The sequence below is a fragment of the Nisaea sp. genome, from assembly GCF_017640745.1.
In the GTDB taxonomy this organism is placed as follows: Bacteria; Pseudomonadota; Alphaproteobacteria; order Thalassobaculales; family Thalassobaculaceae; genus Nisaea.
This window is the reverse complement of the sequence record NZ_JAEPQA010000025.1, coordinates 1-55,009: the sequence shown is the minus strand read 5'-3', so window position 1 is coordinate 55,009 and position 55,009 is coordinate 1. Positions and strand designations below refer to the sequence as shown.

57 protein-coding genes, 1 tRNA gene and 1 pseudogene (1 of these 59 cut by a window edge) are annotated in these 55,009 nt (G+C 64.7%); 37 read left to right on the top strand and 22 right to left on the bottom strand.

Translation table 11 applies throughout. The features are described from left to right. The 8 genes from JJ959_RS16685 to JJ959_RS16650 all read left to right on the top strand — a co-directional run. Window positions 1–2,118, top strand: the 3' portion of a protein-coding gene (locus tag JJ959_RS16685; RefSeq protein ID WP_292886066.1) for a formate dehydrogenase subunit alpha. The gene continues 753 nt to the left of window position 1, outside the view; the window shows 2,118 of its 2,871 coding nt (coding positions 754–2,871); the start codon falls outside the window, past its left edge; it ends in the stop codon at window positions 2,116–2,118. A 12-nt stretch (window positions 2,119–2,130) separates the two neighbouring features. After that, complete coding sequence (gene fdh3B, locus JJ959_RS16680) at window positions 2,131–2,727, top strand: formate dehydrogenase FDH3 subunit beta (RefSeq protein WP_292886063.1); 597 nt, start codon at window positions 2,131–2,133, stop codon at window positions 2,725–2,727. A gap of 184 nt (window positions 2,728–2,911) precedes the next feature. Continuing rightward, on the top strand, window positions 2,912–3,118 hold the full coding sequence (locus tag JJ959_RS16675; RefSeq protein WP_292886060.1) for a hypothetical protein: 207 nt from the start codon (window positions 2,912–2,914) through the stop codon (window positions 3,116–3,118). 19 nt (window positions 3,119–3,137) lie between these two features. Then, window positions 3,138–4,220: a formate dehydrogenase subunit gamma gene (locus tag JJ959_RS16670; protein WP_292886057.1), complete on the top strand. Its 1,083-nt coding sequence runs from the start codon at window positions 3,138–3,140 to the stop codon at window positions 4,218–4,220. Window positions 4,221–4,244: 24 nt separating this feature from the next. Further along, entirely contained in the window at window positions 4,245–5,615 is a 1,371-nt protein-coding gene (locus JJ959_RS16665) for a c-type cytochrome (protein ID WP_292886055.1), read from the top strand. A gap of 13 nt (window positions 5,616–5,628) precedes the next feature. Beyond that, complete coding sequence (locus JJ959_RS16660) at window positions 5,629–5,760, top strand: hypothetical protein (RefSeq protein WP_292886052.1); 132 nt, start codon at window positions 5,629–5,631, stop codon at window positions 5,758–5,760. After that, window positions 5,760–6,128, top strand: coding sequence for a cytochrome c (locus JJ959_RS16655; RefSeq protein WP_292886050.1), 369 nt, complete (start codon window positions 5,760–5,762; stop codon window positions 6,126–6,128). Before JJ959_RS16660 ends, JJ959_RS16655 begins: the two co-directional genes overlap by 1 nt. 73 nt (window positions 6,129–6,201) lie before the next feature. Continuing rightward, on the top strand, window positions 6,202–7,101 hold the full coding sequence (locus JJ959_RS16650; RefSeq protein ID WP_292886048.1) for a helix-turn-helix transcriptional regulator: 900 nt from the start codon (window positions 6,202–6,204) through the stop codon (window positions 7,099–7,101). Window positions 7,102–7,122: 21 nt separating this feature from the next. Here JJ959_RS16650 and JJ959_RS16645 read toward each other — a convergent pair whose 3' ends face one another. From JJ959_RS16645 to JJ959_RS16635, 3 genes are read right to left on the bottom strand one after another with little or no spacing between them, the layout of a single operon-like run. Then, window positions 7,123–7,950 carry a substrate-binding domain-containing protein gene (locus JJ959_RS16645; protein WP_292886045.1) on the bottom strand — a complete coding sequence of 276 codons (828 nt, stop codon included), beginning with the start codon at window positions 7,948–7,950 and terminating at the stop codon, window positions 7,123–7,125. Between the two features lie 35 nt (window positions 7,951–7,985). After that, a complete protein-coding gene (locus JJ959_RS16640; RefSeq protein ID WP_292886042.1) occupies window positions 7,986–8,765 on the bottom strand; it encodes an ATP-binding cassette domain-containing protein in 780 nt (259 codons plus the stop codon). After that, a complete protein-coding gene (locus JJ959_RS16635; RefSeq protein ID WP_292886039.1) occupies window positions 8,758–9,465 on the bottom strand; it encodes an ABC transporter permease in 708 nt (235 codons plus the stop codon). The genes JJ959_RS16640 and JJ959_RS16635 overlap by 8 nt, the downstream gene beginning before the upstream one ends. A gap of 187 nt (window positions 9,466–9,652) precedes the next feature. Here JJ959_RS16635 and boxC point away from each other — a divergent pair, with 187 nt between their 5' ends. Both boxC and boxB read left to right on the top strand, forming a co-directional pair. Then, entirely contained in the window at window positions 9,653–11,305 is a 1,653-nt protein-coding gene (boxC, locus tag JJ959_RS16630; protein ID WP_292886036.1) for a 2,3-epoxybenzoyl-CoA dihydrolase, read from the top strand. 54 nt (window positions 11,306–11,359) lie between these two features. Then, window positions 11,360–12,808, top strand: coding sequence for a benzoyl-CoA 2,3-epoxidase subunit BoxB (gene boxB / locus JJ959_RS16625; protein ID WP_292886033.1), 1,449 nt, complete (start codon window positions 11,360–11,362; stop codon window positions 12,806–12,808). 78 nt (window positions 12,809–12,886) lie between these two features. Here the strand turns inward: boxB and JJ959_RS16620 are convergent, their stop codons facing one another. Genes JJ959_RS16620 through JJ959_RS16605 form a run of 4 tightly spaced genes read right to left on the bottom strand, consistent with a single transcriptional unit; the run spans window position 12,887 to window position 15,087 of the window. Further along, window positions 12,887–13,111: a GDCCVxC domain-containing (seleno)protein gene (locus tag JJ959_RS16620; RefSeq protein WP_292886030.1), complete on the bottom strand. Its 225-nt coding sequence runs from the start codon at window positions 13,109–13,111 to the stop codon at window positions 12,887–12,889. Window positions 13,112–13,114: 3 nt separating this feature from the next. Continuing rightward, the gene (arsB, locus tag JJ959_RS16615; RefSeq protein WP_292886028.1) at window positions 13,115–14,194 is read right to left on the bottom strand and encodes an ACR3 family arsenite efflux transporter; all 1,080 of its coding nucleotides are present in this window, start codon (window positions 14,192–14,194) and stop codon (window positions 13,115–13,117) included. 25 nt (window positions 14,195–14,219) lie between these two features. Next, on the bottom strand, window positions 14,220–14,738 hold the full coding sequence (locus JJ959_RS16610; RefSeq protein ID WP_292886025.1) for an arsenate reductase ArsC: 519 nt from the start codon (window positions 14,736–14,738) through the stop codon (window positions 14,220–14,222). Then, entirely contained in the window at window positions 14,728–15,087 is a 360-nt protein-coding gene (locus tag JJ959_RS16605) for a metalloregulator ArsR/SmtB family transcription factor (RefSeq protein WP_292886023.1), read from the bottom strand. Before JJ959_RS16605 ends, JJ959_RS16610 begins: the two co-directional genes overlap by 11 nt. A gap of 104 nt (window positions 15,088–15,191) precedes the next feature. On the opposite strand from JJ959_RS16605, the gene JJ959_RS16600 reads away from it, so the two are divergent. Beyond that, window positions 15,192–16,205 carry an ArsJ-associated glyceraldehyde-3-phosphate dehydrogenase gene (locus JJ959_RS16600; protein WP_292886021.1) on the top strand — a complete coding sequence of 338 codons (1,014 nt, stop codon included), beginning with the start codon at window positions 15,192–15,194 and terminating at the stop codon, window positions 16,203–16,205. Then, window positions 16,202–17,476 carry an organoarsenical effux MFS transporter ArsJ gene (arsJ, locus tag JJ959_RS16595; protein WP_292886019.1) on the top strand — a complete coding sequence of 425 codons (1,275 nt, stop codon included), beginning with the start codon at window positions 16,202–16,204 and terminating at the stop codon, window positions 17,474–17,476. Before JJ959_RS16600 ends, arsJ begins: the two co-directional genes overlap by 4 nt. On the opposite strand, the gene JJ959_RS16590 is transcribed toward arsJ, so the two are convergent. Further along, a complete protein-coding gene (locus JJ959_RS16590) occupies window positions 17,473–18,516 on the bottom strand; it encodes a methyl-accepting chemotaxis protein (RefSeq protein ID WP_292886016.1) in 1,044 nt (347 codons plus the stop codon). The two genes, arsJ and JJ959_RS16590, sit on opposite strands and share 4 nt — an antisense overlap. 279 nt (window positions 18,517–18,795) lie before the next feature. On the opposite strand from JJ959_RS16590, the gene JJ959_RS16585 reads away from it, so the two are divergent. From JJ959_RS16585 to JJ959_RS16550, 8 genes are all read left to right on the top strand, one after another. After that, a complete protein-coding gene (locus tag JJ959_RS16585) occupies window positions 18,796–19,986 on the top strand; it encodes a thiolase family protein (protein ID WP_292886014.1) in 1,191 nt (396 codons plus the stop codon). 14 nt (window positions 19,987–20,000) lie between these two features. Then, window positions 20,001–20,753: a glucose 1-dehydrogenase gene (locus JJ959_RS16580; RefSeq protein ID WP_292886012.1), complete on the top strand. Its 753-nt coding sequence runs from the start codon at window positions 20,001–20,003 to the stop codon at window positions 20,751–20,753. Continuing rightward, the gene (locus JJ959_RS16575; RefSeq protein WP_292886009.1) at window positions 20,740–22,551 is read left to right on the top strand and encodes an acyl-CoA dehydrogenase; all 1,812 of its coding nucleotides are present in this window, start codon (window positions 20,740–20,742) and stop codon (window positions 22,549–22,551) included. The genes JJ959_RS16580 and JJ959_RS16575 overlap by 14 nt, the downstream gene beginning before the upstream one ends. An 86-nt stretch (window positions 22,552–22,637) precedes the next feature. After that, complete coding sequence (locus JJ959_RS16570; RefSeq protein WP_292886007.1) at window positions 22,638–23,513, top strand: 3-hydroxyacyl-CoA dehydrogenase family protein; 876 nt, start codon at window positions 22,638–22,640, stop codon at window positions 23,511–23,513. Window positions 23,514–23,601: 88 nt separating this feature from the next. Further along, window positions 23,602–23,814, top strand: coding sequence for a hypothetical protein (locus tag JJ959_RS16565; protein WP_292886004.1), 213 nt, complete (start codon window positions 23,602–23,604; stop codon window positions 23,812–23,814). Then, window positions 23,811–25,628, top strand: coding sequence for an isocitrate dehydrogenase kinase/phosphatase AceK regulatory subunit (locus JJ959_RS16560; protein ID WP_292886001.1), 1,818 nt, complete (start codon window positions 23,811–23,813; stop codon window positions 25,626–25,628). The genes JJ959_RS16565 and JJ959_RS16560 overlap by 4 nt, the downstream gene beginning before the upstream one ends. A 12-nt stretch (window positions 25,629–25,640) precedes the next feature. Then, window positions 25,641–26,027: a hypothetical protein gene (locus JJ959_RS16555; protein WP_292885998.1), complete on the top strand. Its 387-nt coding sequence runs from the start codon at window positions 25,641–25,643 to the stop codon at window positions 26,025–26,027. Window positions 26,028–26,122: 95 nt separating this feature from the next. Continuing rightward, the gene (locus JJ959_RS16550) at window positions 26,123–27,097 is read left to right on the top strand and encodes a zinc-dependent alcohol dehydrogenase family protein (protein WP_292886104.1); all 975 of its coding nucleotides are present in this window, start codon (window positions 26,123–26,125) and stop codon (window positions 27,095–27,097) included. 10 nt (window positions 27,098–27,107) lie between these two features. Here the strand turns inward: JJ959_RS16550 and JJ959_RS16545 are convergent, their stop codons facing one another. From JJ959_RS16545 to JJ959_RS16535, 3 genes are all read right to left on the bottom strand, one after another. After that, on the bottom strand, window positions 27,108–27,617 hold the full coding sequence (locus JJ959_RS16545) for a response regulator (RefSeq protein WP_292885996.1): 510 nt from the start codon (window positions 27,615–27,617) through the stop codon (window positions 27,108–27,110). 147 nt (window positions 27,618–27,764) lie between these two features. After that, window positions 27,765–27,841: transfer RNA gene (locus tag JJ959_RS16540), tRNA-Arg, on the bottom strand. A 498-nt stretch (window positions 27,842–28,339) separates the two neighbouring features. Then, entirely contained in the window at window positions 28,340–28,492 is a 153-nt protein-coding gene (locus JJ959_RS16535) for a hypothetical protein (RefSeq protein WP_292885994.1), read from the bottom strand. Here JJ959_RS16535 and JJ959_RS16530 point away from each other — a divergent pair. From JJ959_RS16530 to gpt, 3 genes are all read left to right on the top strand, one after another. Then, window positions 28,485–29,402, top strand: a complete 918-nt coding sequence (locus JJ959_RS16530; RefSeq protein ID WP_292885991.1) for a hypothetical protein — start codon at window positions 28,485–28,487, stop codon at window positions 29,400–29,402. The two genes, JJ959_RS16535 and JJ959_RS16530, sit on opposite strands and share 8 nt — an antisense overlap. A 149-nt stretch (window positions 29,403–29,551) precedes the next feature. Beyond that, the gene (locus JJ959_RS16525; protein ID WP_292885988.1) at window positions 29,552–29,965 is read left to right on the top strand and encodes a DUF4864 domain-containing protein; all 414 of its coding nucleotides are present in this window, start codon (window positions 29,552–29,554) and stop codon (window positions 29,963–29,965) included. A 109-nt stretch (window positions 29,966–30,074) separates the two neighbouring features. After that, window positions 30,075–30,572, top strand: a complete 498-nt coding sequence (gene gpt / locus JJ959_RS16520; protein ID WP_193184522.1) for a xanthine phosphoribosyltransferase — start codon at window positions 30,075–30,077, stop codon at window positions 30,570–30,572. Between the two features lie 9 nt (window positions 30,573–30,581). Here the strand turns inward: gpt and JJ959_RS16515 are convergent, their stop codons facing one another. The 3 genes from JJ959_RS16515 to JJ959_RS16505 all read right to left on the bottom strand — a co-directional run bounded on the left by JJ959_RS16515 (window position 30,582) and on the right by JJ959_RS16505 (window position 34,337). Next, the gene (locus JJ959_RS16515; RefSeq protein WP_292885985.1) at window positions 30,582–31,181 is read right to left on the bottom strand and encodes a helix-turn-helix domain-containing protein; all 600 of its coding nucleotides are present in this window, start codon (window positions 31,179–31,181) and stop codon (window positions 30,582–30,584) included. 243 nt (window positions 31,182–31,424) lie between these two features. After that, complete coding sequence (locus tag JJ959_RS16510) at window positions 31,425–32,831, bottom strand: HAMP domain-containing sensor histidine kinase (RefSeq protein WP_292885982.1); 1,407 nt, start codon at window positions 32,829–32,831, stop codon at window positions 31,425–31,427. A gap of 36 nt (window positions 32,832–32,867) precedes the next feature. Further along, on the bottom strand, window positions 32,868–34,337 hold the full coding sequence (locus tag JJ959_RS16505) for an FAD-dependent oxidoreductase (RefSeq protein ID WP_292885979.1): 1,470 nt from the start codon (window positions 34,335–34,337) through the stop codon (window positions 32,868–32,870). A gap of 274 nt (window positions 34,338–34,611) precedes the next feature. Here JJ959_RS16505 and rpmH point away from each other — a divergent pair, with 274 nt between their 5' ends. The 7 genes from rpmH to JJ959_RS16470 all read left to right on the top strand — a co-directional run bounded on the left by rpmH (window position 34,612) and on the right by JJ959_RS16470 (window position 39,445). Next, window positions 34,612–34,746 carry a 50S ribosomal protein L34 gene (gene rpmH / locus JJ959_RS16500; RefSeq protein ID WP_193184514.1) on the top strand — a complete coding sequence of 45 codons (135 nt, stop codon included), beginning with the start codon at window positions 34,612–34,614 and terminating at the stop codon, window positions 34,744–34,746. A gap of 54 nt (window positions 34,747–34,800) precedes the next feature. Continuing rightward, on the top strand, window positions 34,801–35,178 hold the full coding sequence (gene rnpA / locus JJ959_RS16495) for a ribonuclease P protein component (RefSeq protein ID WP_193184512.1): 378 nt from the start codon (window positions 34,801–34,803) through the stop codon (window positions 35,176–35,178). Then, entirely contained in the window at window positions 35,175–35,456 is a 282-nt protein-coding gene (gene yidD / locus JJ959_RS16490; RefSeq protein ID WP_292885975.1) for a membrane protein insertion efficiency factor YidD, read from the top strand. The genes rnpA and yidD overlap by 4 nt, the downstream gene beginning before the upstream one ends. Then, on the top strand, window positions 35,456–37,210 hold the full coding sequence (gene yidC, locus JJ959_RS16485; protein ID WP_292885972.1) for a membrane protein insertase YidC: 1,755 nt from the start codon (window positions 35,456–35,458) through the stop codon (window positions 37,208–37,210). Before yidD ends, yidC begins: the two co-directional genes overlap by 1 nt. Before the next feature lie 7 nt (window positions 37,211–37,217). Then, a complete protein-coding gene (gene yihA / locus JJ959_RS16480) occupies window positions 37,218–37,856 on the top strand; it encodes a ribosome biogenesis GTP-binding protein YihA/YsxC (RefSeq protein WP_292885969.1) in 639 nt (212 codons plus the stop codon). A gap of 16 nt (window positions 37,857–37,872) precedes the next feature. Further along, the gene (gene argB / locus JJ959_RS16475; RefSeq protein ID WP_226893569.1) at window positions 37,873–38,781 is read left to right on the top strand and encodes an acetylglutamate kinase; all 909 of its coding nucleotides are present in this window, start codon (window positions 37,873–37,875) and stop codon (window positions 38,779–38,781) included. Between the two features lie 328 nt (window positions 38,782–39,109). Beyond that, window positions 39,110–39,445: a hypothetical protein gene (locus JJ959_RS16470; RefSeq protein WP_292885964.1), complete on the top strand. Its 336-nt coding sequence runs from the start codon at window positions 39,110–39,112 to the stop codon at window positions 39,443–39,445. Between the two features lie 37 nt (window positions 39,446–39,482). Here JJ959_RS16470 and JJ959_RS16465 read toward each other — a convergent pair whose 3' ends face one another. Both JJ959_RS16465 and JJ959_RS16460 read right to left on the bottom strand, forming a co-directional pair. Further along, a complete protein-coding gene (locus JJ959_RS16465) occupies window positions 39,483–40,778 on the bottom strand; it encodes a DUF2336 domain-containing protein (RefSeq protein ID WP_292885961.1) in 1,296 nt (431 codons plus the stop codon). Beyond that, a complete protein-coding gene (locus JJ959_RS16460) occupies window positions 40,768–42,522 on the bottom strand; it encodes a diguanylate cyclase (protein ID WP_292885958.1) in 1,755 nt (584 codons plus the stop codon). Before JJ959_RS16460 ends, JJ959_RS16465 begins: the two co-directional genes overlap by 11 nt. 128 nt (window positions 42,523–42,650) lie before the next feature. Here JJ959_RS16460 and JJ959_RS16455 point away from each other — a divergent pair, with 128 nt between their 5' ends. After that, a complete protein-coding gene (locus tag JJ959_RS16455; protein WP_292885955.1) occupies window positions 42,651–43,322 on the top strand; it encodes a pyrimidine 5'-nucleotidase in 672 nt (223 codons plus the stop codon). 1 nt (window position 43,323) lies between these two features. On the opposite strand, the gene JJ959_RS16450 is transcribed toward JJ959_RS16455, so the two are convergent. Continuing rightward, a complete protein-coding gene (locus JJ959_RS16450) occupies window positions 43,324–44,526 on the bottom strand; it encodes a multidrug effflux MFS transporter (protein WP_292885952.1) in 1,203 nt (400 codons plus the stop codon). 142 nt (window positions 44,527–44,668) lie between these two features. Between JJ959_RS16450 and JJ959_RS16445 the strand changes: the two genes are divergently transcribed. From JJ959_RS16445 to JJ959_RS16430, 4 genes are read left to right on the top strand one after another with little or no spacing between them, the layout of a single operon-like run. Then, window positions 44,669–44,860 carry a hypothetical protein gene (locus JJ959_RS16445; protein ID WP_292885949.1) on the top strand — a complete coding sequence of 64 codons (192 nt, stop codon included), beginning with the start codon at window positions 44,669–44,671 and terminating at the stop codon, window positions 44,858–44,860. Window positions 44,861–44,864: 4 nt separating this feature from the next. Next, window positions 44,865–45,725, top strand: a complete 861-nt coding sequence (gene dapD / locus JJ959_RS16440) for a 2,3,4,5-tetrahydropyridine-2,6-dicarboxylate N-succinyltransferase (protein ID WP_292885946.1) — start codon at window positions 44,865–44,867, stop codon at window positions 45,723–45,725. A 1-nt stretch (window position 45,726) separates the two neighbouring features. After that, window positions 45,727–46,890, top strand: coding sequence for a succinyl-diaminopimelate desuccinylase (dapE, locus tag JJ959_RS16435; protein ID WP_292885943.1), 1,164 nt, complete (start codon window positions 45,727–45,729; stop codon window positions 46,888–46,890). 17 nt (window positions 46,891–46,907) lie between these two features. Then, window positions 46,908–47,471, top strand: coding sequence for a hypothetical protein (locus tag JJ959_RS16430; RefSeq protein WP_292885940.1), 564 nt, complete (start codon window positions 46,908–46,910; stop codon window positions 47,469–47,471). Between the two features lie 4 nt (window positions 47,472–47,475). Here the strand turns inward: JJ959_RS16430 and truA are convergent, their stop codons facing one another. Genes truA through def form a run of 3 tightly spaced genes read right to left on the bottom strand, consistent with a single transcriptional unit; the run spans window position 47,476 to window position 49,737 of the window. Beyond that, a complete protein-coding gene (gene truA / locus JJ959_RS16425) occupies window positions 47,476–48,216 on the bottom strand; it encodes a tRNA pseudouridine(38-40) synthase TruA (RefSeq protein ID WP_292885937.1) in 741 nt (246 codons plus the stop codon). Window positions 48,217–48,220: 4 nt separating this feature from the next. Further along, on the bottom strand, window positions 48,221–49,189 hold the full coding sequence (fmt, locus tag JJ959_RS16420) for a methionyl-tRNA formyltransferase (RefSeq protein WP_292885934.1): 969 nt from the start codon (window positions 49,187–49,189) through the stop codon (window positions 48,221–48,223). 20 nt (window positions 49,190–49,209) lie between these two features. Then, window positions 49,210–49,737 (bottom strand): peptide deformylase, encoded by a 528-nt coding sequence (gene def, locus JJ959_RS16415; protein ID WP_292885931.1) that lies wholly within the window; start codon window positions 49,735–49,737, stop codon window positions 49,210–49,212. A 152-nt stretch (window positions 49,738–49,889) separates the two neighbouring features. On the opposite strand from def, the gene rmuC reads away from it, so the two are divergent. Together rmuC and JJ959_RS16405 are read left to right on the top strand one after the other, a co-directional pair. After that, window positions 49,890–51,071 carry a DNA recombination protein RmuC gene (rmuC, locus tag JJ959_RS16410; protein WP_292885928.1) on the top strand — a complete coding sequence of 394 codons (1,182 nt, stop codon included), beginning with the start codon at window positions 49,890–49,892 and terminating at the stop codon, window positions 51,069–51,071. Window positions 51,072–51,074: 3 nt separating this feature from the next. Continuing rightward, a complete protein-coding gene (locus JJ959_RS16405) occupies window positions 51,075–51,683 on the top strand; it encodes a GNAT family N-acetyltransferase (RefSeq protein ID WP_292885925.1) in 609 nt (202 codons plus the stop codon). Here the strand turns inward: JJ959_RS16405 and JJ959_RS16400 are convergent. Further along, complete coding sequence (locus JJ959_RS16400; protein WP_292885923.1) at window positions 51,680–54,316, bottom strand: methyl-accepting chemotaxis protein; 2,637 nt, start codon at window positions 54,314–54,316, stop codon at window positions 51,680–51,682. The genes JJ959_RS16405 and JJ959_RS16400 overlap by 4 nt on opposite strands. A 349-nt stretch (window positions 54,317–54,665) precedes the next feature. After that, window positions 54,666–55,009: pseudogene (locus JJ959_RS16395) on the bottom strand (methyl-accepting chemotaxis protein); the annotation flags it as partial.

The window sequence follows — 55,009 nt, the reverse complement described above, 5'->3', positions numbered from 1 at the left end:
GAACAGAATGCGGCCCCGCTGATCGTCTGCGACCCGCGCTTCACGCGCACCGCGGCGCACGCGACCGAATATGTCCGCTTCCGTCCGGGTTCGGACGTGGCGCTGATCTGGGGCATTCTCTGGCACATCTTCGAGAATGGCTGGGAAGACAAGGAATTCATACGCCAGCGCGTCTGGGGGATGGAAGAGATCAAGGCCGAGGTGAAGAAGTGGACGCCGGAAGAGACCGAGCGGGTCACCGGGGTTCCGGGCTCGCAGCTCCGCCGCGTCGCGCGCACCATGGTGAACAACCGTCCGGGCACCGTGATCTGGTGCATGGGCGGCACCCAGCACACCAACGGCAACAACAACACCCGGGCCTACTGCATCCTGCAGCTTGCGCTCGGCAACATGGGCACGGCCGGCGGCGGCACCAACATCTTCCGCGGCCATGACAACGTGCAGGGCGCGACCGACCTCGGCGTGCTGTCGCACACCCTGCCCGGTTACTACGGCCTCGCCACCGGCTCCTGGAAGCACTGGGCGCGGGTCTGGGACGTCGATTACGACTATCTGCTCGGCCGCTTCGGCAGCAAGGAGCTGATGGAATCCAGCGGCATTCCGGTGTCGCGCTGGATCGACGGCGTGCTCGAGGACAAGGCCAACATCGACCAGCCGGAGAACGTCCGGGCGATGGTTCTGTGGGGGCATGCGCCGAACTCGCAGACCCGTATGGTCGAAATGAAGAAGGCGATGGAGAAGCTCGACCTTCTCGTCGTCGTCGACCCCTATCCGACGGTTTCCGCCGTGCTGCACGACCGCAAGGAAGGTGCCTACCTTCTGCCGGCCTGCACGCAGTTCGAGACCTACGGCTCGGTGACCGCCTCCAACCGCTCCATCCAGTGGCGCGAGAAGGTGGTGGATCCGCTCTTCGAGTCGAAGACGGACCACGAGATCATGTATCTCTTCGCCGAGAAGTTCGGCATGGCCGACCAGATGTTCAAGAACATCAAGGTCGAGAACAAGGTGCCTCTGGTCGAGGACGTGACCCGCGAATTCAACAGAGGCATGTGGACCATCGGCTATACCGGCCAGTCGCCGGAGCGGCTGCGCAAGCACATGGCCAACCAGCATACCTTCGATAAGACCACGCTGCAGGCGCAGGGCGGTCCGTGCGACGGCGACTATTACGGCATGCCGTGGCCGGCGTGGGGCACTCCGGACATGAACCATCCGGGCACCCCGATCCTCTACGATACGTCGAAGCCGGTCTCCGAGGGCGGCCTCACCTTCCGTGCGCGTTTCGGCGTGGAGCGGAACGGCGAGAACCTGCTCGCGGTCGATTCCTACAGCGCGAATTCGGAACTCAAGGACGGGTATCCCGAATTCACCATGGCCATGCTGAAGAAACTCGGCTGGGACAAGGATCTGACCGACGAGGAGCGCAAGACCATCGAGGCGATCGCGGGCGACAAGACCAACTGGAAGACCGACCTTTCGGGCGGTATCCAGCGTGTCGCGATCAAGCACGAATGTGCTCCGTTCGGGAACGCGAAGGCACGGGCCGTGGTCTGGACCTTCCCGGATCCGGTGCCGCTCCATCGCGAGCCGCTCTACACCTCCCGCCGGGATCTCGTGGCCGACTACCCGACCTACGAGGACCGGAAGTCGTACCGTCTGCCGACGCTCTACGCGTCGATCCAGAAGAACGACTTCTCCAAGGACTTCCCGATCATCCTCACCTCCGGCCGTCTGGTCGAGTACGAGGGCGGCGGGGACGAAACCCGGTCCAACCCGTGGCTCGCCGAGCTGCAGCAGGACATGTTCATCGAGATCAATCCGCGCGATGCCAACAATGCAGGCATCCGTGACGGAAGCATGGTCTGGGTGACCGGTCCGGAGAACGGCAAGGTCAAGGTCAAGGCAATGGTCACCGAACGGGTCGGCACGGGCGTCGCCTTCATGCCGTTCCACTTCGGCGGGCATTTCCAGGGAGAGGATCTCCGGAGCAAGTATCCGGACGGTGCCGATCCTTATGTCCTCGGCGAATCCACGAACACTGCGCAGACCTACGGTTACGACTCGGTCACGCAGATGCAGGAAACCAAGGCGACGCTCTGTCGCATCGAGCCTGCGTAAGGGAGCGAAACAATGGCACGTATGAAGTTCCTTTGTGACGCCGAGCGCTGCATCGAATGCAACGCCTGCGTCACGGCCTGCAAGAACGAGCATGAGGTTCCCTGGGGCGTGAACCGCCGCCGTGTCGTCACGATCAATGACGGCAAGCCCGGCGAACGGTCCATCTCGGTGGCCTGCATGCACTGCTCGGACGCGCCCTGCATGGCGGTGTGCCCGGTCGATTGCTTCTACCAGACCGACGAGGGTGTGGTTCTGCACTCCAAGGATCTGTGCATCGGCTGCGGCTATTGCCTCTATGCCTGTCCGTTCGGAGCTCCGCAGTACCCGCAAGCGGGCAACTTCGGCAGCCGCGGCAAGATGGATAAGTGCACCTTCTGCGCCGGCGGTCCGGAAGACGACCATAGCTCTGAAGAATTCCAGAAATATGGCCGTAACCGTCTCGCGGAGGGCAAGCTGCCGCTCTGCGCGGAAATGTGCTCGACCAAGGCCCTTCTCGCGGGCGACGGGGACGTTGTGTCCGCGATCTACCGCGAGCGGACCGTGGCCCGTGGCTTCGGCTCCGGCGCCTGGGGCTGGGGCACGGCCTACGACCAGAAGACGGGCGGTTAAGCGCTCGATCCCGGAGGCCGCCATGGCGGCCTCCGGTCTGGTCCGCGACCTATTATGATCGTTTTTTTGACATCGATCCGACCCACGGCGTCGCAGGGCGCCGTGGGTTTGGTCGATGGCGGTCCGTCGACGCGGTGCCTTGACCGGGCATGGCCGACGGCAATGCTCAAGGAGTGATACGGACATGGATAGAGCACGTCCGGTCGTGTTCCGCGGATTGGCCCTTGCCGCGCTGGTGATGGTGCTGCTGGCCGGTTGCCGCGAGAGCGAACAGGACAGGGTCCTCCTCTACAAGAAGGGCACCTATCTCGGTGCCAAGGATCAGTCCCTTTCCGAAGAAGCCCTGACGGAGATCCGCGAGCGCGGTCGCCTGCAGAGTTTCGACCTCTAGGCCTCCGGGAGAGAATCGCATGACGAAACCGACCTTCTTCAAGCATCTCGGCGGTCTCTTTCTCGCCGTGTTCCTTCTGACGGGCGCCGCTACCGATTCCGATTTCGCCTTGGTTCAGAGTGCCGCCGCGCAACAAGCGGGCGAGGTGCCGGGCAATACGCTCGGAACTTCCAGCGACTCCGATTTCTGGCGCCAGATCCGCGAGGGCCAGCAGGGCCAGGTCTCGATCCCGAACGCCCAGGCCGGCGTGCTGATCCAGTCAGAGGGCGACAATTGGCGTGCCTTCCGCAACGGTCCGCTGTCGCTCTACGGTGCGTGGGCGCTGCTCGGCATTCTCATTCTTCTCAGCCTGTTCTTCATCCTGCGCGGCCGGATCAAGGTCGAACACGGGATGAGCGGCAAGCTGATCGAGCGGTTCAATTCGGTCGAGCGTTTCGCGCACTGGCTGACGGCGACAAGTTTCGTCGTCCTCGGGCTTACCGGGCTCAACGTGCTCTATGGGCGCTACGTGCTCTTGCCGGTGATCGGTCCGGATGCGTTCTCGGTGATCACGATCGCCGGAAAGTACCTGCATAATTACATCGCCTTCGCCTTCATGGTCGGCGTGGTGATGATGTTCGTCATGTGGGTGAAGCATAATATCCCCAATAAATTGGACCTGATCTGGCTGGCCCAGGGCGGCGGACTTTTTTCGAAGGGGGTGCACCCGCCTTCGAAGAAGTTCAATGCGGGCCAAAAGCTGATCTTCTGGTCGGTCATCATCGGCGGCGCCTCGATCAGCGCGTCCGGGATCGCTCTGCTGTTCCCCTTCGAACTGCACATGTTCGGCAAGACCTTCGGCGTCCTGAACATGTTTGGCGCCAATCTGCCGACAGAGCTGACGGTGATGCAGGAGATGCAGCTCTCGCAGCTCTGGCACTCGGTCGTCGGCATCGCCCTGATCGTGATCATCGTCGCGCATATCTATATCGGCTCCATCGGTATGGAAGGCGCGTTCGACGCCATGGGCAGTGGCATGGTCGACGAGAACTGGGCGAAGGAGCACCACAGCCTCTGGGTCGAGGAAGTGCAGACGCGCCAGGCCTCGTCCGGCGCGGACTAGTACGCGCAGGCAGGAGCGACCGTGGTGCCCGGAGCCACCGCTTTCTCCCGGATATCAGGCGCCGTGATCCGAAGATGGATCGCGGCGGCCGTCCTGTTTGCGGGGGCAGCGGTTCCGCTTGCCGATGCCGAGTTGATCGGCCACGGAGGCCCGGTGCACGCGGTCGCGGTCGCGCCCGACGGCAAGACCGCGCTGACCGCCGGATTCGATTATTCCATCATCTACTGGGATCTTCCCGACGAGCATGCACGCCGCGTAATGTACGGCCACGACGCGGCTGTGAGCGACGTCGCCTTCCTGCCGGACGCCTCCCATGCGGTCTCCGGCGGCAATGACGGCGCGGTCTATCTCTGGAGGCTCGGCGAGACTGAGCCGGCGAGGCTCCTGACCCGGCATGAGGGACGCGTCAGCGCCATCGCGGTGTCGCCCGATGGGAGCACGGTCGCCTCCGCCGGTTTCGACGGTGCGGTTCGTATTTCAAGGGGCGCGGAGGACGGCGAGGCAGTCGTCCTGAAAGGGCATTCCGGTCCTGTGAACGCAGTGCAGTTCACAGCCGACGGCGGCCGTGTCCTTAGCGCGGGCTATGACGGAACGGTGCGGATCTGGACACTCGCCCGCGACACAGTGCCCGAGACGTTCACCGAAATAGGGTTGCCCGTGAACCGTCTTTTCCTGGCACCCGACGGCCGCACTCTCGTCGTGGCTGGTACCGACGAGGCGGTTCGGCTGTTCGACCTCGAGAGCGGCGAGGAGCGGCGCTTCATGCTGGGCCACGAGGCCCCGGTTCTCTCGATCGACGTCGATCGCGCGGGAGCCCGTTTCGCGACCGGGGGGGCGAACGGACAGATCGTGCTCTGGTCGCTCGCCGATGGCCGGCCGCTGCAGACCCTGCGCGGACACAAGGGACCCGTCTGGGCGGTCAGCTTCACGCCGGATGGCCGTGAACTCCTGTCAGCCGGTCGCGATGCGAAGGTGGCCCGCTGGGATCTGGAGAAAGGCGTCGAGATCGGCGTCAAGAAGTCGCTGGAGACGGCTTTCTATGTGCCTGAAGGAGATGCGCTTGCTGCTCGCGGAGCCGCGGTCTTTGGCACCTGCGCAGTCTGCCACACCCTTACGCCGGATGGCGGCAACAGGGCCGGCCCCACTCTCTTTGGCGTTTTCGGACGCCGTGTCGGAAGCGTCGATGGCTATCCCTATTCGAAGGCCCTGCTGGAGAGCGACATCGTCTGGTCGGAAGAGACGATCGGAGAATTGTTTGAAAAAGGTCCGGAACATGTCGTGCCTGGCACCAAGATGCCGCTGCAGCGGCTGGGCAGCGGGGAAGACCGCAAGGCCCTGCTGCATTTCCTGAGAGAAGCCCTCGCCGAGGCGGAACGCCGCGCCGGGAAAAATTAAGGAGATCGTCCAAATGAAAGCTTTCATTTCGTCACTTGTCGGGATCGCCGTCTTTTCCGGCATCGCCTGGTTCGTCCTCGGACAGCTCGATTTCAGCACGAGCCACGTCAACCAGTCCGCGACGGGCAGCGTCCGGCTCGAGTGATGCCGCGCTGGCTCCCCGCGCTGCTGCTGCCGGCCTTCCTGCCGTTCGCCGACACGGCGCTCGCACAGGACGGGGGCCTCGTATCAGAGGGACGGTCGATCTCGCTTCAGCATTGCGCGCGCTGTCATGTGATCGATCCCGCAAACGGCCTTGGCGGGATCGGCAGCACGCCCTCCTTCAAACTGCTGATGACGCTGCCCGATGGTGAGCACAGGTTCGTCAGCTTTTTCGATCGCCGGCCCCATGGGGCCTTCATCCGTATGGAAGGCGTCGAGCCGCTGACGACATTGCCGCCGAACGCGGCGGAAATCCGACTTACCGCGGACGATCTCGACGCGATCCTCGCTTTTGTCCAGACCCTGAAATAGGCCCTACATTGACGGCGGCGGGTCACCTCAGTAAGGCTCTTGGACGCCATTCATTGCGGGTGCATCCGGGCCGATGACAACGCCTCCAGCCTTCCTGACCGTGCGCGAACTTGCCGACCTGCTCCGGGTGAAGGAGCGGAAGGTTTACCAGCTCGCAGCCGACGGCGCGGTTCCCTGTCGCCGCGTCACGGGCAAGCTGCTGTTCCCGCGCGAAGAAATCGAGGCTTGGATCGCCGGCGATCCGTCCGCCGGGCGCGACGCGGGCGCCCCCGAGCAAACCACTGAGCGGCCCGCCATCGTCGCGGGGAGCCATGATCCGTTGCTGGACTGGGCGATCCGGGAGTCGGGCGCGGCGCTCCCCACTCTGTTCGACGGCAGTCTCGACGGGCTAGAGCGGTTCCGGAACAGGCAGGCGGCGGTCGCGGCAATCCATATTCCCAAGGCGGCGGGCGCGCTCTGGAACATCGGCGCGGTACGGGCGCTGGGACCGTCGCGGGATGCTGTGCTGCTCTCCTGGGCGAAACGGTCGCGCGGTCTCGTCGTGGCTGCCGGCAATCCGCTCGGCATCTCCGGCATCAAGGACCTCGCCGGAAAACGGCTTGTCGCGCGGCAGGAGAGCGCGGGCAGCCAGGTGCTCCTCCGACAGTTGCTGGAGCAGGCAAGCCTCGCCGGGGATGCGGTCTCTTGGAGCGCGCCGCCGGCGCGGACGGAGTCCGAGCTTGGCGAGGCGGTGCGCGCAGGACGCGCGGATGCGGGACTGGGGCTGGTCTCCGCCGCGGGGCAGAGCGGGCTGGCCTTTCTCCCTCTGGTCGAGGAAGAGTTCGATCTGCTGGTCAGCCGGAAATTCTATTTCGAGCCGCCGTTCCAGGCTCTGCTCGCCTTCACCCGGAGCGCGCTCTTCCGCGAACGGGCGGCGGAGCTGGGTGGATACGACATTACGGAACTCGGCCGGGTCCGCGACAATGCGCCCTGACCCGGCCGGTTCGTCTTTTGGTCAGTTCGCGTTGGCGAAGAACAGCTGCTGGCCGTTCAGCGTGTAGCTGTTGATCGTCGCCTGGCCTTCCGGTCCGGTCACCCAGTCGATGAAGGCCTGGCCTTCGGCCTGCTTGACTTTCGGATGCTTGGCCGGGTTCACCAGGATGACGCCGTATTGGTTGAACAGGACCTTGTCGCCCTCGACCTGGATCTTGAAGTTGGCCTTGTTCTTGAAGCTGATCCAAGTGGCCCGGTCGGTCAGCGCGTAGGCACCCATGCCGACCGCGGCATTGAGCGTCGCGCCCATGCCGGAGCCGGTTTCCCGGTACCAGGATCCGCTAGAGGCCGAGGCATCGACGCCGGCCGCCTTCCAGAGCGCCTTCTCCTTCTTGTGGGTGCCGCTATCGTCACCGCGGGAGGCAAAGGGAGCCGCCGCCGAAGCGATCATCTTCAGGGCCGCCGGAGCGTCCTTCATGCCGCCGACTTTCGCCGGATCGGCCTCCGGGCCGACGATGACGAAGTCGTTGAACATGACGTCCTGGCGTTTCACCCCGAAACCCTCGGCGACGAACTTCTCCTCAGCGGGCTTGGCATGCACGAAGAGGACGTCCCCATCGCCGTTCCGTGCATTCTTCAGCGCCTGGCCGGTCCCAACGGCCACGACCCGAACCTCGATCCCGGTCTTTTCGGTGAATTTCGGCAGCATGTAGTCGAACAGACCCGAATTCTGCGTCGAGGTGGTCGACTGCACGATGATGAACTTGTCGGCGGCGAAGGCGCCCGCGCTGCCGGCGGCAACGAGTGCCGCAACGGCAAGTCCGCCAATAAACTGCTTAAGGTATCTCATCTTGCTCTCTCCCTTTGATCGATCTTGCTTGCTGGTCATCGGCCGTCCGGCAAGCGAAGCCGTCCGGCCAGGAAGTCGCGCGCCGCGGCGCTCGACGGTTCTTTGAAAAAGCTCGCGGCCTCGGACTGCTCGGCGATCCGGCCGCGGTCCATGAAGACGATCTCCGAGGCGAGGCGGCGCGCCTGATGCAGGTCGTGGCTGATCATGACGATCTTGCAGCCGCGCCGGTCGGCGGCGAGGATCAGGGCCTCGATCGCGGCGGTCGAGACAGGGTCGAGGCTGGCGGTCGGCTCGTCCAGGAACAGCACATCGGGCTTGAGGCTGAGGGCGCGGGCAACGGCGAGGCGTTGCTGTTCTCCGCCCGAAAGGACCCGCGCCGGACGTTTTGCAAGATGGGCGATGCCGGCTTCCTCCAGGGCTTCCTCGATCCGGCGCGCTCTCTCGGTGCGTGGAACGCCGGCGGCCTTCAGCGCATGCTCGAGATTGGCGGCGACCGAGCGCCGCAGCAGCACCGGTTTCTGGAACACCATGGCCTGGCGCCGCCGGATTTCGCGGGTCGCCGGGCCGCCGCGCCAGAGCACTTCGCCCCGGTGCGGCTCCAGCAACCCGTGGAGCAGCCTCAGCAGCACGCTTTTGCCGGCGCCGTTCGAGCCGAGTATCATCGTGATCCCGCCCTCGGCGATCTGCAGCGAGACATCGTCGAGAATGGTCAATCCGTCCGGCGCGAAGCGCAGCGCGTCGGCGCGGAGCGGCAGGAGGGCGTTGCGTTGAACGAACGAGGCGTTCGCGCCGTGGGTCTGCTGCAGGTTATTCATAGGCGAACCGCCTTGCCGTACCCTTCAGCGCCATCAGGGCCGCGTTCACCGTGATCGAGATCCCGATCAGGATCAGGCCGAGCGCAAGGGCGAGGGCGAGATCGCCCTTCGAGGTCTCCAGCGCGATCGCCGTGGTCATCACCCGGGTCACGTGATTGATGTTGCCGCCGACGATGATCACGGCGCCGACCTCTGCGATGGCGCGGCCGAAACCGGCGAGCGCCACGGTGATCAGCGAAAAACGTGCGTCCCAGAGCAGGGTGCCGAGCGTGTCGAGCGGCCCGAGGGAGAGCGAGCGGAGCTGCTCGTCATATTCGACATGCAGGTCGGAGATGACCTGCCGGGTCAGCGCCGTCGCGATCGGCGTCACGAGGACGGTCTGTGCGATCACCATCGCGGTCGGTGAATATAGCAGCGAGAACGCGCCGAGCGGCCCCGCGTTGGAGAGCAGCATGTAGATCGCGAGGCCGACCACGACCGGCGGCAGGCCCATCATGGCATTGGTGAAGATCAGCAGCGCACCGCGGCCCGGGAAGCGGAAGATCGCCATCGCCGCGCCGAGAGACATGCCGATCGCGCAAGCGGCGAGCGTCGCGGACAAGCTGACTCTGAGCGACAGCAGCACGATCTCGGCCAGTTCCGGATCGGCCGAGAGGATCAGCCCGAAGGCAAGCGAGAATGAATCTGCAAAATCCTGCATATTCTGACGTTACATGCAGAAATTTTCGCATGCGAGTCGGAATTCCACTTTGTGGACAGCGGTTTTCCAGGCGAATGGAGCAACATGCAAAATAATGCATGTCAATTTTTGCGTTTGCATTATATTGCGTTGACGAGACAAGAACCGGCCAGGCTCGAAGAGCGGCAAAAACGGGAGAGGCGCTGCAATGATGATCGATTTCCGGACCGATCCGACCCGCTACAAGCACTGGAAGCTGGAGTTCGACGGCCCGCGCGCCGACCTCGTCATGGACGTGGACGAGAAGGGCGGCCTGTTCGAGGGTTACGAGCTGAAGCTCAATTCCTACGATCTCGGGGTCGATATCGAGCTCTACGATGCCATCCAGCGCCTGCGGTTTGAGCATCCGGAAGTGAAGGTCGTGGTGCTCCGCTCGGCCAAGGACCGCGTGTTCTGCGCCGGGGCGAACATCCGCATGCTCGCCGGCGCGGCCCATGCCCACAAGGTGAACTTCTGCAAGTTCACCAACGAGACCCGGAACTACATGGAAGAGGCGAGCGCCGAGTCCGGGCAGAAATATCTCGCCGCTGTGACCGGCGCCTGCGCCGGCGGCGGCTACGAACTCGCGCTCGCGACCGACCATATCATCCTGACCGACGACGGTTCCTCCTCCGTCGCCCTGCCGGAAGCGCCGCTGCTCGCCGTCCTGCCGGGCACCGGCGGCCTCACCCGCGTCACCGACAAGCGCAAGGTGCGCCGCGACCGCGCGGACGTGTTCTGCGCCATCGAGGAAGGCATCAAGGGCAAGCGCGCCGCCGACTGGGATCTGGTCGACGAGGTCGCGCCGAATTCGAAGTTCGATGAGGTGGTCGCCGCCCGCGTCGCCGCAATGGCCGCGAGTTCCGACCGGCCGTCCGACGCCAAGGGCATCGCCCTGCCGAAGGTCGAGCGCGAGATCGACGGCGATCTCGTGCGCTACAGCCTGGTCACGGTCGAGATCGATCGCGCCGAGCGCAACGCGACGATCCTGATCAAGGGTCCGGAAGAGGATGTGCCCGCGGATACCGGCGCGCTGGCCGCGCTCGGCGCCGATTACTGGATGCTGAAGCTCTGCCGCGAGCTGGACGACGCGATCCTGCATCTGCGCCTGAACGAGCTCGAGATCGGCACGCTGATCTTCAAGACCGAGGGCGACGGCGCGAAGGTTCTGGAGCATGACGCCTTCCTCGCCGCCAACCGGAGCAACTGGCTCGGCCGCGAGATCCTGCTCTACTGGAAGCGGGTGATGAAGCGGATCGACGTCACCTCGCGCTCGCTGGTGGCGCTGGTCGAGCCGGGAAGCTGTTTCGCCGGCTCCCTCGCCGAACTGCTCTTCGCCTGCGACCGTTCCTACATGCTGGAAGGGCAGCTCGACGGCGACAACCGCCCGCCGGCGGAGATCGCGCTCGGCCCGGCCAATTTTGGGCCGTTCCCGATGAGCAACGGCCTGACCCGGCTCGAGACCCGCTTCCTCGGCGAGCCCGAGACGCTGAAGGCGGCCGAGGAAAGCATCGGTGAGAGCCTCGATGCGGAGCGCGCCGACGAACTCGGCCTCGTCACCTTCATCTTCGACGATATCGACTGGGAGGACGAGGTCCGCATCTTCCTCGAGGAGCGCGCCAGCTTCTCGCCGGATGCGCTGACCGGCATGGAGGCCAACCTCCGTTTCGCCGGTCCCGAGACCATGGAAACCAAGATTTTTGGACGGCTGACCGCCTGGCAGAACTGGATCTTCCAGCGCCCGAACGCCGTCGGTCCCGAGGGCGCGCTCGGCCGCTACGGCACCGGCCGCAAGCCCGAATACGACATCAAGCGGGTCTGACCCCCAGCCCCCCAGGGGAAACTGGCAGCGCCCGAACAGAGGAGGAAACGTCCCATGAACGAGATCCTGAACGTCAGCTACGACACCAAGATCCCGAACAACATCAATCTCTCGAGCGACCGCAAGATCCTGAAGGCACTGGAGCAGTGGCATCCGGGTTACATCGACTGGTGGATGGACCAGGGCCCGGAAGGCTTCCAGACCTCCGACGTCTATCTGCGCACAGCGGTCAGCGTCGACCCGAAAGGCTGGGCCAAATTCGATTATGTGAAGATGCCCGACTACCGCTGGGGCATTCTGCTCGCGCCGCAGGTCGAGAACCGCAAGATCGCCTTCGGCGAGCACAAGGGCGAGGATGCCTGGCAGGAAGTGCCGGGCGAATATCGCGCCATGCTGCGCCGCCTCGTCGTGATCCAGGGCGACACCGAGCCCGCCTCGGTCGAGCAGCAGCGCTTCCTTGGCGCGACCGCGCCCTCGCTCTACGACATGCGCAACCTCTTCCAGGTCAATGTGGAGGAAGGCCGGCATCTCTGGGCCATGGTCTACCTGCTGCAGAAGTACTTCGGCCGCGACGGCCGCGAGGAGGCGGGCGAGCTGCTCAACCGCCGCTCCGGCGACGCGGACAAGCCGCGCATGCTCGGCGCCTTCAACGAGGCGACGCCGGACTGGCTCTCCTTCTTCATGTTCACCTTCTTCACCGACCGTGACGGCAAGATGCAGCTGGAAAGCCTGGCGCAGTCCGGCTTCGACCCGCTGTCCCGCACCTGCCGCTTCATGCTGACCGAGGAAGCGCACCACATGTTCGTCGGCGAGACCGGCGTCGGCCGCACCGTGCAGCGCACCTGCGAGGCGATGCGCGAGGCCGGGATCGAGGACCCGTACGAGATCGAGAAGATCCGCGCCCTTGGCGTGATCGACCTGCCGACGATCCAGAAGAAGGCGAACCTGCATTTCTCGCTCTCCCTCGATCTCTTCGGCTCCGAGGTCTCGACCAACGCGGCGAATGCCTTCAACGCGGGCCTCAAGGGCCGCTTCCAGGAAGAGCGGATCGACGACGACCATCAGCTCGTCGACGATACCTATCCGGTGCTGAAGCTGGTCGACGGCGAGATCAGGATGGTCGACGAACCGGCGCTCTCCGCCCTCAACATGCGGCTGCGCGACGATTACGTCCGCGACTGCCAGGGCGGCATCAACCGCTGGAACCGGCTCATCACCAAGGCCGGGATCGATTTCGAGATCAAGCTGCCGAACGTCGCCTTCCATCGCCATATCGGCGAGTTCCGCAACGTCCACACGACCCCGGACGGCAAGCTGCTGAGCGACGCCGAATGGGGTGCGCGGCGGGACGAGTTCCTGCCGAACCTCGAAGACGGCGACTATATCGCCTCGCTGATGAGCCCGGTGCGCGAGCCCGGCCAGTTCGCCGGCTGGATTTCCGCCCCGCGCGTCGGCATCGACAACAAGCCGGGCGACTTCGAATACGTGAAGATCCACGACTGATTTCCCGATCTTTCCTCCCTTGGAAATTCGGGTTCTCGCCCGGGCCGCTTCGGCGGCCCGGGTTTTTTTAATGCACGCCTATGCGCAGCAGTCCGATCCGGACTGGATCGGCGGGCAGGGAACTGTGCCGTAGGAGCAGAAGACGCAGCAGTCGCCGGGCTTCGGTTTCAGCAGCGCGCCGCATCCCTTGCAGTCGTAGAAGAACTGGCAGGCGTCGGTCGGCATTCGTTCGGTTTCGCTGTGACCGCATTCGGGGCAGGTGATGGTGGAGTTCAGGATGATCGGCGCTGCTTCCTTGGCCATCGCCTAACCTTTCGCGAACCAGCCCCGCGTGCGGTTCGCGAAGGCGACCAGCGACAGCATCACGGGCACTTCCACCAGCACGCCGACCACGGTGGCGAGTGCGGCGCCGGAATTCAGGCCGAAGAGGCTGATGGCAACCGCGACCGCGAGCTCGAAGAAGTTCGAGGTGCCGATCAGGGCGCAGGGCGCGGCGATGTTGAAGGGCACGCCCCAGGCCTTCGCCCAGCCGTAGGCGATGGCGAAGATGCCGTAGGATTGCAGCACCAGCGGCGCGGCGATCAGCGCGATGGTCAGCGGCTGCTCCAGCACGGTCTGGCCTTGGAAGCCGAACAGCAGCACGACGGTGGCGAGCAGGCCGAGCACGGAGAAAGGTTTCACCCGCGCGGTGAAATCGTGGACGACCTGTTCGCCCGCATCGTGATTCGAGGCCTTCGCCGTAAGGTGACGGCGGGTGAGATATCCGGCGCCGAGCGGGATCACGACATAGAGGATGACGGAGAGCAGCAGGGTTTCCCACGGCACCTCGAGGTCGGTGACGCCGAGCAGTAGCCCGCAGATCGGCGCGAAGGCGACGATCATGATCAGGTCGTTCACCGAGACCTGAACGAGGGTGTAGGTCGCGTCGCCCCGTGTCAGGGTCGACCAGACGAAGACCATCGCGGTGCAGGGCGCGGCGCCGAGCAGGATCAGGCCGGCGATATATTGCTCCGCGTCGGTCGGCGGGATCAGGTCGCCGAAGAGGTAGCGGAAAAAGAGGATCCCGAGTGCCGCCATGGTGAAGGGCTTCACGATCCAGTTCACCGTCAGGGTGATGACGAGGCCCTTCGGCTTCGAGCCGATGCTCTTCAGGCTCTCGAAATCGACCGCCACCATCATCGGGTAGACCATCGCCCAGATCAGCACGGCGACGACGATGTTGACCGAGGCATATTCGAGGCCAGCCAGGGACTCGAACAGTCCCGGCGCCAGATTGCCAAGCGCCACGCCCGCCGCGATGCAGAGCGCGACCCAGACCGAGAGCCATTTCTCGAAGAACCCGATGCCGCCGGGAGCGGCCTCCGCGGCCGCCGTTTCGGTACTCATGCGCGATCGGGTCCTTTCATGTGGGTCAGGCGGGTTCCGCCGATCTGGCGGCGCCCGCGATATCGTCGAGATGCTTTTGCAGCGTCAGCTTGTCGAGCCCTTGGATCGGCAGGTTGACGAAGATCCCGATCCGCGTGTTCAGCATGCGGAAGGCGTCGGCGAAGGCAAAGCGCTTTTCCGCCTCGCTGCCTTCGACCGTGGCCGGATCGGGCACGCCCCAATGGGCGCTCATCGGCTGACCGGGCCAGACCGGGCAGGTCTCGTTCGCCGCGTCGTCGCAGACCGTGAAGACGAAATCCATCTGCGGCGCATCCGGCTTGCCGAATTCTTCCCAGTTCTTCGAGCGCAGAGTCTCGATCGGGTAATTCTGGTTCTTCAGGAAATCGGCGGTGTAGGGGTGGATCTCGCCGCGCGGATTGCTGCCGGCGCTGAAACCCTTGAAACGGCCGGCGCCGGCGCGGTTCAGGATGGCTTCCGCCATGATGCTGCGGGCGGAGTTGCCTTTGCAGAGAAAAAGCACGTTGTAGATCTTGTCACCGGTCATCGCTCGTCTCCGGAGTCGTGCCGCAGAAGGCGGCGGTCACGGCAAGCTTGCCGCAAATGTCCGGGTTCCCGTTACAGCAATCCTGTGTCAGGAAAGTTACAAGCCGCCGCATCGCGTCGATCTCGACCGCGTAGAAGATGTTCCGGTGCTGCCGCCGGGCATGCACCAGCCCCGCCCGCTCGAGCTGTGCGATATGGAACGACAGGCTGGAGCGCGAGACGCCCGCCTCTTCCGCGAGGGCGCCGGCGGACATCCCGGACGGTCCGGCGCGCATCAGCAGACGGAACAGTCCGAGCCTGTGTTCCTGGGCGAGCGCGCCGAGCGCGGCGATGGCATGTGAATCTTTCATTTCAATAATTCAATTATCATTGAAACGATGGTCGGCAAAGATTAATTTGCGCAGCCCATCGGGGAAGCGGACCATTGTGGCTGTCGCGGGCAGGGAGAACCGGCATGAGTGCGCGTGTTGCGATCAATGGCTTCGGACGGATGGGGCGGCTGGGCATGCGGGCCCGCTGGGGGCGCGACGACATCGAGATCGTCGCCATCAACGATCCGGCCATGACGCCCGAGATGGCGGCGCATCTGCTCGAATTCGACACCGTGCACCGGCGCTGGGCCCGCGAGGTCGGCTGGACCGAGCGGGGCATCGTCGTGGATGGACGGGAGATCCCGCTGACCGGTCATGCCTCGCCGAAAGAGACGGACTGGAGCGGCGATGCGGTCGATATCGTTCTTGAATGCAGTGGTCGTTTCAAGAGCGCCGCCGCCCTGGCGCCCTATTACGAAAAAGGTATCCCCAAGGTGATCGTCTCCGCCCCGGTGAAGGAGGAGGCGGCGCTGAACATCGTGATGGGCGTCAACGACCATCTCTACGACCCGGCGAAGCACCACCTGCTGACCGCCGCCTCCTGCACAACGAACTGTCTCGCCCCGGTGGTGAAGGTGGTGCATGAGGGGATCGGCATCCGGCACGGATCGATCACCACGATCCACGACGTCACCAACACCCAGGTGATCGTTGACGGGCCGCACAAGGACCTGCGCCGGGCGCGCTCTGCCCTGAACGCGCTGATCCCGACCAGCACAGGGTCCGCGACCGCCATTGCTCTCATCTATCCGGAACTCAAGGGCCGGCTGAACGGCCATGCGGTCCGCGTGCCGTTGCTGAACGCCTCGCTCACCGACTGCGTCTTCGAGCTGGAGCGGCCGACCAGCATCGGCGAGCTCAACGAGATGTTCGTCGCGGCGGCAGCGAGCGGGCCGCTCGAGGGTATCCTCGGCTTCGAGGCACGGCCGCTGGTCTCGACCGACTTCACCGACGATCCGCGCTCGGCGATCGTCGACGGGCCCTCGACCATGGTGGTGAACGGCACGCAGGCGAAGATCTACGCCTGGTACGACAACGAGTGGGGCTATGTGAACCGGATGATGGAGCTCGCGGCCAAGGTGGCGAGGAGCCTGTGAGCACGACGGCGGAAAGCGGCGTACGCACCTCGGACGGGCGCACCTACGCGGCGGTCACGGCGGCCTACTGGGCCTTCACGCTCACCGACGGCGCGCTGCGCATGCTGGTGCTGCTGCATTTCCACCGGCTCGGCTTCACGCCGCTCGATATCGCGGTGCTGTTCCTGCTCTACGAGGCGATGGGGATCGTCACCAATTTCCTCGGTGGCTGGATCGGTGCCCGATACGGCCTGAAGATCACGCTCTTTTCCGGGCTCGCGGTGCAGATCGCGGCCCTGCTCATGCTCTCCCAGACCGACCCGGCCTGGACCATGCTGTTTTCGGTCGGCTTCGTGATGACGGCGCAGGCGCTCTCCGGCATCGCCAAGGACCTCACCAAGATGAGTTCCAAATCTGCGGTGAAGCTCGTGGTCGCCTCGGAGGCCGAAGGGCTTCTGTTCAAATGGGTCGCGATCCTGACCGGCTCGAAGAACGCGCTGAAGGGGGTCGGGTTCCTCCTCGGCGGCGTCATGCTGCAATGGCTCGATTTCGCGCCGTCGCTCTATCTCATGGCGGGGATGCTCGCCGTCGTTCTGGTGGCGTCCCTGCTCACCGTGACCGCCGATCTCGGCAAGGCGAAGCAGAAGATCGCCAAGCGCGATCTCTTCGCCAAGAGCAGGGAGATCAACTTTCTCTCGGCGGCGCGGATCTTCCTTTTCGCCTCGCGTGACGTCTGGTTCGTCGTCGGCGTGCCGGTCTTTCTCTATGACCGGCTCGGCTGGTCCTTCGACCGGGTCGGGCTCTTCATGGCGATCTGGGTCGTCGGCTACGGGATCGTGCAGGCCGCGGTGCCGCGGTTCCTCAGAAACACCAGGGACGCCGGAGGTGCGGCCCGCGGCGCAGCGCTTTGGGGCGGTCTGCTGGCGCTGCTGCCCGCCCTGATTGCCGCCGGTCTTACCCCGGACCTTCTTCCGGCTCCGCCGCTTCCGGCCCCGTCCGTCATCCTGATCGGAGGTCTGCTGATCTTCGGTGTGGTCTTCGCCGTGAACTCGGCGCTGCATTCCTACCTGATCGTCGCCTATTCGGACGCCGACAAGGTCGCGCTCAATGTCGGCTTCTACTACATGGCCAACGCGGTCGGGCGTTTCGCCGGAACCCTGCTCTCGGGTCTCGTCTACCAGCTCGCCGGCCTGACCGCGACGCTCTGGGTCTCGGCGGGAATGGTTGCGGTTGCCGTGTTGTTCACGCTGCCGCTGCTGGCGTCCCGTCCGGAGGCGATGCAAAAGCCCTAGCGCGGCGCCTGTACGACGCAGCCGTACCAGCCGAGGCCCTCATAGGTCTCGTAGCCGGGGGTCTTGTGGAAACCGATCACGGTATCGTCGGGTATCGAATAATGGCCGCTGCTGCGTCCCTCGGTGCGGAGCTCGAACCTTTCCTGCAGCACCCCGGCACCGTCGGAGGCGGCGATGACGCGGAAATCCGCATCCAGCAGCAGGGCGCGGGAGCGCGCGGCCTCGGATTCGTCGAAGCGCACGCCCTCGACGATGGTCTGGGCCTGCGGTCCCCAGTCGAAATGGATGCCGAGCACGCCGAGAACCTTGCCCCGGCTCTCGCCATTCTCGCGGATCGCCGCGGCGTAGGTCGCGACCGGCTGGCCGTCGAGCTCCTGGGCGGCGGCGATATCGGCGACCGAATACTCTTCGCCGTCGGCGGTCGCCTTGGCATTGCGAAACCAGGCCGCGTTCGCGGCGGACTGACCGCGCACGTGGTATCGGTCCGGACGTCCGTTGGCGACGATGGTGCCCTTGGCATCGCAGACCCAGAGATCGAGATAGACGGTGTAGGCCGAGAGGATGACGCCGAGCCGCTTCGAGGCATAGGCCGAGGCCTCCTCCGACGGGCTCGCGAGACAGTCGACGATGGCGCTGTCGGTCGCCCACCAGCGCACGTCGCAGGTCCGCTCGAAGAGGTTGCGGTCGATGAGCTCCACCGCGTTCAGCGAGAGGTCGACCAGGCGCTGGCCCTTCAGCTGGTCGACGATCGAGCGCCCGATCCGCTCCAGCATCTCCGCCTTGCCGGAAAGCTCCGAGTTCAGCGTCTGCGCGATCTGCTCGATCTCGGCCGAGACGCCTTTCACCTCGTCCGCGACGACCGCGAATCCGCGCCCGAGCTCGCCGACCCGGGCGCTCTCGATCAGGGCGTTCAGCGCCAGCATCTTGGTCCGGCCGGTGATCGCCTGGATTTCGGCGATCTTGGTCTCCGCCGTTGTCCGGACATCGGCGGTGAGTGTGACGATCTGTTCCGGATCGGTCGCGGCGTCGGGCATGCTCATGTGAAAAACCTGCGGGCGGGAAAGGGCAAGGAGAGTGCGGAGAGTCTTATGGAATCACAAAATCTGCATTTTTTCTAAGCAGAAAATGTAAATGCATAATTAATGTGCATCGAATTTGATGTGGATCAGCGTGCCGCTGCACCAGTCGGGGCGACGTCGGGTGTGGCGGAATATGTTCCCGCATCGCACTTGCACCCCGCCGATGCTTCGGTCCAGAGTTCCGCCGCCGGCAAACGAGAACACGCGCCGTAAAGTCGGGCGCAGGGGAGTAGAGGAACAATGGCTCAGGAAATCGTGCTTGCGGGCGGCAAGCGGACGCCGTTCGGTGATTTCGGCAAGTCGCTGAAGGAGATCCCGCTCTCGGCGCTCGCGACCCATGCCGCGAAGGCCTGCGTCGAGGATGCCGAAATCTCGCCCGAAGACATCGATCACGTGGTCTGGGGCAACGTTCTCCCGGTCGATCCGGACGGCTACTATGTCGGCCGCGTGGCGGGCATGAATATCGGCATGAAGGAAGAGAGCTGCGCCCTGCAGGTGAACCGGGCCTGCGGTTCCGGCACCCAGGCGATCCTGACGGCCGCACAGCAGATCATGACCGGGCACGGCAAGATCGCGCTCGCCGGCGGCGGCGAGAATTTCTCCCGCGGCCCGTTCCTGAACCAGGGGATGCGCTGGGGTGTCGTGCGCGGCGCGCAGAGCTTCGAGGACAGCGTCGAGTCCGTCTATAGCGACCCGTTCGGGCACGGGCTGATGGGCGCGACGGCGGAAAGCCTGACCGCGGATTTCCAGTATCGCCGCGAGGACATGGATGCCTGGGGCCTGATGAGCCAGCAGCGCGCCGGCAAGGCGATCGCGACCGGTTTCCTCGCCCGCCAGATCGCGCCGATCGAGGTGCCGGAGGGACGCAAGGGCACGCGGCTGATGATCGACGACGAGTTCCCGCGCCCGGACATCACCATGGAGAAGCTGGCCAAGCTGAAGCCGGTCTTCCGCAAGGACGGCCAGGTGACGCCGGGCAACTCGAGCGGCGTCACCGACGGCGCCGCCTTCGTGCTGGTCGGCGACCGGGCGGAGATGGAGGCGAAGGGCGTCGAGCCGGTCGCCCGTCTGGTCGACTGGACCATCGTCGGCGTCGCGCCGCGCATCATGGGCTGCGGCCCGGTGCCGGCGATCCGCGCGCTCTGGGAAAAGCGCGGCATGAAGGCCTCCGACATCGACTATTACGAGATCAACGAGGCTTTCGCGGTGGTGAACCTGCATGCCGAGAAGGAGCTCGGGATCAGCCGTTCGGTGACCAACCATTACGGCGGCGGGATCTCCATCGGTCATCCGCCGGGGGCGACCGGCGTGCGCATGACCATCACCGCGATGCATCACCTGCAGGAATCCGGTCAGCGCTATGCCTGCATCTCCATGTGCATGGGCGCCGGCCAGGGAATGGCCGTGCTGATCGAAAACCTGAACGCCTGAACGGGAGAGACCTCATGTCATTCGATCTCACCGGCAAGGTCGCGCTCGTCACCGGCGCGAGCCAGGGGCTCGGCAGCCGCTTCGCGGAAACCCTCGCCGCACACGGCGCGTCCGTCGTGCTCGCCGCGCGCCAGAAGGCAAAGCTGGAAAGCCTCGCGGGGACGATCCGCGACGCGGGCGGACGGGCGCACGCGGTCTCCATGGATGTGACCGATCCGGTCTCGATCCGCGAGGCGCTCGACGTCGCGGCGCAGGAGTTCGGCCCGCTCGACATTCTGGTCAACAATGCCGGGATCGCGGTGCAGAAGCCGTTCCTGGAGATGTCGCCCGAGGATTACGACCAGGTGCTCGACACCAACCTGAAGGGCTGCTTCCTCGTCGCCCAGGCGGCGGCACTGCAGATGAAGGACAGCGGCGGCGGCTCGATCATCAATATCTCCTCGATCCTCGGCACCGAGGTGATCGGCATGCTCTCGACCTACTGCGCCTCCAAGGGCGGGCTGCTGCAGCTGAACAGGGCGATGGCGCTGGAGCTCTCGCGCCACAACATCCGGGTGAACGCGATTGCGCCCGGCTATATCGAGACGCCGATCAACAGCGAGTTCTTCCAGACCCCGCCGGGTCAGCAGATGATCAAGACCATCCCGCAGCGTCGGCTCGGCCAGACCCACGATCTCGACGGCGCGCTGCTGCTGCTCGCTTCGGACGCGGGCGCCTACATGACCGGCTCCGTCGTCACTGTCGACGGCGGCTTTGCGCTCCGCTGACGTGCAGGACTTCCTGATCCGGGAGCGGGATCTCGCCTTTCTGCTGCACGACCATCTCGGCATCGCGCGGCTGGCGGACCGTCCGCGTTTTGCGGGGCAGGGGCGCGAGACCTGGGACGCCGTGATCGGGACCGCCCGGCGCATCGCGGCGGAGAAGTTCCGTCCGCACAACAGGGCCTCCGATCTCGACGAGCCGCGGATCGAGAACGGCAAGATCGTCGTCCACCCCGACATAGGGCCCGCCATCGCCGCCTTCAGCGAGGCCGGCTTCGCCGCCGCGCACCACGACGAGGCGGTCGGCGGGATGCAGCTTCCCTGGGTGGTGACGCAGGCCGCCTTCGCGAACTTCCAGGCGGCGAACCTCTCGACTGTCGCTTATCCCTTTCTCACCATCGCCGCCGGCAACCTGATCGCGGCGCATGGCAGCGAGAGCCAGAAGGAACGCTTCCTCGCGCCGCTGACCGACGGGCGCTTCTTCGGCACCATGATGCTGTCGGAACCCCATGCCGGCTCCTCGCTTTCCGACGTCCGCACGCTGGCGAAGCCTCAGGAGGACGGGGCCTGGTCGCTCACCGGCACCAAGATGTGGATCTCCGGAGGTGAGCACGAAATGGCGGAGAACATCGTTCATCTGGTGCTCGCGCGGACGCCGGACGCGCCGCCGGGCGTGAAGGGGCTCTCGCTCTTTCTCGTGCCGCGCTACCGGCTGGACGCGGACGGAAATCCCGGCCGGGAGAACGGCGTCGTGCTGGCCGGGCTCAATCACAAGATGGGCTATCGTGGCACCGTCAACACGGTGATCAATCTCGGCGAGGGCGCACCCTGCATCGGCGAGCTCATTGGCGAGCGGAACCGCGGCCTCACCTACATGTTTCACATGATGAACGAAGCCCGCATCGGCGTCGGCTCCGGCGCCGTCGCGCTCGCCTATACCGGCTATCTGCACTCTCTCGACTATGCCCGGACACGGCCGCAGGGACGGCATCCGGACGGTAAGGACGCGACGAGCCCGCAGATCCCGCTGATCGAGCACGCCGACATCCGCCGGATGCTGCTGCTGCAGAAGGCGGTGGCGGAGGGCGGGCTCGCACTCTGTCTCGGGGCGGCGCTGCTGGTCGACGACCAGCGCACCCATTCCGACGAGGCAGTGCGGCGCGATGCCGGGCTGCTGCTCGACTTCCTGACGCCTGTGATCAAGTCCTTCCTTTCCGACCGTGCGCTGGAGGCGAACGACGCGGCGATCCAGATCCATGGCGGCGCCGGCTATACGCGCGACTTTCCGGTGGAGCAGTTCTGGCGCGACAACCGGCTCAACCCGATCCACGAGGGCGCCAACGGCATCCAGGCGATCGATCTGATGGGCCGCAAGCTGGGGCAGGCGGACGGTCGCTCCTTTGCGCTGTTTCGGGGCGGCATCGCTGAAACCGCCGCAGCTGCGAAGTCAGTCACCACGCTCCGCCCACTGGCCGAAGAGCTGGAGGCGGTCTCAGACCGTTTCGCGAGCCTCGCGGAGACCATCCTTGGGCGGCTCGCGGAGGATCCGCGCCGGACGCTCGCCAATGCGGCCGCCTTCATGGATGCCGCGGGCTATCTCGCCCTCGCCAGGGTCTGGCTCGCGCAGGCCCTGACCGCGGAGCGCCTGTTGGCCGACGGTGCCGGAGATGGCGCTTTCCTCACTGGAAAGATTGAAACCTGCCGCTTTGTCTTCGCCTGGCTGCTGCCGCGCGCCGGACCTCTGCTGACGCTGCTTGAATCCGGCGACGATACGGTCTTCCGGATGCCCGGCGAGTCTTTCTAGCGGGGATCGCTTGAACCGCCGCGGGCGAGCCTATACCAAGGCAGCCAACAGTTTTCATCGAACATGAGACCTTCGAGGAGGATGGGATGTCAGTGAACAAGATCGGCGTCGTCGGCGCCGGAATGATGGGTTCGGAGATCGCGCTCGTCTTCGCCATGGCGGGCAAGGACGTGATGATCATGGAGCCGGAGCAGGCGCGCCTGGACAAGGCCGAGGCCGGGATCAAGAGGACGCTCGAGTCCGGCGTCGCCCGCAAGTTCTGGGCGGAAGAGGACATGGCGACCGCGCTGGGCAATATCAGCTTCGTCACCGACCTCTCCGCCTATGGCGATCGCGATCTGGTGATCGAGGCGGTGTTCGAGGACGAGAAGGTGAAGGCCGAGGTCTACAAGACCCTGGACGCGGTCTGTAAGGACGACGCGATCATCGCCTCCAACACCTCCAGCATCTCGATCTCGGTGCTGGCCTCCTACTTCTCCGAGAAGCGCCAGTCCCGTTTCTGCGGCCTGCATTTCTTCTCGCCGGTCAGCCGCATGAAGCTGGTCGAGGTGATCCGCGGCATGGATACCGACGACGCGGTCATCGAGGCGGCGCGCAATGCCTGCGTCGAGGCCGGGAAGACCCCGATCGATGTCAAGGACGTGGTCGGCTTCGCCGTCAACCGTATCCTCTTCGCGATGTGGGACGAGGTCCTCCGCCTGGTCGAGGAAGGCGCCTGCACGCCGGAAGACATCGACACCGGCTGCAAGCTCGGTCTCGGCCATCCGGTCGGCCCGTTCGAACTGATGGACAACATCTCCAACACGCTGAACCTGCAGGTCGCCGAGATCCTGCACGAGGCCTATGGCGAGCGTTTCCATCCGCGCCCGATCCTGCGCCAGGTGGTCGCCGCCGGCCGCCACGGACGCCGCACCGGCCGCGGCTGGTACCGCTACGACGAGAAGGGCAAGCGGGTCGGCTGATCCCGCAACCCTTTCGCGATTTCGACGGGCGGTCCTTGTGGCCGCCCGTTCCGCTTTGGGGTAGGCTCTCGTCCGGGAGGACCGGGCCATGAGGCAGCGGAGCAGACTCGGGTTTCTTTTGATTCTTCTTGTCTCGTTGGCAGCTCTTCCGGGCTGCTCGACGATCGACTGGATGCAGACCGGCCGGAACGCCGCCGCAGCGCTCTGCGAGAGCGTCGGCAACTGCCAGAACGTCTGCCCGGACGGCTCCGAGACCAACGCCCGCATGCCGCGCTGCGAGTACCGGGCGGCCGCCAAGTGACTCATGCGGCCCAGTCGATCCGCCGGGGCGCTACGACGCTCCGCACGCCGACCATCGCGGCGGCGGCACAGGAGGAACTGGAAGCCGCCGCCAGCGAGGCGGAACGGATCGAGTCGGTCGCGGCCCTGATCCACGGCGGTTTCACAGACTATTACCGCCGCTTCCGGCAGATCGCCGGGCTCGCCAAGGCCGCCTTCGAGGCGCGGGACTGGCCCGCCTCGATCGCGCTCAGCCAGGAACGGCTCGGGATCTACGGCGCCACGGTCGAGACGCTGGTGCCGGTCATCCTGTTGCATTGCCCCGACGTGCAGGGGCGCGACGCCTTCTGGGCCGAGGTCGAGGAGCGCTATCTGCCGTTGATCGAGGGGCTTTATCACGCCGACCTCGCCTATGCCTTCCTCAATTCCGTGCGCCGTCAGGTCCATGCCGGGATGTGGCGGGCCTCGACCTACTCGAGCGCCCGGGCGCGGGACGAGGACAAGGCGGCGCATCCGGTCGTGACCCGCGTTTTTGGCGCAGATGGGCCATTGCAGGCAGAGCATCTCGTTCCCGTTCTGACACTGGCCGGGTTTTCCCGGCGCTGGCGCGACCTCGACAGCGATGCGGCGGCGGTGGCCGCACGGATTCTCGAGGAGGCGCCCGGCGCGGACCGGATCCGGGCGATCGAGATGGCGGATGCCGGTTTTTACCGGAACCGGGGCGCTTATCTGGTCGGCCGCCTGCTGATCGAGGGCGGAGAGCCGGTGCCGCTCGGCGTCGCGCTGCTGAACGAGGCGGACGGCATCCATGTCGACGCGGTCATCCTCGGCTCCGACGATCTGCAATATGTCTTCAGTTCGACGCTCGCGAATTTCCACGTCACCTCGGAGCATTATCACGAGATGGCGTCCTTTCTGTTCGAGCTGATGCCCGACCGTCCGCACGGGCTGCAATATTCGACCATCGGCTACAATCACATCGGCAAGATCGCCGTCATCCGGCAGATCGAGCGCGAGCTGATGCAGAGCGGCGAGCGGCTCGACCATGCGGTCGGCCCGCGCGGCACGGTCGCCATCGGATTCTCCGCGCCGTCACTCGGTTACGTCGCCAAGGTGATCCGCGACCATCCGACAGCCGGATACAAATGGGGCAAGTTCCCGGGCGTGCGCTCGGTGCTGCAGAAATACAGCCGCGTGCATGAGATCAACCGGGCCGGCTCCATGCTCGACAACGTGATCTATTACAACGTCACCCTGCCGGCCGATTACTTCACCGACGATCTGCGCCACGAGATCCTCGAGAACGCGGGCGAGAACGTGATCCAGACCGGCGCCGGGTTGCTGTTCCGTCATCTGATCGTGCAGATCAAGATGACGCCGTTCCCGGTCTTCATGGAGCAGGCGGACGAGGCCGAGGCGGAGATCGCTATCGGCAATCTCGGCCAGTGCATCGCCAACAACGCCGCCGCCAATATCTTCAACAAGGATCTCGACGGCCGCAATTACGGGGTCAGCAAGATCCTCAAGGTCTATCTCTTCGACTATGACGCCATCGAGGACCTGACGGACGTGAAGGTGCGCACCAACCAGAACCGCTTCGACGGCGAGGAGGACATTCCCGACTGGTTCTTCGAGGAAGGCGTGATCTTCCTGCCGGAGGAGCTGGAAACCCATCTCAGGATCGAGGACCGGAACCTCCGGAGGATTTTCCGCGAGTCGCATGGCGAACTGCTGACGATGGACTACTGGACCGACATGCAGAGCAGGCTCGAACAGGGCCAGGTGCCGCGCCTGACGCCGTACCGCGAGGCCTGCCGGCTGCATCCGGGGAGCTGAGGAGAAGGTGCTATGGGCTTCGACGCATCCGCAGGCTTTTTCCCATTGTTGGTTATTGCTTACGCTCTTTTTTGTCTTTTTTCGCTAGCCGTAGTATCGGGTGGTTTTAAAAAATCAGGTGCGACACTCGATGAATATCGCATTGTAATATTGGGAACAATTTGGGTTTTCCCATTGCCGGTTTTCGTTTCTGCGCACGAGATGACCCAGTTTTTGTTCCCCTATTTTCTTGCTGTCGCGATCGTCGGTGGAATTCAGATTTCCTGGGTTGTGATGCGACTGAATAGCCTTAATTGGCCTAGATGGTTGGCGCTCATCTATGTCTTGCCGGTTTTGAACCTTCCTCTAATTGTACTCTTGTTGTTTCGAAGGTCCGAGGAAGCGGATGTTGAAGTCTAATTGCCGAATCTGGCTTGGTCAGCCTAATCCAATGTTTTCAAGCGTGAATTTGGCCAATCACTGGTAGCGGGTTTGGAGAACGACGCGTGCGGGTGATGGAGATCAACGGGCCGTGCGAGGCCCTATCGGCAGTCGAACGTCCGCAGCCGGAGCCGGGGCCGGGAGATGTTCTGGTCCGGGTCCATGCCTGCGCCGTCTGCCGCACGGATCTGCATGTGGTTGACGGCGATCTGCCGGACCCCAAGCCGCATGTTGTGCCCGGCCACGAGGTGGTGGGGACGGTCGAGGCGCTGGGAAGCGGTGTCACGGAGCTTTCCGAAGGCACGAGGGTCGGGGTCCCCTGGCTCGGCTGGACCTGCGGGGAATGCCGTTACTGTCTTGAGGGGCAGGAGAACCTCTGTCCCGAAGCGCGCTTCACCGGCTACACGCTGGACGGCGGCTATGGGGAGTACCTCGTCGCAGATGCCCGATACTGTTTTCCGATCCCGGAGTTCTATTCCGACGCCGAGGCGGCCCCGCTGCTCTGCGCCGGCCTGATCGGCTATCGCTGCCTGCGCATGGCGGGAGAGGGCAGGCGGCTCGGCCTATACGGCTTCGGCGCCGCGGCGCATATCCTGATCCAGGTCGCGCTCTGGCAGGGTCGGGAGATCTACGGCTTCGTGCGTCCGGGCGACAAGGCGGCGAAGGATTTCGCGCGCTCTCTCGGTGCCGTCTGGGCGGGGGATTCGGACGAACTGCCGCCAGAGGAGCTGGACGCCGCGATCCTCTTCGCGCCCGTGGGCGATCTGGTTCCGCTGGCGCTCAGGGCGATCCGGCCGGGCGGTACGGTGGTTTGCGGCGGCATCCACATGTCGGATATCCCGGGGTTTCCCTATGATATCCTGTGGCGGGAAAAGAAAATTGTCTCGGTGGCTAACCTGACGCGGCGCGATGCGGAGGAGTTCCTGGAGCTGGCGCCGAAAGTGCCGGTCAGGACAACGGTCCAGACCTATCCGCTCGACGATGCCAACCGAGCGCTCTCGGACCTGCGGGAGGGGCGCTTGCAGGGCGCGGCCGTTCTGGTGCCCTAAGCGCCGGCGCTCACCACTTGTAGTCGGATTCGCGCTGGTATTTTCCGTCCTTCGGCAGTTTGTCCCTGCGCCTGCGGTCGGGGCCGGAATAGGTATCGTTCTGTACAAACGGGCGACTGTCGGCGAGAACGGCAGCGATTGTCTTCTTCAGGTTCTCGTAATTCACCGGTTTCGCGACGAAAGCGCTGGCTCCGGAATCGCGTGCGCGCAGGACGGAGTCGCGGTCGGAGTGACTCGTGATCAGGATGATCGGCACGTAGGGATTGGTGACGTTCTTGTCGCGGCGGATCCGGAGCAGCAGGTCCCAGCCGCTCATCGGCGTCATTTCGAGATCCGAAACGATCAGGTCGAAATGCCGCCGCAGAACGTCTTTCAGCGCGTGCTCGCCATTTTCCCGGTCGACGACGTCTGAAAAACCCAGGTGCTCGAGAAAGGTACGCGTAAGCAGCCGGGTTGCCATGTCGTCTTCCACAACCATGACCCGGAGATCGCGCACACTGTCCGCAGGAAATGGATCCATGAACTCCTGTCCAATAGTCCGTTTGAGGAGACACATTAACCAACAAACGTTAATAACCAGTTTGCGGATTTCAATGACAGGACAGGGTCCGCCGAGGCGATGCGCTGCGGCAAATGTAATATCGGGAAAAATCTTTTTTGGGATGAATGGCGCGCCCGGGAAGATTCGAACTCCCAACCTCCTGATCCGTAGTCAGGTGCTCTATCCAGTTGAGCTACGGGCGCCCCCTGGAGGCGTGGCGCCCCCGAAGGAGGCCGGAACATACTCAAGGCGATTTCGAAACGCAAGCGCTTATATGAGGGAATCTTTCGCCGCGTATCTTACGGAATCGTTTGGCAAAACAACTTGTAGGCCCGATTGGCTTTCGTTACTATCCCTACGAATTTCGCGGCTTGCGGCTACCATCAGTGGGGGACTGCGTCGGCAAGCTTCTTTCTTTCTTCAAGACCTCGTACAATCGAGATTGAAGGAAGAGAGGCGTTCTGTCCTTGGGGCGGGACAGCCGGGGCAAATTGCTAGGGGGGTCGGCATTGGTCGGTCGAACGGATCTACCTGAAACCGCGGCAAACATAACACCTATTTACAAGGTGACAGCGTCCTATGGTTCTTAATCGCTCGTCGCTCGTTGTCCTGGGCGCAACGGTTCTCCTTCTCGGGGGCTGTTCTTTCTCATCCGACGCTTTGTGGCCTAGCCTTTCAGGTGAAGATCCTGCCGCGGCGAATCAGACACCGACGCAGGTCGCAATTGCGCCTTCGGCGGGAGAGGCGTCCGGCCAGCCGATCATCGCCAGCGGGCAGCCGCCTGCGCTCAACACCACGAATTTCGAGGTGCAGCCGCCCCGTCCGGGCGCCGCGACGGGAACGTTCGTGGGCAACAAGGTGGTGCAGCTGCGGGACGATCTCCGGCGTCTGCAGGAGTCGATTCGCTCCCACAACGGGGACCTGCAGACCATCCGCCAGCGCACAATCGGCAACGCCCAGACCTACCACCAGTCGGTCGCCGGCATCCGCTCACGCCTTCAGGTCGGCACCACGCCCGGCAACCCGATGCTGGTCGCCGCATGGAACCAGTCCCAGGGGCTTCTGGAGCAGGTCAATGCCGATATCGGCGACATGAACGACCTGTCGAACCGGGTCGCTGCCGACGCCGCCCTTTCGACCTATCTGCTCGACGCCACCCGGGCCGCCTTCGGTCTGTCGGGCGCCGTGGATGAGGATCACCGCCAACTCGAAGTGCTGGAAGACGACGTCAACCGCACCGTCGTGCTGGTCGACCGCCTGCTGACCGAGCTCAGCGACGATATCCGCCGTCAGAGCCGTTATGTCGCGACCGAGCGCAACGATCTGAACACGCTCGCTCTGGCGATCAAGAACGGTGAGTTCTTCGGCACCAGCCTCGCCGCGCGGACCTACGGCATGGGCGGTGCGGAAGTGACCGCGACCCCGTCCCTGCAGGGACGCGGCCTGAGTGCGGCGCCGGGTTCCCGTCGTCCGCTGGTGGTCATCCGCTTCGACCGCAACAACGTGAATTACCAGCAGGCGCTCTACACCGCGGTCAGCCGCGCGCTCGAGCGCCGTCCGGATGCGTCCTTCGATCTCGTCGCGGTCACGCCGTCGGCCGGATCCTCGGCGCAGGTCGCGCTCGATACCAGCAAGGCCCGGAAGAATGCGCAGGACGTGCTCCGCGCGCTGACCGACATGGGGCTGCCGCCGAGCCGCGTCGCGCTTTCCGCGGTCACGGCTGCTGACGCCTCCAGCAACGAGGTTCGTCTCTTCGTCCGCTGACGGAAGCGATAGATTTACGGATCAAGGCGCCGTCGGTGAGACGGCGCCTTTTTCATGCGTGGGATTTGTCACGGCCTCGGCCGCAGGACTCATCCACCCTGAACCGTCGGTCGTAGGATAGTCAGACACTGACGGAAGGGAGCGGGATGATGCGCTCGATTTTGGCTCGGTTCCTCGTGCTGTTCGGACTTCTCCTTGCCGCTTTTCCGGCCGCGGCGCAGGAAGCCGAGATACGCTCCACAATCAGCCGGCAGCTGGATGCCTTCCAGCGCGACGACTGGCAGGAGGCCTTCACCTATGCGAGCCCCGTCCTGCGGCAGCTCTTCGGGACGCCCGAGCGTTTCCGGGACATGGTTCTTGGTGGCTACCGTACCGTCTACCGCCCGCAGCAGGTGAGCTTCCGCGAACTGGATCTTTCGGGACAGCGTCCGGTGCAGATCGTCTTCTTCATCGGCCCGGACGGGCTGGCCTATCTCGCCGCCTACGAGATGGAGCTGCAGGTGGATGGCTCCTGGCGCATCGCGGGCGTCCAGATGATCCGCGCCGCCGACAAGGCGGTCTAGCCTGCTGATTTCAGGCAGGCGCTGTCACAGAAACCCTATTGGGCGTTGCGGAAACCGGAGAGGCGCGCTATGTCGCCGGATCGTCAAGTGACCGCGATGGAAGCCAGCCATGTCGAGTGACAGTTTCAACAAGTCCTTTCCCGTCAGCTGGGAAGAGCTTCACCGCACTGCCAAGGCGCTGGCCTGGCGCCTGACCGAGGTCGGTCCGTTCGAGGGAATCGTCGCGATCACGCGCGGCGGGCTGGTTCCGGCGGCGGTTGTCGCCCGCGAACTGAACATCCGCATCATCGACACGGTGAGTGTGGCCTCCTACGGCGTCGGCGGCGACGACAAGGAGCGCGGCAAGATCAAGGTCATGAAGAACTGCGAGATCGCCGGCGACGGCACCGGCTGGCTGATCGTCGACGATCTGGTCGATACCGGCGAAACCGCGAAAGCGGTGCGCGCGATGCTGCCCAAGGCGCATTTCGCGACGGTCTATGCCAAGCCGGCGGGCCGCCCGCTGGTGGATACCTTCGTGACCGAGGTCAGCCAGGACACCTGGATTCATTTCCCCTGGGATCTGGAACCGCGCCCGGTCGAGCCGATTTCCTCGCTCCGGCGCTGACAGCCGGGCCTAGACCGCTTCCGCCAGATCGTCGAGCTGGTCGTTGTCGACGATCCTGATTCGCGACGCGCTTTCCACCGAGATCAGGCCCTTGCTCTTGAACTGGGTGATCGTCCGGCTAACCGTCTCCGTGGTCAGACCAAGATAATCGGCAATGTCGGTGCGCGTCATCGGCACGATCACCGGGTTTGCCGGGAGGTGCCGCTTCTCCTGCCGCTCGGCAAGGCCGCGCAGGAACGACGCCACTCTCTCGGCGGCTGACTTGCGGCCAAGCAGAACGATCTGTTCCTGCATCAGATAAAGTTCTTCGGTCGCCCGCGCGAACATTCGGCGCTCCAGCGTCGGAATCTCTTCCATGAGACGCTCGAGTTCCGTGCGCTGGAAGCGGCACATCGTCACCGGCGTGATGCTCTCCGCGCTGGCGCCATAATTGCCTCGAATCGAGACGCCTAGGAAATCGCCTGGAAACAGAAAACCGGTGACGGATCTGCGGCCGTCCGCGAGGAGCTTGTAAAGCCGTACTGCTCCGGCGGTCAGGGTATAGACGAAATCCGCAGGCTCGCCCTCGTCCACGACCGGATCGCCGGCCGCGAAATTTATCGACGTCATGATGCTGTTCAATCGCCGGACTTCGTCCAAGCGCAACGTCCCGCAGATCGCAAGATCGCGGATATCGCAGTCGTCGCAAGGCGATGGTGAGGCCGCCGCTGCTTTCATCTCTCCCGACACGTTTGCCATGGGGTGCTCCAGCCCGGGGCTGTTGAACCTGTTTCGCTCTTAGCCTGCTCGGCCTCGTTTAAGTGGCAGAGTAACGTGTCATGCACGCCGGTGGAAGCGACTCTCGTCACGCTGTCAGGCCGCGCGGGTCTGTGAGCGCGTGCGCTCCGTCACGGGGCAGGGCAATTCGAGATGAAAGACGCTCCCGGATCCCCCGGTTTTCTGGAGAAACAGAGCGCCGCCGTGGGCTAGCGCGATGTCGCGGGCGATCGCGAGGCCGAGGCCTGATCCGCCGCTGTGCCCGGAAAGCTGGAAGGGAAGAAACAGTTTTTCGCGTATCGGGTCTGGAATGCCCGGGCCATTGTCCCGGAAGCGGATCGTCAGCGTGTTGTCATTTTGCTCGAACCCGATCTGGAACACTGTCGCGCCGGCGCGAGCGGCGTTCGAGGCCAGATTGGCGAAGATGCGGTAGATCTGGTCCTGGTCGATCGTGAGGAGGGAATCGGGCACTTCGCCGACCTCGATGACAAGCTCTTCCTCGTCGAGAGCCGTCCTCAGTTCCGGCAGAATTCCGTCCAGCAGATCCTTCAAAGTCACGCGCTCGGTCATCAGCGGTACCGATTCCTGCGTGAAGTTCAGGGTATCGGAGCAGAGCTTCACCGCCCGGTCGATGGTCCGCAGGAAGGGCGGGACCGCTTTGCGCACGAACGGATCGGAGCTCTCCGCGAAACGGTCCGAGACCAGGGTCGCCGTGGCCAGCATGTTGCGCAGGTCGTGGTTGATCTTGTTGACCGCCATGCCGAGTGTGGCGAGCCGGGTCTTCTGGCGCAGGGCCCGGCGGACACCCTGTTTCATCCCCGCAAGCTCGCGGATCGCGATGCCGATCTCGTCCCGCCGGGAGGTCGGGGGAAGATCGGATGTCGGATCTTCCGGCCGTTGCCGGAAGGCGATCATGCTGGTGGTGATGCGTTGCATCGGCAGCACCATCATCCAGCGCAGCGAGAGGAAGACCAGAGCCGCGGTGAAGAGCGAGATCACCACGGAGAGCGTCAGGATGCGCCAGGAGAAATCGAGCATCTCCATCCGCATCGGCGCCTCGTCGATGATCATGGTGACGAAGATATCCGGATCCCGCGGCGACTGGCCGTGCAGCCGGATCACCCGGTCCCGGGTCTGGGCGAGGGTGGAAAAGGCGTTCAGGATGAGTTCGACGACGCCGATCTCCCTGAGATCGACGGCGATATCGACCTGTGGCACCTCCGGGCGGCGCAGCATCGGCATGAAGTTCGACTCGTCGTTGGCGACGACGCTGTAGGCGTCGACATGATCGAGGAGCTGGCGCGTCAGCATCTCCGTGATCATCCCGTCGGGCGCCGCCTTCACCGACAGGGCGGCGAGATGCCCTTCGGCGAGCTTCTCCTGCAGGTAGCTCAGCCGGTAGCGCGCGATGGAGGGCGTATAGATCAGGACTTCCGCCACCATCACGAAGAAGACTGTCAGGAGCAGCAGCCGGAAGGAAAGGCTGTTCGCAAAACTCAACATGCATATGCGTCCGTCGGCAGAACCCGATGGCCGAGTTTAGCCGAAGGAGGCGAGGAAGCGGACGATTTTGCGCATCCGCGGGCTGAACAGGGTTTCCGTGAAGAAGGATCCGGCGGCCCGCTTGCCGACTTCCGCCAAGGTCGGATAGGCGACGATCGAAGAGGCGATGGCGCCGATCTTGATCTTCTGGCTGATCGCGAGCCCCCAGCACTGGATCAGTTCACCGGCATTCCGGCCGACAATGGTCGCGCCGATCACTCGGCCGTTCTTCAGCACGATCAGCTTGATGAAACCCTCGGTCGCCCGCTCTGCCCGGGCGCGGTCGTTCTCCTGGTAGGTCCATTTCAGGACCCGGACCTTTTCTCCGTGCCTGTCGCGGGCCTCGGCTTCCAGCAGGCCGACATGGGCCAGTTCTGGGTCTGTGTAGGTGACCCTCGGAACGGCGCTCATGTCGGCCTTCGACGGCAGACGGAACAACGCGTTCCGGATCACCACGCTGGCATGGTAGCCGGCGACATGGGTGAATTGCAGGCCGCCCGCGGCATCCCCGATGGCATAGACCCGCCAGTTGCTGGTCTTCAGGCCGGCATCGACCCTGATCCCGGTGCGCGTGGTCTCGATGCCGGCGGCCTCGAGTCCCAGACCGTCGAGATTGGCGCGGCGCCCAGCCGCGACCAGAAGATGGGACCCTTCGATATATCGGATAGCGCCGCCGCTCTCGATGGAGAGCGAGATGCCACCGTCCTTGCCCGACGCTTCCTTGACCAGCGCGCCTTCGAGCAGGGTCACGCCGATCTCCTGCAGATGCGCGCGTATGAGGGCCGCCGCCTCCGGATCCTCGTTTCCGAGCAGCGTCGCCGCCTCGATCACGGTCACCTCGGAGCCGAGATTGCGATGCGCCTCCGCCAGCTCGCAGCCGATCGGCCCGCCGCCGATGATGAGGAGGTGCGCGGGGCGTTCGGTCAGGTCGAAGATGGTTTCGTTGGTCAGGTAAGGCGTCTCCACGAGACCCAAGACCGGTGGGATCGCCGCGGAGGAGCCGGTGGCGATGACGAAGCGGCGGGCGCGCACGCGGTAGCCTCCGCCGGTGACGGTGCGGCCGTCGGCGAACCTGGCGGCGGCCTCGATCACCTTTACGCCGAGCTTTTCGAAGCGCTCGACGGAATCGTGCGGCGCGATGCCCGCGATGACGTCGTGCACGTGGGCATGGACCCGGGCGAAATCGATTTCCGGCTCGGGAAGATTGACGCCGAAGCGGCCGGCAGCTCGCGCCGCGGCGGCGGCGTGTCCCGCCGCCAGAAGGGCCTTCGACGGCACGCAGCCGTAATTCAGGCAATCGCCGCCCATGCGCCCGCGTTCGAAGAGAACGACGCGCGCGCCCATCTGCACCGCTCCGGCCGCGACGGACAGACCGCCGGAGCCTCCGCCGATGACGCAGATATCGGTCTCGATGAGTTTTTCTTCCGTTCCCTGGGAAGGCGCGTCTGTCTTCATGTCTTTCGGCATCGTCCCTCGTCGCGGAAGCTGGGAATGACAGCGTAGTCCGTATCGCCTGATCCAAGACACCTATGTCGCCCGACGGTCGAGGCACAACCAGTCACCTTGACGTGAGCGGAAGCGGAGCGTTGGAGCCGGGTCGCGAAAGGGCGGCGGCGAAAAAGGTTGCGATGGCGGGCGCGTCCGGTGCAAATACGCGCGCCCGCGTTGACTCGGGCAGGGCAGTTCTATATACAGCCCCGCACTCGCGAGATTGCTATATTTACGTCGACGGAGAATTCCCGTGAAACGCACCTATCAGCCGAGCGTCCTCGTACGCAAGCGCCGTCATGGCTTCCGGTCCCGTATGGCGACCGTCGGTGGCCGTCATGTCATTCGCAACCGGCGCGCCAAGGGCCGCAAGCGTCTGTCCGCCTAAAATGCTGCAACCCGGCTTCGGCCGGGCGGCACGCATTCGGAAAGCGTTCTTGCCATGCGCAACCCGTCCTCCGGTACGTTGGAGCGCCTGCAAAAGCGCAGTGAATTCCTCAACATTGCCCGGACCGGGCGCAAGGCCGTGACCCAGGGACTGGTGCTTCAGGCCCGTGCGCTCGAGCACGGCCAAGAGGGCCTCCTCCGGGTGGGCTATACCGCCAGCCGAAAGGTCGGCGGTGCGGTCGAGAGAAACCGCGCAAGACGAAGGCTGAGAGCCGTGGTTCATGATGCCTTGAACACGATGGCCGCACCGGGACATGAATTTGTTCTGATCGCGCGCGCCAACACCCTCAGCAGATCGTATGACGGTCTCGTCGCTGACCTGAAGCGCGCCCTCTCCAAGGTGGGCGCCCTCAAGGAGGAGACACGGCCGTGACCCGTGTCGTTACAGCGCCTGTCGTCTGGCTGCTGAGCGGCCTGATCCACGTCTACAGGCTTTTCATCTCTCCCTTGCTGGGCACCAATTGCCGTTTCGAGCCGAGCTGTTCGCGCTACGGGCTGGACGCGATCCGCCGCCACGGGCCGTTTGCCGGTTCCTGGCTGACCCTGAAGCGGATTCTCCGTTGTCATCCCTGGGGCGGCTGTGGCTATGATCCGGTCCCCGAGCGGGGCGGGGTCGCTTCCCAAACACAACAAGAATGTCGGGCCGAATAATGAACGAGCAGAAGAATCTGATTGCCGCTGTCGTGCTTTCCGTGGCGATCCTGGTCGGCTTTCAGTTTTTCTACGAGGTTCCGAAGGCCGAAAAGGAAATGGCCCGGCAGGCGGAAATCGCCGCGTCGGATCCGGCGGCAAGCTCAACGGCTCCGAGCGCATCCTCGGTTCCCTCTGCCGTGCCCGGGCAGGGTGGCGTCGCTCCCGCCATCAGCGAAATGTCACCGGCCGACGCCGCAAAGGCCCGGCGCGACATCGCCGCCGAAGCCAACCGCGTGCGGATCGATGCGCCCGGCATGCGCGGCACGATCTCGCCGGTCGGTGCCCGGATCGACGATGCGGTCCTGACCCATTACCGCGAGACCCTCGACAGGAACAGCGACAACATCCACCTGCTGAAGCCGGTCGGCGCACCGAAATCCTACTATGCCGAGTTCGGCTGGGTGCCGGAGGCCGCGGGCACGAAAGTGCCTGACGCCAAGACCGTCTGGACCGCGGATAGCGCAGTGCTGAGCCCGAGCCAGCCGGTGACCTTCACCTGGGACAACGGCGAGGGCCTGGTCTTCGAGCGTACCTACGCGATCGACGACGACTATATGTTCACGGTGAAGCAGCGGGTACGGAATACGGGCGGCGCACCGGTCACCCTCTTCCCCTACGGCCTGCTCTCGCGCGGCGGCACGCCGGCGACGGCCGGATTCTATATCCTTCACGAAGGCCCTCTGGGCGTTTTCGACGAGACCCTGAAAGAGGTCGACTACGACGAGCTTCAGGAAGACGGCAAGGTCGAGGTCGCCGCCACCGGCGGCTGGATCGGGATCACCGACAAATACTGGCTCTCGGCCCTGGTTCCGCCGCAGGACGAGTCGGTGAAGTACCGTTTCACCCACACCATCCGCCAGCAGGACGACCGCTACCAGACCGACTATCTCGGCGCTGCCCGCGCGGTTCCGGCAGGCGGTGCGGCCGAAGCCGAGGTGCACCTCTTCGCGGGTGCCAAGGAAGTGAAGCTGCTCGACCGCTACGAGGCGAAATACGGCATCGCCAATTTCGATCTCGCCGTCGACTTCGGCTGGTTTTACTTCCTCACCAAGCCGTTCTTCTATGCGCTTTCCTGGATCAACGGGCTGGTCGGGAATTTCGGCATCGCCATCCTGATCTTCACGGTGGCGGTGAAGCTGGTGTTCTTCCCGCTCGCCAACAAGTCCTACAAGTCGATGGCGAAGATGCGCGAGCTGACGCCGAAGATGCAGACCCTGCGCGAGCAGTATGGTGACGACAAGCCGCGCCTGAATCAGGAGATGATGGCGCTCTACAAGAAGGAGAAGGTCAATCCGGCCTCCGGCTGTCTGCCGATCCTGATCCAGATCCCGGTCTTTTTCGCGCTCTACAAGGTGCTGTTCGTCTCGATCGAGATGCGTCACGCACCGTTCTACGGCTGGATCCACGATCTCTCGGCGCCGGATCCGACCACGCTTTTCAATCTGTTCGGCCTGATTCCCTGGACCCCGCCGGCCTTCATTCCGCTGATCGGTGTCTGGCCGATCCTCATGGGCCTGACGATGTATCTGCAGCAGAAGCTGAACCCGCAGCCGGCCGACCCGATACAGGCCAAGGTGTTCATGTTCCTGCCGCTCTTCTTCACCTTCCTGCTGGCCTCTTTCCCGGCCGGCCTGGTGATCTACTGGGCCTGGAACAACCTGCTCTCGATCGCCCAGCAGCGCCTCATCATGTGGCGCATGGGCGTGAAGTAGGAACGTGATGGAAGACGAACTGGACCCGGAAGCGCTGGAGGCCGGGCGCCTCCTCTTCGCGCAGGAATGCCGGTTCGTCTGGGGCGCGGCCCGGCTCGACCAGCTCCCGGACGCCGGATTGCCGGAGATCGCCTTCGCCGGACGCTCGAATGTCGGCAAGTCGAGCCTGGTCAACGCGCTGACCGGACGCAAGACGCTCGCCCGCACCTCCAACACGCCCGGCCGCACCCAGCAGCTCAATTTCTTCGACCTCGGCGGCCGGCTGATGATCGTCGACCTGCCCGGCTACGGCTACGCGAAGGTCTCCAAGAGCCAGGTTGCGGCCTGGAACCATGTGCTGCGGCATTACCTGAAAGGCAGCACCGTCCTGCAGCGGGTCCTGCTGCTGATCGACTCCCGGCACGGCCTCAAGGATACCGACCGCGAGATGATGGACATGCTCGATCAGGCCGCGGTGTCTTACCAGGTGGTCCTGACCAAGGTCGACAAGCCGAAAAAGGCCGAGCTGGAAAAGGTGATCGCCGATACCGAGGCGGAATTGCGTACCCATGTCGCGGCGCATCCTATTATCGTGCAAACGAGCGCCGAGAAGGGAACCGGTATTCCGGAATTGCGGGCGGCGCTGGCGGCACTGGCCGCGTCTTGAATAGGGGAGGATGATCATGACCGGACCGTCACTGACCGAGCTGCGCCAGACCTGGCTTTCCAAGGCTGATATCCTGACCGAGGCGCTGCCCTACATGCGCCGCTACAGCGGCAAGACGGTCGTGATCAAGTTCGGCGGCCATGCCATGGGCGACGAGGAGCTCTTCAAGTCCTTCGCGGCCGACATGGTGCTGCTGAAGCAGGTCGGCATGGACCCGATCGTGGTTCATGGCGGCGGTCCGCAGATCGGCAAGATGCTGGATCGCCTCAAGATCAAGAGCGAGTTCATCGACGGCCTGCGGGTGACCGATACCGCAACGGTCGAGATTGTCGAGATGGTGCTGGCGGGCTCTATCAACAAAGGCATCGTCGCCGCGATCAATGCCGCCGGCGGCCGCGCGGTCGGCATCTCCGGCAAGGACGGGAACCTCATCACCGCGCGCAAGGTCACGCGGACCAAGGTCGATCCCGACAGCAGCATCGAGAAGGTGCTCGACCTCGGCCTGGTCGGCGAGCCGGCGAGCGTCGATGTCGAGATCCTGAAGATTTTCTCCAGCGGCGGCCTGATCCCGGTTATCGCGCCGATCGGCCTCGGACCGGACGGCGAGACCTACAATATCAACGCCGATACCTCGGCCGGCGCGATTGCGGCGGCCTCCGACGCCGCCCGGTTCCTGCTGCTGACCGACGTCGCAGGCGTGCTCGACAAGGACGGCAAGCTGATCCCGGAACTGTCGGTCGAAGAGGCTCAGGCCCGCATCGAGGACGGCACCATTTCCGGCGGCATGATCCCGAAGATCGAGACCTGCATCGAGGCGATCAAGACCGGTGCCCGCGCCGCCGTCATCTTCGACGGACGCGTTCCGCATGCCTGTCTGGTGGAACTTTTCACCCCGCACGGCGTTGGTACGATCATACGCCGCTGAGTGAAGCGCTGCGTCCGGCGGGGAAACCCGTCGGCCGGCGCCAGCTTCCCGAAATCAAATTTGACGGGTGCGGCCGTACCGGGCCGCAACGCCGCCGGCATGCCTGAAATTCGGCCCGTTGCCCGGCTCTCGACGTGCAGGAGCCCTTTGCTCGAGGATTGTTGGTTAATTCGAGCGTTTAAAAACAAACCGGTTGTGTTTGCGTTTCGTAAATAAATTTATCGTAGGGTGAAGTAACGACGGGCTGTTTTTTATCTTTTCAGTACAGAGCCGGCGTTCGCTTGTGGTTTTTTTGGGAACCGGCGCTGTCCTCGGAAAGGGGGAAGGCATGATTGGGAAGTTGAAACACCTGACCAGGACGGCTGCGGCAATCGCCGCGTTCGTGACCGGCATGGCCTTTATCCCGGCATCCTCGCAGGCCACGCAGCCGCAGCTCTGCACCCAGCATGGCGAACTCGTGGCCCAGCTTGACGGGAAATATGGCGAGAAGGTTACCGCTTCGGGTTTCGACGGGGCCGGTAATTTCGTTCAGGTCTTCAGCTCGAAGAACGGCACCTGGACCATCGCGATCTCGGTTCCCGGCGGCCTGACCTGCGTCATCGCGGCCGGCGACGATTGGCAGGAAGAGAAGAAGCCCCTGCCGAAGGCCGAAGTCGCCTCCTGATCCCGCCGCGGTTACTGCCGCGCGCCGAACCGCGGCATCACTCCGTCTCGTCAGTCTCTTCGCTGACCAGTTCGATCTGCCACGACATCTGATCGTCGCTGAGGGGGAAGCCTCCGTCTTCGGTCGGCTTGAGCGCCTTTTCCGGCGGAATGTTCGCCAGCCGGAGCTGGAGCTGCACGGCGAATTCCATGCTGTATCCGGCCTTCCATACGAGGGCGACGACCGCTTTCGGGTTGATCGAGGACGCGAGCGAATGCACCGCGTCCTCGGGCAGGCCGGAGACGCATTCCAGAGCCGCGAGAACGAACGGGCGCTTGCCCTCGCTCACGGCGTCGCGCACCGCTTCTTCGGTCAGTGTCCCATTCTCGAACATCTTCTTGGCGCGGTCTCGCCCCGTCAGGATGACCTCGCCTTCCTCGGTCCCATCCGCGAGGCCCGGATTCTCTTCCAGACGACGTTCGAGTTCGCGCGCCAGTTGGGCCGAGGCCTCGGCGCCGAGATCCGCCCGTTTGCTTAGCTCGGCGACGAGGGCGTAACCGACGAACCGCGCCAGGCTGAGGGCGTGACGTCCGAGCAGCTTCGGCCGCGTGACCAGCGGACGGTGCAGGATCGGCCTGTCGGAGGCGTTCTCGATCAGCTCGTCCAGCGTCTCCTCACGGATCTGCGCGGATTTGTTGCCGAGCAGTTCGGCGATGGCGGCGTCGTCCTCGGCACCGATGACCGCGTCGGACACCGTCTCAGAAACGGCCTGGCGGCGGGAGATGGCGGCAATCGCGCCGGCCACGGGCTCGTTGCGGATGATCTCTACCAGAAGCTCGTCCGCGAGCAGCGGCGAATGTTCGAGGATCGGGCCGGAGACCGAAATCGTCGTATCCCGCGCCAGCACCTCGATGACCCGGCTGATCACTTCCGGCGGTGCATCGGGAAGATCCTTCACCGCGTCGGCCAGAACCGCCCGGACCCGGTCGACATGGTCGAGGGCGAGGGTCTCCAGCACCTCGACGGTCAGCTTGCGGATGCTCTCGCGGCGCTCCGAGCTCAGATTGGGTGCGATCGCAGCGACCTTGCGGGCGACGATGGAGCGGACATCCTCGCTCTCGTCCTTTGCCAGGAACTGATCGGCGTGACGCGGCGTCGCCGTGTTCGCGGCGACCGCCTCGCGAATCTCCCGATTGTCGTCCTCGGCAAGGAAGAACAGGATCTCCGGCGGGGTCAGGTGGTCTTCCGCCAGGCGCCGGCGTTCCGCCAGATTTGTGCTGGCGGCGATGTTCTTGGCCTGCTCGTACGCGGCCTTGTCCGCATCGCTCATGCGTCGCTTGGGCTTATCGGCCATTACTGCGGTCTCCGCTTGCGTCCGGGGCGGGAGCACCCGGGTCCGGGGCAAAGGTGTAGGCGTTCTTGCCGCCATGTTTGATTTCGTACATCGCTTCGTCCGCGCGGGCGATCAGGTTTTCCGCATTTTCCGACGGGATACCGCCGCCGGGCGCGATCCAGGCGATACCGATCGACATTCCGACCTTGCGGTTCTCGTCGACGGCATATTTGGCGAGGGTGCCGGCGGCCTCCAGAAGATGCTCGGCCTTCTCGCGCGCCTTGTCCCGGTCCGCGTTGTCGAACCAGACCACGAACTCGTCGCCGCCGAGCCGTGCCGGCATGTCGTTCTTGCCCGAGCATCCGTGCAGCATCGCGGCGACATCGAGCAGCACCTCGTCGCCCTTCTTGTGGCCCAGATTGTCGTTCACGAGCTTGAAGTTATCGAGGTCGACATAGACCAGCGCGCCGCCGGCTCCCTTTTTCCGGAGGCGGCCGTCGAGCCGCTCCTGGAAGGTACGGCGGTTGAGCAGTTTGGTCAGCGGGTCGGTGGTCGAAAGCAGTTCCAGATTCTCGTGCGATGCAACCTGCTCGATGGCGATGCCGATCTGGTTGGAGACCTCCTTCATGAGCGCGGCGTCGTCCTCGTTCCAGGCGCCGCCGGCATGGTCGCGCCAGAGCACCACCGCACCGTTGGTGCGCTGGTGATAGTCGGTCGGCACGGCGAGTATATGGGCGCCGTTCGGGTCTTTGATCACGGTCGGTGTCAGGCCCTCTGTCTCCGCGGCAAGCAGATCCCGGAGAAAGTCCTCCGGGGGATCGCCGAGTTCGGCGGCGACCGCCAGCTTGCCGGAGGCGTCGCGGCGGCAGATGACGCAGCCGTCGGAGGCGAGCGAGCGGGCGATCGCGCGGGCGGCGGAGGCCAGCATTGCCTTCGGGTCGAGTTCGTCGCGGATGGTGCGGACGATATAGGCCATCAGGCGTTCGCGGTTGCGCGCCTTTGCCAGTGCGGCATCGCGCCGCCGCGCCTCGGTGACGTCGCGGCAGACCCCGCGCGCGCCGAGCCATTCGCCATCCTCGGTATGGAGCGGGGCGGCGGACGCCTCCAGCTCGGCGATCGATCCGTCGGCGCGGCGGAAGCGGAACTCGATGCCGGTCGAGGGTTCCTTCGCGCTGAAGGGGGTGACGATCTGTATCCCGTCCAGCTTGCTGACGAAATCGTCGGCGACGTGCCCGACCAGCTCGTCCGGCTCGTAGCCGAGCGCGCCCGCCGTCGAGACGAAGACGAACTTTCCGCTGGCGTCGGTCTCCCAGGCGAAATCGCTGGAGATCTCGACCAGGTCCTTGTAGCGCTGGCGCGATTCGACCAGGGCGTTGCGGAGATTCTGATCGAGCGAGATGTCACGGCCGAAGAGCAGGACATGCTGCCCGCCATCGACCGGCAAGGCAGTGATATCGGTTGTCCGTCCGGCTTCCTCGTCGAGGATCTTCATGTTCTGCGGCCGGCCGCCGCTCGACAGGGTCGCGCTGACCAGAGCGGTGATCGAAAGCGCCGTGCCGGACATGATCCCGTGCACCAGCGACATCGCCGCCGGATTGGCTCCGACAACTTTCTTCTCGGGGTCCACCAGGATCACCGGGCCCGGATAGTCAAACAGCGGAGCGCCGTTTTCCAGCAGCTTCAGGAGCCTATCTGCGTCGCGTTCCGCCAAGTCGGCCAGATCCTCTTCGAGCAGCGAATGATGGTCGCTCTCAAGCCCAGTCACATTGATTTCCCCCACCGGTCCCTTTTCCGTCCTGCGCCTCTGTGAAGACCGCCGGGAGGCTTGCCCGCGCAGGCCGGAATGGTCACTTTAGGGCGATGAAAGATAACAATCTCCTAAAAGACAAGCGAATGCTGGACCCGAACGCGGTCGAGACCTGGATCTTCGACCTCGACAACACGCTCTATCCCGCAGGGAGCAATATCTTTGCGCGGGTTTCCAAACGCATCACCGTGTATGTCCAAGACCGTTTTTCTCTCGACGAGGAGGCGGCGCGCGCGCTGCAGAAGGACCTGTTCCGGCGCCACGGCACGACGCTGCGGGGCCTGATGGTGGAGCATGGCGTCGACGGGGAGGAATATCTCCATTTCGTTCACGACATCGATGTCTCGGACATCGATCCGAACCACGCTCTTGCCGAGGCGATCGGGCGGCTGCCGGGGCGCAAGATCATCTACACCAACGGCTCGGTCCCGCATGCCCGCCGGATCATGGGGCGGATCGGCGTCGAGCATCATTTCGAGGACGTGTTCGACATCGTCGCGGCGGATTACGTGCCGAAACCCAACCCCGATCCCTACGATATCCTTGTCTCGCGCCATGGCATCGACCCCAGGCGCGCCGTCATGGTCGAGGACATGGCCCGCAACCTCGAGCCCGCCGCCGCGCTCGGCATGACCACGGTCTGGCTCTCTGGCACGCTCGACTGGGCGAAGGAGGGGGCCGAGGAGGCTTACGTCCATCATGTCACCGAGGACCTGACACAGTGGCTGAACGGACTGTCCGGAGCGTCCGCCGACTGAATCAGGCGTCGTCCCCGTCCGTACGCAAACGCTCCAGGCGGCGCACGGTGAGAGCTGCCATCATGGCGATGGTCGCCGAACCCAGCATGACCAGCAGCAGGGCGTAGCGTGCGTTGTCTTCGGTTAGGACCGCACTGGCGACAGAGGCCATGGTTGCACCGCCGGCCACCGTGATGGCGCTTGCCAGTCCGGCCGCGCTGCCGGTCAGCTTCGGGCGGACCGAGATGGCGCCCGCATTCGCGCTCGGGATGGTGAGGCCGTTGGAAACGCCGACCAGCATGCAGGGGCCGAGCAGGGCCATCAGATGGTCGATCCCGAGCGCGTATAGAGCGAGCCCGAGGAGCAGGCCTGCGCAGGCGAGCGTCCGTCCCGCGAGCATCATGGTGGTGAGCCGGACCCGTCCGGCGAAGCGGCCGGAGAGAAAGCTGCCGAACATGAAGCCGCCGGTGATCGAGCCCATGGAGAGGCCGAGCGCCGCCGGCGACAGGTCGAACGCTGCGCCCGCCGCAAGCGGCGCCCCGGCGAGGAAGGCGAAGAAGGCGCCGACCGAGAAGGCCATGCAGAGCGCGTAGGCCCAGAAACGCTTCGAGGCGAAGAGATCTGGATAGGCCCGGAACTGCGTCGCGATGGAGGGTGACGGGGTGAGGTTGGTCTCCCGCAGATCGAACCAGCAGAGAGCGAAGACCGCGATGCCGTAGGCTTCGAGAAACCAGAAGCTGGCGCGCCAGCCGAAGGCCTGGTCAAGCAGGCCCCCGAGGCTCGGCCCGAGCATCGGCGCGACCGCCCAGGCCATGGAGACGAAGCCGATCCGGCTCGCCGCCTCTTCCCGGCTCGTCGTATCCCGGATAACAGCCAGTGCTACGGCATAGGTCGGGGCGATCACCGCCTGCAGCATGCGGCAGGCGAGGAAGCTCCAGACATCCGGTGCGAAGATGCATCCCGCGGTGGCGGCAAGGAAGAGGACGAGGCCGGAAAGGATCACCGGCCGCCGTCCGAACCTGTCGGAGAGGGGGCCGAGCACGACCTGCAGGACGGCGGAGGTTCCGGCATAGGCCGCCAGCGACAGGCCGATGATGCCGTAGTCGACACCGAACTCCTCGGCCATGTTGTTGAGCGACGGCAGGAAGATGTTGATGGGCAGGATGCAGAGCGCGGAGAGCAGGATCAGCGTGGAGAGACGCGGTCCGGGAGGGAGCTGTGGCATGGCGTTTTGCGGCTTCGGCTGGAGAAGGAAAATCGACCACGAAAAAGGCCCCTTCCGGGGCCTTGCTTACCGCGCATGGGTGCTCTCGCCGGGCAGCTAGGCTACCATTCCCATGCGCATTCCTACGACCGTGAGTGCCTCGATGCGGATCATGATGAAATTGCTAGACGGGAAAGCGGCCGGGGTCAATGTCGCCTGTCGCGGCAATGAGTTCCGCGGTAGCGGCATCCAAACCGCAGCATTGTGCGAAAAAAGCACCGTCGCGCAGATTGACAGCTCCGAGCCGCTTGCCCATGTTGCGCGTCGATTTTCCGATATGTGCGACGGGGTATGAGGCAATGAGCGCGAGCCAACTCGAATCTGTGATCAACGCGGCCTGGGACGACCGGGACAATGTCGGTCTGAACACCAAGGGCGAGATCCGCGAGGCGGTCGAGGAAGCGCTCGCCGGCCTCGACAACGGCACCATCCGGACCGCCGAGCCGCTCGGAAATCACAAATGGCAGGTGAACGAGTGGGCGAAAAAGGCTGTTCTGCTCTCCTTCCGCCTCAATGACATGGAGATCATCCCTGGCGGTCCGACCGATCCGGAACTCGGCCCGTCCGTCTGGTGGGACAAGGTGCCGTCCAAGTTCGCCGGCTGGGGCGCCAACCGGTTCCGCGAGGCCGGCTTCCGCGCCGTGCCGAACTGCGTCGTCCGCCGATCCGCCTTCATCGCCAAGGGCGTCGTCCTGATGCCGAGCTTCGTCAATCTCGGCGCCTATGTGGACCAGGGCTCCATGGTGGATACCTGGGCGACGGTCGGCTCCTGCGCGCAGATCGGCAAGAACGTGCATCTCTCCGGCGGCGTCGGCATCGGCGGCGTGCTGGAGCCGCTTCAGGCTTCCCCGGTCATCATCGAGGACAACTGCTTCATCGGCGCCCGCTCCGAGGTGGTTGAGGGCGTGATCGTCGAGGAGGGCTCGGTGCTCTCCATGGGCGTCTTCATCTCCGCTACGACCAAGATCATCGACCGCAGCACCGGTGAGATCTTCATCGGCCGCGTGCCGTCCTATTCCGTCGTCGTGCCGGGCTCGCTGCCGGGCAAGCCGCTGCCGGACGGCACCCCGGGCCCGAGCCTCTCCTGCGCGGTGATCGTGAAGCGTGTCGATGCGCAGACCCGCTCCAAGACCTCGATCAACGACCTGCTGCGGGACTGAAGTGGGTAAAGAGATCGATCCGGTCCGGCTGACGCAGGACCTCGTCCGCTGCGAGAGCGTGACCCCCGCCGAGGGCGGCGCGCTCGCGCTGCTCGAGAAGGAACTGACGGCGCTTGGCTTCACCTGCAGGCGCCTCACCTTCACGGCCGAGGGCACGCCGGACGTCGAAAATCTCTATGCCCGCATCGGGACTGAGGCGCCGAACCTCTGCTTTGCCGGCCATACCGATGTGGTGCCGCCGGGCAATGCTGCGGACTGGGCGCTGCCGCCCTTCTCCGGCGAGATCAGGGACGGCAGGCTCTACGGGCGCGGCAGTTCCGACATGAAATCCGGCGTTGCCTGCTTCGCGGCGGCGGCGGCGCGCTTCGTCGAAAAGCGCGGCTCGGAGTTCGGCGGCTCGATCTCCTTCCTGATCACCGGTGACGAGGAAGGCCCGGCGATCAACGGCACCGTCAAGGTGCTCGACTGGATGGCGGAGCAAGGCGAGACGATCGATGCCTGCATCGTCGGCGAGCCGACCAATCCGGAATTCCTCGGCCAGATGATGAAGATCGGCCGGCGCGGCAGCTTCACCGGCTATCTCACGGTCCACGGTACCCAGGGCCACAGCGCCTATCCGCATCTCGCCGATAATCCGATCCATCGCCTCGTGAAGATGCTGGAGCCGCTGACGGCGGGCGTGCTGGACGAGGGCACGGAGCATTTCCAGCCCTCCACGGTGGCCGTCGTGACGGTCGATACCGGCAACCCGGCAACCAACGTGATCCCGGCGAAGACCTCGGCGACCTTCAACGCGCGCTTCAACGACCTGCACACGGCGGAGAGCCTCGAGGCGAAGTTCCGCCAGATTTTCGACGCGGTCGGCGGGCGCTACGATTTCAAGGTCGAGTGCACCTCGAACGCCTTCGTGACCGAACCGGGACCGCTGAGCGACGCGGTCGCGGCGGCGGTCAAAGAGGTGACGGGCAAGGACCCGGAGCTCAGCACCTCCGGCGGCACGTCCGATGCGCGCTTCATCCGGAAGTTCTGCCCGGTGGTCGAGTTCGGCATCGTCGGCCAGACCATGCACAAGACCGACGAGCATGTGACGGTCACGGATATCGAGGCGCTGACCGAGATCTACGAGACGGCACTTGGGAAGTTCTTCGACGCGGCAAAGGGTTAGACCCGATGATCCCGGGCGTGAGCGAGATCGTCCGCGCGCTCTATGGCTGCTGGTGCCTCGCCCTCAACCGGCCGGGTGCCATCGAGTTGTTCGACCGCAGCGAGGCAGGGTTCTGGCGTTCCTTCTTCGCCGCGGTGCTGGCGCTGCCGGGCATTCTTATCTCCGAGGTCGCGCATGGCCGGGCGGACTGGCTCGCGGGCGATTTCTTCGACTGGATCAGCTTCGCCCTGCGCTACGCGGTTTATTGGCTCGCTTTTCCCTGTGTCGCGGTGCTGATCGCGGAGAAGATCGGGGCGCTCGGGAAGATCCTCGACTTTCTCGTGCCCTATAACTGGCTCTCGCTTCCCTTCGTCTACATCACCTGCCTTTTCTACCTGCTCGGCTCGGGTGACGGCGCCATGTCGGCGGCCTTCGAGACGCTCAGCATCGTGCCGTGGCTGCTGGTGGTTCTGCTGCGCTGGCGCTGGGCAAGGGATCTGCTCGGCGTCTCGGGCCTGATGGCGGCCGGGTTCGTGCTCGCGGACGAAATGGTCTCGCTGCTCGCCTATCTCCTGCTGGAGAGCATCGCCGTCATGAGCTGACGGCTCAGTAACCGACCGAAACCAGATAGAGCCCGTCCGGCGGTGCCGTCGGTCCGCCCGCGGCCCGGTCCTTCGCCGCCAGGGCCTTCTCCACATCCTTCCGAGTCCATTTTCCCCCTCCGACCAGCTTCAGCGTGCCGGTGATGTTGCGGATCTGGTGATGCAGAAAGGAGCGGGCATGCGCGTTGATGTGGATTTCCTCGCCCACGCGCGAGACGGTGAGGGCATCGAGCGTCTTTACCGGCGACTGCGCCTGGCAGTGCTTCGCCCGGAAGGTGGTGAAGTCATGGTTGCCGAGCAGGGCCTCTGCCGCCTCGTGCATGGCATCGGCGTCGAGTGTCTGCGGGACGTGCCAGACGCGGCCGCGATCGAGTGCCGGCGGGGCCGGGCGGTTGAGGATGCGGTAGAGATAGGACCGCCGGGTGGCGGAAAAGCGGGCATGGAACTCCGGATCCGCCTCCGCGGTATGGCGGATCACGATGGGGGCCGGCTTCAGGTGGAAATTCACTGCCTTCATCACCGTCGCGGCATCGAAGCGATCGGTTTCGAGATCGAAATGCGCGACCTGCGCCAAGGCGTGCACGCCGGCGTCGGTCCGTCCTGCCCCGACGACCTCGACAGACTCGCCGGAGAAGGCCTTTACGGCCTCCTCGAGCGCCTGCTGGATTGACGGACCGTTCGCCTGGCGCTGCCAGCCGGAGAAGTCTCCGCCGTCATATTCGATCGTGATCCTGAAGCGGGGCATGGGCTCAGCCGAGCTTCGTGCCGGGTGTCAGTCCGTCATAGCCGCGCAGCAGGTCGGCGGCATCCATCGGCGCCTTGCCGGGCCGCTGCAGGCGGGTGATGCGCAGCGCGTCCTCGGCGCAGGAGACGGTCAGCTCTTCATCAAGCACGGTCCCCGGATCGTTGGAGAGCGGGCCGAGCTTCAGCACCTCGCCCGCGAAGACCTTGAAACGCTCGCCGCCGAGCTCGAACCAGGCGCCAGGCCAGGGGGCGAGGGCGCGGATCGTGCGCTCCAGCTCCTCCGCGCTTTTCGACCAGTCGAGATGTCCGGTCTCCCGGGTCAGCTTCTCCGCATAGGTGACCCCGTCCTCCGGCTGCGGGGTCGCCTCGACATAGCCGCCGGCAATCGCCGCCAGCGCCGGCAGGATCAGTTTGGCGCCGACGGCGGAGAGCGTGTCGTGCAGGCTCTCGCCGGTGGTCTCCTCCGTGATCGGCACGCGCTCGGCCATCAGCATGTCGCCGGTATCGAGACCTTCGTCCATCGCCATGATGGTGACGCCGGTCTCGCTGTCGCCGGCGAGGATGGCGCGCTGGATCGGTGCCGCGCCGCGCCAGCGCGGCAGCAGCGAGGCATGGACGTTGATGCAGCCGAGCCGCGGCGCCTCGAGGATCTCCGTCGGCAGGATCAGCCCGTAGGCGACGACCACGGCGGCGTCGAGCTTAAGCTGGCGGAACCGTGCCTGTTCCTCTTCGTTGCGCAGCGAGGTCGGGGTGAAGACCGGGATGCCGTGACGCTCCGCCGCCTCGTGCACCGGCGACTTGCGCTCCTTCTTGCCGCGCCCGGCGGGACGGGGCGGCTGGCTGTAGACGGCGGCGATCTCGTGTCCGGCGGCGACCAGCGCCTCCAGTACCGGCACGGAGAAGTCCGGCGTGCCCATGAAGGCAAGGCGGAGGGGGTCGTAGGGTGTGATGACGGTCTGGGCGGACCCGGACATTGGAGGGGTTCCGATCGGATCTAGGCCGCTTCGTCTTCGGCGCGCTGTTTCTTCGCCTTGGTCATCTTCCTCAGGATCATGTTCCGCTTAAGGGCGGAGAGATGATCGATGAAGAGGACGCCGTCGATATGGTCGATCTCATGCTGCAGGCAGGTGGCGAGCAGGCCGTCCGCCTCGATCTCCTGCGCGGCGCCGGTCTCGTCGAGATATTTGACCCGGACCGCGGCCGGGCGCGTCACGTCGGCATAGTGTCCGGGGAGCGAAAGGCAGCCCTCCTCGTAGGTGCTTTCCTCGTCGGAGGACCAGACGATCTCCGGATTGACGATCTTGAGCGGCTGCGGCTCCTCGTCCTTGCCGGCGACATCGATGACGATGAGGCGCTTGGTGAGGCCGATCTGCGGCGCCGCCAGGCCGATGCCGGGCGCGTCGTACATGGTCTCCAGCATGTCATCGAGGATCTGCCGGATCTCGTCGTCGATTGTCTCGACCGGAGTGCATTTGGTCTTCAGGACCTTGTCCGGCGCCCAGACGATGTCGCGCTTGCTCATACGGGTGTTTCGGTTTTGTTGCCAGCCGCCCCTGAGTTAGGGGATCGCCCTCCCAAGGTCAAGTTTGGCGGCGCCTTCCGGAGGCGCGTACGCCGCGCAGGGCGTGGTAGGATGAGTGATTCGGAAGAAGCGGATCGGATGTGGAAACGGGCATGGATAGTCTGACCCTGGTGCTGGCGGCGGTTGCCGCCCTCGCGGTTCTGGTCGCGGTGGTGGCTCTGCTGCGGGGACGCGGCGGCGACGACCGGATCTCCATGGTGCTGGAGGAGGCGGCACGGCGTCAGGCGGAACAGGCGGAGCGCGCCGCCGCGGCGCAGGCCGAGCTTGCCGGCCGGGTGACCCAGCTCTCGGAGAACCATGCCGCGGCGCAGGCGAAGATCGCCGAGTTGATGCAGCTTCAGGAGCGCGAGGTCGCCAAGCGGCTCGACGAGCGGCTGGCCGACGTGACCCGCAAGGTTGGCGAGAGCCTGGAGAAATCCAGCACCAAGGCGCAGACCTCGCTCTCCGAGCTGCAGCAGCGTCTGGCGGTGATCGACGCGGCGCAGAAGAACATCACCGAGCTCTCGACCCAGGTGGTCGGGCTGCAGGACATCCTCTCCAACAAGCAGGCGCGCGGCGCCTTCGGGGAGATCCAGCTGAACGATCTTGTCAGCTCGATCCTGCCGCCGAACGCCTACCGCTTCCAGGCCCAGGTCGGTGAGAACCGGCGCGTCGACTGCCTGATCGACCTGCCGAACCCGCCGGGCTCGATCGCGATCGACGCGAAGTTCCCGCTGGAGAGCTATCACGCGCTGACCAACGCCTCGAACGATGCCGAGCGCGAGGTTGCGCGCAAGCAGATGGCGGCGGCGATCCTGAAGCATGTGAAGGACATCGCGGCGCGCTACATCGTGCCGGGCGAGACGGCGGAATCGGCGCTGATGTTCCTGCCGTCGGAAGCGATCTATGCCGAACTGCACGCCAACCTGCCGCATGTCGTCGAGCAGTCCTGGAAGGAGCGGGTCTGGATCGTCTCGCCGACCACTTTGATGGCGACCCTGAACACGGTCCGCGCGGTGCTGAAGGACGCCCGGATGCGCGAGCAGGCGCATGTGATCCAGAAGGAAGTCCGGACCATGCTGGTCGATGTCGGGCGGCTGGACGACCGGGTCGGCAAGCTCGAGACCCATTTCAATCAGGCGGAGAAGGATATCCGCGATATCCGCACCTCGACGAACAAGATCACCCGTCGCGGCGAGCGGATCGAGGAGATCGAGGTCGGGACCATCGAGGGCTCGGGCGATGCGGCGGCCGACTTGCTGGGCACTACCGAACGCCTGCCGCTTGAAAGCTGAGCCGTGGCCGACCGGGACCTGCTGCGGACGACGCTCGACCTGCCGGTATTCACCGAGAGGCTCTGCCTGAGGGCCTACCGAGCGGACGATCTGGAGAACGTCTTCCGGCTGCGCTCAAACCCCGAGGTGGTCGCGATGCTCTATGGCGATCCGATGACCCGGGAGGAGGCGCCGGAAGCGCTCGCGCGTTACTTGACGCCGCCTGTTCTGGAAGCGGACGGGGACGAGCTCAAGATCGCGGTCGAGCGGCGCGAGGACGGCGCCTATCTCGGAAACCTGAAGCTGCAGCTGCTCAGCCGGGAGCATCTGCAGGGCGAGATCGGCTACGTGTTCGATCCGCGTCATCAGGGGCGGGGCTATGCGCTGGAGGCGGCGCGGAAGGCGCTGGAACTCGGCTTCGGCCATTTCGGCATGCACCGGATCAGCGCCCATTGCGACGTGCGCAACACCGGCTCCTGGAGGCTCATGGAGAAGCTCGGCATGCGGCGCGAGGCGCATTACCGGGAGAAGGAGTTCTTCAAGGGTGCCTGGGCGGAGGATTTCGTCTACGCGATCTTGGCGCGCGAGTGGGCGAGTCCCGAGGACTCGCCCGCTCGGGTTCGGCCCGCCTAGCTGCCGTTTCTGACCTTGTCGAGGAAGGTCGTGACCTCGCGGTCGAGCGACTGGGCCTGCGCGGCGACCCCCTTGGCGGCGGAAAGCACCTCGTCGGCCGTGCTGCCGGCCTCCCCGGCGACGCTCATCATGCCGTTCATGGTCTCGCTCACCTGGTTGGTGCTCTGCGCCGCCTCGGACGAGGAGCGCGCGATCTCGTCCGTCGACGCGCCCTGTTCTTCCACCGCGCTGGAAACCGCGATCATCTTCTCGGTCATGTCGCCGATGAGCGTGCCGATCTCCCGGATCGCCTCAACGGCCTGGTTGGTGTTGGCCTGAACCGCATTGATCTGCGCCGAGATCTCCTCGGTCGCCTTCGCCGTCTGGGTCGCGAGGTTCTTCACCTCCGAGGCGACCACCGCGAAGCCCTTGCCGGCATCGCCGGCCCGTGCAGCCTCGATCGTAGCATTCAGGGCCAGGAGATTGGTCTGCTCCGCGATGTCGTTGATGAGACTGACGACCTCGCCGATCTTCTGTGATTCCTCATCGAGGCTGGCGACGATGCGGTCCGTGTTCTGCGCCTTCTCTGCGGCCTGTTGTGCCACCCGGGAGGTCTCGGAGATATTCGCGCTGATCTCCTGCACCGACGCGGCGAGCTCCTCGGCCGCGGCAGCCACCGTATTGACGTTGCTCGAGGTTGCTTCCGCGACCGTGCGCACGCCGGTGGACTCGCTCTTCACCTGCTCGGAGGCGCTCACCATGGTCTCCGAACTTCTTTCCATCGCCGCCGCGGACTGGCCGACCTGATCGACGATGGCCTTCACCGACTGCTCGAACGTATCGGCGAGGTTCAGCATCGCCAGGCGCCGCTCTTCGGCGGAGCGGGCTTCGGCGCGCTGCTGTTCGTCGCGCAGGCGTCCGACCTCGCGGCCGTTGTCGCGGAACACTTCCACGGTCCGCGCCATGGCGGAAATCTCGTCCGAGCCCGAAGTGTCGACTTCCGTTTCCAGATCGCCGTCGGCGATCTCTGCCATCGTCCGCTGCAGGCCGTTCACCCGGCGCACCACCTGGCGCGAGACCAGCAGCCAGCCGATCAGGAAGCTGAGCACGACGCTCGCACCGCAGACCGCGAACATGAAGTATTTGCTGTTGGTCACCGTCTTGCGGGCCGACTGCTCGCTCACCGTCGCCGCGGCTTCCGCCTGCGAGACCAGCTCGTGGACCTTGCCGGACATGGCCGCGACCGCCGCCCGGCTCTTCGCCAGGGCCTCCTGCGAGGCCGCTTCGGTCTCGAGAAGCCGGGTGCGCAGGTTGAAGATGGAATTGTCGCCGAGACCGAAGCCGACCAGCAGATTGCCGCTTTCGAGCGTCAGCGGATCGAGCTTGTTCTCGAAGCTGCCGAGCGCGCTCAGCAGGCCGTTGTTCGAGAGGATGAACTCGCTGGAGATCTGGCCGACCGCCAGGGTGTCCGGGGCGCCGGCCGCGGCGTTCAGCAGTCCGGCGATATGATTGGCCTTTGCGACGAGTTCGAGAGCGTCGCGGATGACGGTAACGTCCTCGTGGATCAGCTTGGAGATCGCGTCCTTGATATTGTCGACGAGGCCGGTCCCGCCGGCGGTGAGCCGCGCGGTCGCCTCTTCGATCACCGGATCGATCGAGCTCTGGAAGGTTGCCGTCAGCTCGGCGACTTCCGTATCGATGTCGGCGCGCCGCTGCGGGTCCCCGTTTCCGCCGAGTTCCGCCTTGCGCAGATCGAACACCGATTTGGAGCCCTTGCCGAAGAACAGCAGCTTGAGGCCGATCTGCCGGAGGTCGTAGGCGGCGTCGCTCTCGTCCAGCATGTTCACGGCATCGTGGATCTGGCTCGCGACGCCCTTGAACCGGGTTTCCAGTGCATCGACATCGGGCTCTGTCCCCGCTGTCGCCGCCAGAGCGACGATCGACAGCATCTCATGTCCGAGCGCGGCCGTCCTGAGGCCGGACTCGAGCTGCACCAGCTCCTGGGTCAGGAGGTTCTCGACGGCGTCGCCGGAAAAACTGATCGCGGTCTCTCCGCGCTGGCGCAGGGTATCGCTGGCCTGCCTGACGAGCGGCAGGGCGCCGGAGACGAAGAGCCGCTGCTCCTTGCGGAGATTGGCTGTCGTGGTGTCGAGCGCCGTGCGCAGTTCGTCGCGCTGGCCGATCGTTGCCTGGAGTTCGGCGAGCGCGCTTTCGATCTCACCGATCAGTGCGGACAGGCCTGCCCGGCCCTCCTCGTCGAGCGACGGCATCTGCTGCAGACGGTTGCGGATGTCGGAAAGTCCGGCCTCCATGTCGGTCTGGATCGTGTCGCGTTCCTCCTGGTTCGCGGCGCTGACCAGCGCCGGCGCTGTCGCGGCGATGTTGGCGCTCGCATTCGCGAGCGCCATCGAGTTCTTGATCGCCGGGATGGATCGGCCGGTGAACTGGTCGAGGGCCTGCTGCAGGGTGGTGAAGGCGAGGATCGAGATGATGGCGGCGCTCAGCGTGATGAGGGTGATGCCGCCAAGCGCAAGATAAAGCTTGCCGCCGACACCGACGCTGCGCCGTGACCGGGTGCGGGCTTCTTCCGCCTGTTCGGTTTCCGCGTCGTCCGGAATGAGATTTACGTCGTCAGACTCCAGTGACTGGTCCACGGCTTGAGATCCCCCTGCATGCTTTGCCCTCTCCAAGAAAGGATTGGTGTAGAAGGCGTCCCCGAAACGGCGCTGGGGCACTCGCATTGTGCGGTGCAAAATAGCGCGTCAAGGTCACTTTGACGCCACCGGATAGGTGAGATCAAGTTCGAAAAGTGCATTGTAAATATTAACTTATTTCCTTGTTTTATGGTTAATTTTTAGATGGATTTGCCGATTAGTTAATAAAACCGTATTTGAAAAATGGATTATCTATTGGGATCAATGATTTCGCACCGCAAAAAGAACGGGCGGACTATCGCAGCCCGCCCGTTCACAAGGGTAGCATCAAGCTTGGCGCCCTGATCGATCAGGTTCCGCTTCTGACCTTGTTGAGGAAGGTCGCGACCTCCCGGTCCAGAGATTGCGCCTGCGTGGCGACGCTCTTGGCCGCGGAGAGGACCTGGTCGGCGGTGGTCCCCGCCTCCCCGGCGACGCTCATCATGCCGTCCATGGTCGAGCTCACCTGGTTGGTGCTTTGTGCGGCTTCCGAGGTGCTGCGCGCGATCTCGTCGGTGGAGGCGCCCTGTTCCTCGACCGCGCTGGAGATCGCCATCATCTTTTCGGTCATATCTCCGATCAGCGTACCGATCTCGCGGATCGCGTCGACCGCCTGATTGGTGTTCGCCTGTACGGCGTCGATCTGCGCGGAGA

What these genes read in the sequence shown, in the direction of transcription:
- fdh3B (WP_292886063.1), top strand. Translation starts at nt 2,131, where the DNA reads ATGGCACGTATGAAGTTCCTTTGTGACGCCGAGCGCTGCATCGAATGC.
- JJ959_RS16675 (WP_292886060.1), top strand. Translation starts at nt 2,912, where the DNA reads ATGGATAGAGCACGTCCGGTCGTGTTCCGCGGATTGGCCCTTGCCGCG.
- JJ959_RS16670 (WP_292886057.1), top strand. Translation starts at nt 3,138, where the DNA reads ATGACGAAACCGACCTTCTTCAAGCATCTCGGCGGTCTCTTTCTCGCC.
- JJ959_RS16660 (WP_292886052.1), top strand. Translation starts at nt 5,629, where the DNA reads ATGAAAGCTTTCATTTCGTCACTTGTCGGGATCGCCGTCTTTTCCGGC.
- JJ959_RS16655 (WP_292886050.1), top strand. Translation starts at nt 5,760, where the DNA reads ATGCCGCGCTGGCTCCCCGCGCTGCTGCTGCCGGCCTTCCTGCCGTTC.
- JJ959_RS16650 (WP_292886048.1), top strand. Translation starts at nt 6,202, where the DNA reads ATGACAACGCCTCCAGCCTTCCTGACCGTGCGCGAACTTGCCGACCTG.
- JJ959_RS16645 (WP_292886045.1), bottom strand. Translation starts at nt 7,950, where the DNA reads ATGAGATACCTTAAGCAGTTTATTGGCGGACTTGCCGTTGCGGCACTC.
- JJ959_RS16640 (WP_292886042.1), bottom strand. Translation starts at nt 8,765, where the DNA reads ATGAATAACCTGCAGCAGACCCACGGCGCGAACGCCTCGTTCGTTCAA.
- JJ959_RS16635 (WP_292886039.1), bottom strand. Translation starts at nt 9,465, where the DNA reads ATGCAGGATTTTGCAGATTCATTCTCGCTTGCCTTCGGGCTGATCCTC.
- boxC (WP_292886036.1), top strand. Translation starts at nt 9,653, where the DNA reads ATGATGATCGATTTCCGGACCGATCCGACCCGCTACAAGCACTGGAAG.
- boxB (WP_292886033.1), top strand. Translation starts at nt 11,360, where the DNA reads ATGAACGAGATCCTGAACGTCAGCTACGACACCAAGATCCCGAACAAC.
- JJ959_RS16620 (WP_292886030.1), bottom strand. Translation starts at nt 13,111, where the DNA reads ATGGCCAAGGAAGCAGCGCCGATCATCCTGAACTCCACCATCACCTGC.
- arsB (WP_292886028.1), bottom strand. Translation starts at nt 14,194, where the DNA reads ATGAGTACCGAAACGGCGGCCGCGGAGGCCGCTCCCGGCGGCATCGGG.
- JJ959_RS16610 (WP_292886025.1), bottom strand. Translation starts at nt 14,738, where the DNA reads ATGACCGGTGACAAGATCTACAACGTGCTTTTTCTCTGCAAAGGCAAC.
- JJ959_RS16605 (WP_292886023.1), bottom strand. Translation starts at nt 15,087, where the DNA reads ATGAAAGATTCACATGCCATCGCCGCGCTCGGCGCGCTCGCCCAGGAA.
- JJ959_RS16600 (WP_292886021.1), top strand. Translation starts at nt 15,192, where the DNA reads ATGAGTGCGCGTGTTGCGATCAATGGCTTCGGACGGATGGGGCGGCTG.
- JJ959_RS16590 (WP_292886016.1), bottom strand. Translation starts at nt 18,516, where the DNA reads ATGAGCATGCCCGACGCCGCGACCGATCCGGAACAGATCGTCACACTC.
- JJ959_RS16585 (WP_292886014.1), top strand. Translation starts at nt 18,796, where the DNA reads ATGGCTCAGGAAATCGTGCTTGCGGGCGGCAAGCGGACGCCGTTCGGT.
- JJ959_RS16580 (WP_292886012.1), top strand. Translation starts at nt 20,001, where the DNA reads ATGTCATTCGATCTCACCGGCAAGGTCGCGCTCGTCACCGGCGCGAGC.
- JJ959_RS16570 (WP_292886007.1), top strand. Translation starts at nt 22,638, where the DNA reads ATGTCAGTGAACAAGATCGGCGTCGTCGGCGCCGGAATGATGGGTTCG.
- JJ959_RS16565 (WP_292886004.1), top strand. Translation starts at nt 23,602, where the DNA reads ATGAGGCAGCGGAGCAGACTCGGGTTTCTTTTGATTCTTCTTGTCTCG.
- JJ959_RS16555 (WP_292885998.1), top strand. Translation starts at nt 25,641, where the DNA reads ATGGGCTTCGACGCATCCGCAGGCTTTTTCCCATTGTTGGTTATTGCT.
- JJ959_RS16550 (WP_292886104.1), top strand. Translation starts at nt 26,123, where the DNA reads ATGGAGATCAACGGGCCGTGCGAGGCCCTATCGGCAGTCGAACGTCCG.
- JJ959_RS16545 (WP_292885996.1), bottom strand. Translation starts at nt 27,617, where the DNA reads ATGGATCCATTTCCTGCGGACAGTGTGCGCGATCTCCGGGTCATGGTT.
- JJ959_RS16525 (WP_292885988.1), top strand. Translation starts at nt 29,552, where the DNA reads ATGCGCTCGATTTTGGCTCGGTTCCTCGTGCTGTTCGGACTTCTCCTT.
- gpt (WP_193184522.1), top strand. Translation starts at nt 30,075, where the DNA reads ATGTCGAGTGACAGTTTCAACAAGTCCTTTCCCGTCAGCTGGGAAGAG.
- JJ959_RS16515 (WP_292885985.1), bottom strand. Translation starts at nt 31,181, where the DNA reads ATGACGTCGATAAATTTCGCGGCCGGCGATCCGGTCGTGGACGAGGGC.
- JJ959_RS16510 (WP_292885982.1), bottom strand. Translation starts at nt 32,831, where the DNA reads ATGTTGAGTTTTGCGAACAGCCTTTCCTTCCGGCTGCTGCTCCTGACA.
- JJ959_RS16505 (WP_292885979.1), bottom strand. Translation starts at nt 34,337, where the DNA reads ATGCCGAAAGACATGAAGACAGACGCGCCTTCCCAGGGAACGGAAGAA.
- rnpA (WP_193184512.1), top strand. Translation starts at nt 34,801, where the DNA reads ATGCGCAACCCGTCCTCCGGTACGTTGGAGCGCCTGCAAAAGCGCAGT.
- yidC (WP_292885972.1), top strand. Translation starts at nt 35,456, where the DNA reads ATGAACGAGCAGAAGAATCTGATTGCCGCTGTCGTGCTTTCCGTGGCG.
- yihA (WP_292885969.1), top strand. Translation starts at nt 37,218, where the DNA reads ATGGAAGACGAACTGGACCCGGAAGCGCTGGAGGCCGGGCGCCTCCTC.
- argB (WP_226893569.1), top strand. Translation starts at nt 37,873, where the DNA reads ATGACCGGACCGTCACTGACCGAGCTGCGCCAGACCTGGCTTTCCAAG.
- JJ959_RS16470 (WP_292885964.1), top strand. Translation starts at nt 39,110, where the DNA reads ATGATTGGGAAGTTGAAACACCTGACCAGGACGGCTGCGGCAATCGCC.
- JJ959_RS16465 (WP_292885961.1), bottom strand. Translation starts at nt 40,778, where the DNA reads ATGGCCGATAAGCCCAAGCGACGCATGAGCGATGCGGACAAGGCCGCG.
- JJ959_RS16455 (WP_292885955.1), top strand. Translation starts at nt 42,651, where the DNA reads ATGCTGGACCCGAACGCGGTCGAGACCTGGATCTTCGACCTCGACAAC.
- JJ959_RS16450 (WP_292885952.1), bottom strand. Translation starts at nt 44,526, where the DNA reads ATGCCACAGCTCCCTCCCGGACCGCGTCTCTCCACGCTGATCCTGCTC.
- JJ959_RS16445 (WP_292885949.1), top strand. Translation starts at nt 44,669, where the DNA reads ATGCGGATCATGATGAAATTGCTAGACGGGAAAGCGGCCGGGGTCAAT.
- dapD (WP_292885946.1), top strand. Translation starts at nt 44,865, where the DNA reads ATGAGCGCGAGCCAACTCGAATCTGTGATCAACGCGGCCTGGGACGAC.
- truA (WP_292885937.1), bottom strand. Translation starts at nt 48,216, where the DNA reads ATGCCCCGCTTCAGGATCACGATCGAATATGACGGCGGAGACTTCTCC.
- fmt (WP_292885934.1), bottom strand. Translation starts at nt 49,189, where the DNA reads ATGTCCGGGTCCGCCCAGACCGTCATCACACCCTACGACCCCCTCCGC.
- def (WP_292885931.1), bottom strand. Translation starts at nt 49,737, where the DNA reads ATGAGCAAGCGCGACATCGTCTGGGCGCCGGACAAGGTCCTGAAGACC.
- rmuC (WP_292885928.1), top strand. Translation starts at nt 49,890, where the DNA reads ATGGATAGTCTGACCCTGGTGCTGGCGGCGGTTGCCGCCCTCGCGGTT.